This window comes from Plantactinospora sp. WMMB782 (genome assembly GCF_049179135.1).
Classification (GTDB): domain Bacteria; phylum Actinomycetota; class Actinomycetes; order Mycobacteriales; family Micromonosporaceae; genus Plantactinospora.
This window is the reverse complement of sequence record NZ_JBMHMC010000007.1, coordinates 5,955,153-6,012,228: the sequence shown is the minus strand read 5'-3', so window position 1 is coordinate 6,012,228 and position 57,076 is coordinate 5,955,153. Positions and strand designations below refer to the sequence as shown.

45 protein-coding genes (1 of these 45 running past the window's edge) are annotated in these 57,076 nt (G+C 72.8%); 12 read left to right on the top strand and 33 right to left on the bottom strand.

Features of this window, described 5'->3' with window-relative positions; translation table 11 throughout:
* Positions 1–198: 198 nt before the first annotated feature.
* From ACN28A_RS28815 to ACN28A_RS28800, 4 genes are all read right to left on the bottom strand, one after another.
* Positions 199–1,878: a glycosyltransferase family 39 protein gene (locus ACN28A_RS28815; RefSeq protein WP_421400311.1), complete on the bottom strand. Its 1,680-nt coding sequence runs from the start codon at positions 1,876–1,878 to the stop codon at positions 199–201.
* A 103-nt stretch (positions 1,879–1,981) separates the two neighbouring features.
* Positions 1,982–6,244, bottom strand: a complete 4,263-nt coding sequence (locus ACN28A_RS28810; RefSeq protein WP_421400309.1) for a Pls/PosA family non-ribosomal peptide synthetase — start codon at positions 6,242–6,244, stop codon at positions 1,982–1,984.
* On the bottom strand, positions 6,241–7,569 hold the full coding sequence (gene ectB, locus ACN28A_RS28805) for a diaminobutyrate--2-oxoglutarate transaminase (protein WP_421400307.1): 1,329 nt from the start codon (positions 7,567–7,569) through the stop codon (positions 6,241–6,243). Before ectB ends, ACN28A_RS28810 begins: the two co-directional genes overlap by 4 nt.
* 353 nt (positions 7,570–7,922) lie before the next feature.
* On the bottom strand, positions 7,923–10,178 hold the full coding sequence (locus tag ACN28A_RS28800) for a DUF6351 family protein (protein ID WP_421400305.1): 2,256 nt from the start codon (positions 10,176–10,178) through the stop codon (positions 7,923–7,925).
* Positions 10,179–10,407: 229 nt separating this feature from the next.
* Here ACN28A_RS28800 and ACN28A_RS28795 point away from each other — a divergent pair, with 229 nt between their 5' ends.
* On the top strand, positions 10,408–11,745 hold the full coding sequence (locus ACN28A_RS28795; protein WP_421400303.1) for a cellulose binding domain-containing protein: 1,338 nt from the start codon (positions 10,408–10,410) through the stop codon (positions 11,743–11,745).
* A gap of 74 nt (positions 11,746–11,819) precedes the next feature.
* Here the strand turns inward: ACN28A_RS28795 and ACN28A_RS28790 are convergent, their stop codons facing one another.
* Positions 11,820–12,434: a dihydrofolate reductase family protein gene (locus ACN28A_RS28790; protein WP_421400301.1), complete on the bottom strand. Its 615-nt coding sequence runs from the start codon at positions 12,432–12,434 to the stop codon at positions 11,820–11,822.
* Positions 12,435–12,520: 86 nt separating this feature from the next.
* Positions 12,521–13,354 (bottom strand): helix-turn-helix domain-containing protein, encoded by an 834-nt coding sequence (locus tag ACN28A_RS28785; protein ID WP_421400298.1) that lies wholly within the window; start codon positions 13,352–13,354, stop codon positions 12,521–12,523.
* 157 nt (positions 13,355–13,511) lie between these two features.
* On the opposite strand from ACN28A_RS28785, the gene ACN28A_RS28780 reads away from it, so the two are divergent.
* On the top strand, positions 13,512–14,273 hold the full coding sequence (locus ACN28A_RS28780) for a PIG-L deacetylase family protein (protein WP_421400296.1): 762 nt from the start codon (positions 13,512–13,514) through the stop codon (positions 14,271–14,273).
* Positions 14,274–14,457: 184 nt separating this feature from the next.
* Here the strand turns inward: ACN28A_RS28780 and ACN28A_RS28775 are convergent, their stop codons facing one another.
* The 7 genes from ACN28A_RS28775 to ACN28A_RS28745 all read right to left on the bottom strand — a co-directional run bounded on the left by ACN28A_RS28775 (position 14,458) and on the right by ACN28A_RS28745 (position 24,109).
* Positions 14,458–17,352: a DUF5682 family protein gene (locus tag ACN28A_RS28775; protein ID WP_421400294.1), complete on the bottom strand. Its 2,895-nt coding sequence runs from the start codon at positions 17,350–17,352 to the stop codon at positions 14,458–14,460.
* Positions 17,349–18,461: an ATP-binding protein gene (locus ACN28A_RS28770; protein ID WP_421400292.1), complete on the bottom strand. Its 1,113-nt coding sequence runs from the start codon at positions 18,459–18,461 to the stop codon at positions 17,349–17,351. The genes ACN28A_RS28775 and ACN28A_RS28770 overlap by 4 nt, the downstream gene beginning before the upstream one ends.
* 12 nt (positions 18,462–18,473) lie before the next feature.
* Positions 18,474–19,964, bottom strand: coding sequence for a VWA domain-containing protein (locus tag ACN28A_RS28765; protein WP_421400290.1), 1,491 nt, complete (start codon positions 19,962–19,964; stop codon positions 18,474–18,476).
* A complete protein-coding gene (locus ACN28A_RS28760) occupies positions 19,961–21,400 on the bottom strand; it encodes a hypothetical protein (protein WP_421400288.1) in 1,440 nt (479 codons plus the stop codon). Before ACN28A_RS28760 ends, ACN28A_RS28765 begins: the two co-directional genes overlap by 4 nt.
* Complete coding sequence (locus tag ACN28A_RS28755) at positions 21,400–21,903, bottom strand: hypothetical protein (RefSeq protein ID WP_421400286.1); 504 nt, start codon at positions 21,901–21,903, stop codon at positions 21,400–21,402. Before ACN28A_RS28755 ends, ACN28A_RS28760 begins: the two co-directional genes overlap by 1 nt.
* A gap of 347 nt (positions 21,904–22,250) precedes the next feature.
* Positions 22,251–23,099 carry an ABC transporter permease gene (locus ACN28A_RS28750; RefSeq protein WP_421400284.1) on the bottom strand — a complete coding sequence of 283 codons (849 nt, stop codon included), beginning with the start codon at positions 23,097–23,099 and terminating at the stop codon, positions 22,251–22,253.
* Complete coding sequence (locus ACN28A_RS28745; protein WP_421400282.1) at positions 23,096–24,109, bottom strand: ATP-binding cassette domain-containing protein; 1,014 nt, start codon at positions 24,107–24,109, stop codon at positions 23,096–23,098. The genes ACN28A_RS28750 and ACN28A_RS28745 overlap by 4 nt, the downstream gene beginning before the upstream one ends.
* A gap of 98 nt (positions 24,110–24,207) precedes the next feature.
* On the opposite strand from ACN28A_RS28745, the gene ACN28A_RS28740 reads away from it, so the two are divergent.
* Both ACN28A_RS28740 and ACN28A_RS28735 read left to right on the top strand, forming a co-directional pair.
* A complete protein-coding gene (locus tag ACN28A_RS28740) occupies positions 24,208–25,167 on the top strand; it encodes a helix-turn-helix transcriptional regulator (protein ID WP_421400279.1) in 960 nt (319 codons plus the stop codon).
* Between the two features lie 121 nt (positions 25,168–25,288).
* On the top strand, positions 25,289–25,729 hold the full coding sequence (locus ACN28A_RS28735) for a hypothetical protein (protein WP_421400276.1): 441 nt from the start codon (positions 25,289–25,291) through the stop codon (positions 25,727–25,729).
* A gap of 20 nt (positions 25,730–25,749) precedes the next feature.
* Here the strand turns inward: ACN28A_RS28735 and ACN28A_RS28730 are convergent, their stop codons facing one another.
* The 4 genes from ACN28A_RS28730 to ACN28A_RS28715 form a co-directional block, all read right to left on the bottom strand.
* Positions 25,750–27,195 carry an MFS transporter gene (locus ACN28A_RS28730; protein ID WP_421400274.1) on the bottom strand — a complete coding sequence of 482 codons (1,446 nt, stop codon included), beginning with the start codon at positions 27,193–27,195 and terminating at the stop codon, positions 25,750–25,752.
* A gap of 243 nt (positions 27,196–27,438) precedes the next feature.
* Positions 27,439–28,230, bottom strand: a complete 792-nt coding sequence (locus tag ACN28A_RS28725) for an ABC transporter permease (RefSeq protein ID WP_421400272.1) — start codon at positions 28,228–28,230, stop codon at positions 27,439–27,441.
* Positions 28,227–29,180, bottom strand: coding sequence for an ATP-binding cassette domain-containing protein (locus ACN28A_RS28720; RefSeq protein WP_421400269.1), 954 nt, complete (start codon positions 29,178–29,180; stop codon positions 28,227–28,229). The genes ACN28A_RS28725 and ACN28A_RS28720 overlap by 4 nt, the downstream gene beginning before the upstream one ends.
* 35 nt (positions 29,181–29,215) lie before the next feature.
* On the bottom strand, positions 29,216–30,076 hold the full coding sequence (locus ACN28A_RS28715; protein WP_421400267.1) for a DUF4097 family beta strand repeat-containing protein: 861 nt from the start codon (positions 30,074–30,076) through the stop codon (positions 29,216–29,218).
* Positions 30,077–30,079: 3 nt separating this feature from the next.
* Between ACN28A_RS28715 and ACN28A_RS28710 the strand changes: the two genes are divergently transcribed.
* Positions 30,080–30,277, top strand: a complete 198-nt coding sequence (locus tag ACN28A_RS28710; RefSeq protein ID WP_421400265.1) for a hypothetical protein — start codon at positions 30,080–30,082, stop codon at positions 30,275–30,277.
* On the opposite strand, the gene ACN28A_RS28705 is transcribed toward ACN28A_RS28710, so the two are convergent.
* A complete protein-coding gene (locus ACN28A_RS28705) occupies positions 30,256–30,798 on the bottom strand; it encodes a hypothetical protein (protein ID WP_421400262.1) in 543 nt (180 codons plus the stop codon). The genes ACN28A_RS28710 and ACN28A_RS28705 overlap by 22 nt on opposite strands.
* Positions 30,799–30,966: 168 nt before the next feature.
* On the opposite strand from ACN28A_RS28705, the gene ACN28A_RS28700 reads away from it, so the two are divergent.
* Positions 30,967–31,824, top strand: coding sequence for a CPBP family intramembrane glutamic endopeptidase (locus ACN28A_RS28700; protein WP_421400259.1), 858 nt, complete (start codon positions 30,967–30,969; stop codon positions 31,822–31,824).
* 61 nt (positions 31,825–31,885) lie between these two features.
* Here ACN28A_RS28700 and ACN28A_RS28695 read toward each other — a convergent pair whose 3' ends face one another.
* Genes ACN28A_RS28695 through ACN28A_RS28665 form a run of 7 tightly spaced genes read right to left on the bottom strand, consistent with a single transcriptional unit; the run spans position 31,886 to position 39,353 of the window.
* Complete coding sequence (locus ACN28A_RS28695) at positions 31,886–32,338, bottom strand: protein-tyrosine phosphatase family protein (protein ID WP_421400257.1); 453 nt, start codon at positions 32,336–32,338, stop codon at positions 31,886–31,888.
* 23 nt (positions 32,339–32,361) lie between these two features.
* On the bottom strand, positions 32,362–34,458 hold the full coding sequence (locus tag ACN28A_RS28690; protein WP_421400254.1) for a PQQ-dependent sugar dehydrogenase: 2,097 nt from the start codon (positions 34,456–34,458) through the stop codon (positions 32,362–32,364).
* Positions 34,459–34,517: 59 nt separating this feature from the next.
* On the bottom strand, positions 34,518–35,285 hold the full coding sequence (locus ACN28A_RS28685; RefSeq protein ID WP_421400251.1) for an ABC transporter ATP-binding protein: 768 nt from the start codon (positions 35,283–35,285) through the stop codon (positions 34,518–34,520).
* Positions 35,275–36,054: an ABC transporter ATP-binding protein gene (locus tag ACN28A_RS28680; protein WP_421400249.1), complete on the bottom strand. Its 780-nt coding sequence runs from the start codon at positions 36,052–36,054 to the stop codon at positions 35,275–35,277. Before ACN28A_RS28680 ends, ACN28A_RS28685 begins: the two co-directional genes overlap by 11 nt.
* Positions 36,051–37,301, bottom strand: coding sequence for a branched-chain amino acid ABC transporter permease (locus ACN28A_RS28675; protein ID WP_421400247.1), 1,251 nt, complete (start codon positions 37,299–37,301; stop codon positions 36,051–36,053). Before ACN28A_RS28675 ends, ACN28A_RS28680 begins: the two co-directional genes overlap by 4 nt.
* Positions 37,285–38,172, bottom strand: a complete 888-nt coding sequence (locus ACN28A_RS28670) for a branched-chain amino acid ABC transporter permease (RefSeq protein ID WP_421400245.1) — start codon at positions 38,170–38,172, stop codon at positions 37,285–37,287. Before ACN28A_RS28670 ends, ACN28A_RS28675 begins: the two co-directional genes overlap by 17 nt.
* 8 nt (positions 38,173–38,180) lie before the next feature.
* Positions 38,181–39,353 carry an amino acid ABC transporter substrate-binding protein gene (locus tag ACN28A_RS28665; RefSeq protein ID WP_421400242.1) on the bottom strand — a complete coding sequence of 391 codons (1,173 nt, stop codon included), beginning with the start codon at positions 39,351–39,353 and terminating at the stop codon, positions 38,181–38,183.
* Between the two features lie 176 nt (positions 39,354–39,529).
* Here ACN28A_RS28665 and ACN28A_RS28660 point away from each other — a divergent pair, with 176 nt between their 5' ends.
* Positions 39,530–40,564 (top strand): LacI family DNA-binding transcriptional regulator, encoded by a 1,035-nt coding sequence (locus ACN28A_RS28660; RefSeq protein ID WP_421400239.1) that lies wholly within the window; start codon positions 39,530–39,532, stop codon positions 40,562–40,564.
* Between the two features lie 168 nt (positions 40,565–40,732).
* Here the strand turns inward: ACN28A_RS28660 and ACN28A_RS28655 are convergent, their stop codons facing one another.
* Both ACN28A_RS28655 and ACN28A_RS28650 read right to left on the bottom strand, forming a co-directional pair.
* A complete protein-coding gene (locus ACN28A_RS28655; RefSeq protein WP_421400236.1) occupies positions 40,733–43,114 on the bottom strand; it encodes an FtsX-like permease family protein in 2,382 nt (793 codons plus the stop codon).
* Complete coding sequence (locus ACN28A_RS28650) at positions 43,111–43,803, bottom strand: ABC transporter ATP-binding protein (protein ID WP_421400234.1); 693 nt, start codon at positions 43,801–43,803, stop codon at positions 43,111–43,113. Before ACN28A_RS28650 ends, ACN28A_RS28655 begins: the two co-directional genes overlap by 4 nt.
* A 208-nt stretch (positions 43,804–44,011) precedes the next feature.
* On the opposite strand from ACN28A_RS28650, the gene ACN28A_RS28645 reads away from it, so the two are divergent.
* The 3 genes from ACN28A_RS28645 (at position 44,012) to ACN28A_RS28635 (ending at position 49,423) form a co-directional block, all read left to right on the top strand.
* Positions 44,012–45,421, top strand: a complete 1,410-nt coding sequence (locus ACN28A_RS28645; RefSeq protein ID WP_421404692.1) for a sensor histidine kinase — start codon at positions 44,012–44,014, stop codon at positions 45,419–45,421.
* Positions 45,418–46,095, top strand: a complete 678-nt coding sequence (locus ACN28A_RS28640; RefSeq protein ID WP_421400232.1) for a response regulator — start codon at positions 45,418–45,420, stop codon at positions 46,093–46,095. The genes ACN28A_RS28645 and ACN28A_RS28640 overlap by 4 nt, the downstream gene beginning before the upstream one ends.
* Positions 46,096–46,252: 157 nt before the next feature.
* Positions 46,253–49,423 carry an AfsR/SARP family transcriptional regulator gene (locus tag ACN28A_RS28635; protein ID WP_421400229.1) on the top strand — a complete coding sequence of 1,057 codons (3,171 nt, stop codon included), beginning with the start codon at positions 46,253–46,255 and terminating at the stop codon, positions 49,421–49,423.
* 148 nt (positions 49,424–49,571) lie between these two features.
* On the opposite strand, the gene ACN28A_RS28630 is transcribed toward ACN28A_RS28635, so the two are convergent.
* From ACN28A_RS28630 to ACN28A_RS28620, 3 genes are all read right to left on the bottom strand, one after another.
* The gene (locus ACN28A_RS28630; RefSeq protein ID WP_421400226.1) at positions 49,572–50,711 is read right to left on the bottom strand and encodes a cation diffusion facilitator family transporter; all 1,140 of its coding nucleotides are present in this window, start codon (positions 50,709–50,711) and stop codon (positions 49,572–49,574) included.
* A 111-nt stretch (positions 50,712–50,822) separates the two neighbouring features.
* Positions 50,823–51,515 (bottom strand): RraA family protein, encoded by a 693-nt coding sequence (locus ACN28A_RS28625; protein ID WP_421400224.1) that lies wholly within the window; start codon positions 51,513–51,515, stop codon positions 50,823–50,825.
* Between the two features lie 138 nt (positions 51,516–51,653).
* Entirely contained in the window at positions 51,654–52,292 is a 639-nt protein-coding gene (locus ACN28A_RS28620; protein WP_421400221.1) for a maleylpyruvate isomerase family mycothiol-dependent enzyme, read from the bottom strand.
* A 150-nt stretch (positions 52,293–52,442) separates the two neighbouring features.
* Between ACN28A_RS28620 and ACN28A_RS28615 the strand changes: the two genes are divergently transcribed.
* Entirely contained in the window at positions 52,443–53,456 is a 1,014-nt protein-coding gene (locus ACN28A_RS28615; RefSeq protein WP_421400218.1) for a sigma-70 family RNA polymerase sigma factor, read from the top strand.
* A 130-nt stretch (positions 53,457–53,586) separates the two neighbouring features.
* Here the strand turns inward: ACN28A_RS28615 and ACN28A_RS28610 are convergent, their stop codons facing one another.
* Positions 53,587–54,795 (bottom strand): PHB depolymerase family esterase, encoded by a 1,209-nt coding sequence (locus ACN28A_RS28610; RefSeq protein WP_421400216.1) that lies wholly within the window; start codon positions 54,793–54,795, stop codon positions 53,587–53,589.
* A 184-nt stretch (positions 54,796–54,979) separates the two neighbouring features.
* Complete coding sequence (locus ACN28A_RS28605) at positions 54,980–55,576, bottom strand: O-methyltransferase (RefSeq protein ID WP_421400213.1); 597 nt, start codon at positions 55,574–55,576, stop codon at positions 54,980–54,982.
* A gap of 621 nt (positions 55,577–56,197) precedes the next feature.
* Here ACN28A_RS28605 and ACN28A_RS28600 point away from each other — a divergent pair.
* A complete protein-coding gene (locus tag ACN28A_RS28600) occupies positions 56,198–56,890 on the top strand; it encodes a hypothetical protein (RefSeq protein WP_421400211.1) in 693 nt (230 codons plus the stop codon).
* Between the two features lie 106 nt (positions 56,891–56,996).
* On the opposite strand, the gene ACN28A_RS28595 is transcribed toward ACN28A_RS28600, so the two are convergent.
* A protein-coding gene (locus ACN28A_RS28595) for a CARDB domain-containing protein (RefSeq protein WP_421400208.1) crosses the window boundary here: on the bottom strand, positions 56,997–57,076 show its 3' end. 3,682 nt of this gene lie beyond the right edge of the window; 80 of the gene's 3,762 nt are visible here — the last part of the coding sequence; its start codon lies beyond the right edge, outside the window — the gene reads right to left on this strand; it ends in the stop codon at positions 56,997–56,999.

Genomic DNA, 57,076 nt, shown 5'->3' with positions numbered 1-57,076 from the left:
GTCTGCCGGTCGTCGGTTGCGCACGAACGGGAGGTTTTCGCGACGAGGACCGGCAGCGGACGGCGGTACGGTCGTCCTGCGCACCGCTACCGCCGTATCAAACCAGAACGAACCCACCGGCATTGTCCCGTCCGCACCGGGTGCGGCCGGGTACGGACGGTCGGGCCGGCGGCAACGGGTCCGGTGCCGGGCGGACGGTCAGTCGAAGTGCCGGACCTCCGGCCACAGTTCCGCCCAGGTCAGCCGGCGGTCACGGCACAACACGATCGGGACGCCCTGTTCCTCGTTGTCGACCCCGACCCCGTTGTCCAGCCGCCCGGCGAGCCGGCAGGTGCCGAAGTACCGCCGTAGTTCACCCTCCTCGCCGACCCCGACTCCGACCAGTACGGTCGCCGACTCCGGCGGCGGGCCGTAGTAACCGAGTTCGTTATGTCCACTGTAGATAGCGGGGAGCCGGCCGGCGCCGAGCCGGGTGAGCGCACCCGCCTCGCCGTAGTTGGCGGTCAACACGACCGCCGCGGCCCGGTCGGCGGGCGGCAGGGCGTCGTACGCCCGGACCACCTGGTCGACGTAGCGGGGCCAGCCGACCGAGTCGGCGGCGGTGATGTTGATACCGGGCACCGGCGTGTCACCGAGCGTCCCGACCGGCACCAGCGGCAGCGCGATCACCGCGCTCGACACCGCGTTCAGCAGGTACGCCGCACCGACCACCAGCCTGCGGGCCCGCTGCCGTCCCCGGCCCAGCCAGTCGGCAAGCACCACGCATCCGGCGGCGAAGAGCGTGCCGAGCAGCCCGTACGGGTAGTACGGCTGACCGCCCGACACCAGCACCAGTACGCAGACCACCAGGTAGGCCACGGCGAGTGCGCGTACCGGTCGCCAGGATGGGCGGCGCAGCAGTCCGACCAGTCCGGCGAGCCAGACAGCCGCCAGCGGAGGACCGATCAGCAGGAACTGGAACGGCACGAAGGTGCTGCGCGACTCGGCGCCCTTGTCCTCGGCGATCGCCGCCGCCATGCCCGCCTGCGGCAGCTCGTGACTGAGCTGGTAGACGAGATTCGGAGCGCCGACCAGCAGGGCCAGCCCGACTCCCGCCCAGAGCCAACGGTCGAGCAGTACCCGGCGCGGGCCGACGGCCAGCAGCCCGGCGCCGAGCCCGACCAGCAGCAGCACCACGAGCAGCTTGTTGTAGAGGCCGATCCCGAGCACCGCCCCGGCCAGCAGCCACCAGCGCGGCTGGTTCCGCAGCAGTGCCCGAGCGGCGCAGAGGACGATGCCGAGCCAGACCACCATGTCGAAGCCGGCGGTCAGCAGTACGTGTCCGAAGATCAGCGTCGCGCCGCCGGTGCCCAGGCCGGCCGCGGCCAGGGTCTGTGCGAGCGCCCCGCCGCCCAGTTCCCGAGCGACCAGCGCGGCCAGCAGCAGCGCGGCCAGTACACCGAGGGTGGCCGGCACCCGCAGCCCCCAGAGCGAGCCGCCGAAGAGCGTGTCGGCCAGCCGGGCGATCGCCGGGGTCAGCGGCGGCTGGTCCCGGTAGCCCCAGTCGGGGCGGAGCATCAGGAAGTACAGCTCGTCGCGGTGGTAGCCGTAACCGCCGTTGGTGGCCAGCAGCACCGCCGCGACCAACCCGGCGACGACGCCGAGCGGACGCCAGGCGACCGGGGCGAGGACGACCCGCCCACCGCCGCCGGTCCCGCCCGCCCCCGCCGCACCAGTGCCACCCGGGTGCGTGCCGGCCGAGTCCGTGCCAGCCGAGTCCGCGCCGGGTGCGTCCGCTTCATACTGGTCCGCTCCGTGCGGATCCGCTCCGGGTACGGCCGTTGCGGGCGGGCCCGGTGACCCGGCGGTCACGGCGGATCCGACGGCGTGCTCGGTCATGGAATGGCCCTCCCCCTGGCGGCGACGGCACCGGTCGTCCATCACCCGGGAGGACCTCGCGTCGATGCCTAACGGTTAGAGCTTAACCGTTAGGCATCGGCTGTCAACGCCCGCCCACAGCAGTCCCGCGAGCAGTGGCCGAGCCGGCGAGCTGTCCGGTCCGGAGCTGGCCCGTGCGGTAACCGTCCGAGGTGGACAGCACAGGCACCTGGCGGGCCGGGTTGCCCCGCCAGACGGTGCCGGACGGCAGGCTGCTGCCCTTCATCACGAACGAGTCCGGCGCCACCAGCACGCCGTCGGCCAGCTCCACGCCGTAGTGCACCAGGGCACCCGTGCCGACCGAGCAGCCGCGACCGAGCCGGATCCGGTCCGTCTTGAACGTCCCGTCCTCGAGCGAGTGGGCGTGCAGCGTCGACCCCTCGCTCAGGGTGCAGTGGTCGCCGATCTCCACCAGGGTCCGCTCCGGCATCCCGCAGCCGTCGTCGAAGACCCGCCGGCCGACCCGTACGCCGTGCAGGCGCAGCAGCAGCGGCTTGAGCGGGGTGCCGTTGAACAGGCCGAGATGCCCGACCCCGGTCAGCTTCCAGTACCGCTCGTGCCGCCAGTACCGGGGGTCGTAGATCGAGCAGTGCAGTGGGCGCAGCCGGCGGAAACCGAGGCAGAGCCAGTCCACCAGCACCGAGTAGCCGACGATCGCCAGCAGGGCGAGGCCGATTCCGGCGCTGAACGTCCAGAGGTTCGGCCGGGCGCCGTCGTGCACGCCCTCGACCCGTACCACGATCTGGATGGCGAGGTGGAAGAGCAGCCAGCCGCTGAGCAGGTACCAGCCCATGGTGCACAGGTTCGAGCGGTTCTTCCGGGACAGCCGGCGGCGGAACTCGTCCCCGGTCCGGTACGCGTCGAAGGCGGCGTCCCGGCGCACCGAGCGGGGAATCTCGAACGGCGGCGACCCCAGCAACCCGACACCGGAGCGGACCGGGCCGTCGATCGGCACCATCACCTTCGTCGCCAGCAGGCAGTTGTCGCCGACCCGGGCTCCGGCCGGGAAGATGATCCGGTTGCCGAGGAAGTTCTCCGCACCGATGGTGACCTGGGACAGCGCGAACGAACTCGGCGAGTACCGGGCGTTGCCCATCGACAGACCGTCGGAGACCAGCACCCCGCCGCGTACCTCGCAGAGGAAGGGCGTGTCGTGCCGCTGACCGCAGCCGAAGTTCGAGCCGGTCTGCCTTACCTGCCGGAACCGCCAGCCGATCGCCCGGAGGTAGCCGAGCACGTACGAGCTGTCCCCGAAGAGGAGGTTGAAGAACGGGACGTTGCTGAACCGGGAGACGGTCTGGTAGCAGATCCACCGCCAGCCGTAGAGCGGATAGACCCGGTCGGCGGTGAGGAAGAGGTTCGCCAGCCGGGGCACCGCCAGCACCAGCAGGGCAGCGAGCAGGATTCCACCGAGATACATCAGCAGCGACCCGGAAACCGTGCTGATGTCCAGCGCGAAGGCGAGCGCGGCGAGCAGGACGAGTAGCTGGGTGTCCAGCACCACCCGGCCAGCGAGCTGGACGCCGCCGTAGGCACCCCGGCGGGCCGTCGAGCAGCGCCGGGGCTCGGGGGCCGGATTGCCGCCGCCGCCGGGAACCGCTGGTGAGCCGTGGAAGCGCGCTCCGGCCGGTACGAGCTGCCCGGCCCGGGGCGACGAGGCGTGCCCGAGATGGGCGCCGTCGCCGAGCACGGTGTCGAGGTCGAGCACGCAGCCCTCGCCCACGTTCGCGTCCCGACCCAGCCGGACCGGGCCGGTGGTGATCCAGCCGGCCTCGGCCCGGTAGCCGGCGAAGCTGACACCCTTGCCGACGACGGCACCGGCACCGATCTCCACCAGGTCGGTGCAGACCGGCACCGAGCGGGACAGCACCAGCGCACCCGGGCCGACCTTCACGCCCAGCGCCCGCAGGTAGAGGTTGTAGACCGGCGATCCGGCGAAGAGGACCAGCGGACTGGCCCGGATCATCCGCTTCACCACCCAGAACCGGAGGTAGCGCAAACCCCAGATCGGGAAGGTGCCGACCCGCCACCGCCCGACCAGCAGCCACTTCAACGCCACCGGCAGCACCGCCAGGGCCGCGAACCAGGCCACCCCGAAGCCCAGCGACCGCAGCGCGAAGCCGGCCGCGCCGCTGCCGTCGGTGATCCAGTTGTATCCGGTGAGCGCCACCGCGGCGAACAGCACGATGCAGCCCAGGCCGAAGAGGATCTGGAACACCGCGCAGCCGTACCATTCCAGGTCGCTCGGGACGCGGTGGGCCGGACGCGCCGGTTCGGACGGTGCCGGCGGGACCTCCGCCGCGACGACGGTGGCCAGCTGCCGGACGGTCGGATTCAGGTACACGTCCTTTATCGACACGTCGGCGCGCAGCCGTTCCCGCAGCCGGGCACAGTACCGGGACATCACCAGCGAGTCGGCGCCGAGATCGGTGAAGAAGTCGTCCCGGACCGAGACCCGGTCCACCCGCAGCAGGTCGGCGAGCAGGTCCGCCAGGGCCGACTCGGTCTCGCCGACCGGTGCGACGAGCGGCGTGGTCGGCAGTGTGCGCGGCCCGGACGGCGCCGGCAGCCGCTTGCGGTCCACCTTGTCGCTGGGCAGCGTCGGCAGCTCCGGCAACTCCTCCAGGTAGGCCGGCACCATGTAGCCGGGCAGCCGGCCGCGCAGCGCGGCCAGCGCCGCCGCCGGATCCAGCGCGTCCGCGCCGCCCCGGCGGGTGTAGAAGGCGGCGAGTTCGACCACGCCGGGCTCCGGCTGGTACGTCGTCACCGCCGCCTGGGCCACCTCCGGCAGCCGCAGCAGCACCGACTCAATTTCGGTCAGCTCGATCCGGTAGCCGCGCACCTTCACCTGGCTGTCGATCCGGCCCAGGTATTCGAGCTGTCCGTCCGGGGTGATCCGGCCCAGGTCCCCGGTCCGGTAGATCCGTCCCGACGGGTTGTCCGGGATGCCGACGGTGTCCGGGACGAACGCCCGGGCGGTCAGGTCGGGCCGGTTGACGTACCCCGGGGAGAGGCCGATCCCGGCGATCCCGATCTCGCCGGTCGCGCCGGCCGGCAGCGGCCGCTGCGCGGAATCCAGGATCAGCACCGAGTACGTCGGCAGCGGCACCCCGATCGTCACCGGCCGGCCCGGTTCCAGCCGGCCCCAGGTGGCGGTGACCGAGGTCTCGGTCGGTCCGTAGACGTTCAGCAGCGTACGTCCCGGCCGGTGCCACCGGTCCACCAACCGTGTCGGGCACGCCTCGCCGGAGACCAGCACGAACCGCAGCTCCGGCAGTTCCTCCTCGATGGTGGCCAGCAGGGTCGGCACGCAGCAGAGCGCGGTCACCCGGTTGCGGGCGAGGAAGCCGGCCAGGTCGCTGCCGACCAGCGCCCCGGGGGCGGTGCTGGGCACCAGCGTCGCGCCCGCGACCAGCGGTACCCAGATCTCCTCGACCGAGAAGTCGAAGGCGATCGTCATCCCCTGGTAGACGCGGTCGTCCGGACGCAGTCCGTAACACTCCACGGCCACCCGGACGAAGTTGCAGATGTTCGCCTGGTCGATGGCCACGCCCTTGGGCCGGCCGGTACTGCCGGAGGTGTAGATCAGGTACGCCAGGTCACGCCCGCCGGGCCCCGGATCGTCCGGCCGGAGCCCGTCGGGTTCGCCCGCGCCCCGCCGGAGTTCGTGCGGCCCGATCCCGTCCCGCCGGAGTTCGTGCCGCCCGACCTCGTCCCGCCGGAGTTCGTGCCGCCCGACCTCGTCCCGCCGGAGTTCGTGCCGCCCGATCCGGTGGCACGGGTAGCGGTCGAGGTCCGGGGCGGTGTCGAGCACGATCACCGTGCCGGGCAGGCCGTCGAGCCGGTCGGCCAGGCTGCCGAGCGTGACTGTCGTGCCGACTCCCGCATCGGAGAGCACGAAGCCGATCCGGTCCGCCGGGAATCCCGCGTCCACGGGGACGTACACGGCATGGATCTTGGAAACCGCGAGCATGGCCAGATAGGCGAAGGCCGACCGGTCGAGCAGCAACCCGACCCGGTCCCCCCGGCGTACGCCGCGGGCCCGGAGCAGCCGGCCGAGCTGGTTGGCCCGGGCGTCCAGTTCGGCGAAGGTCAGCCGGCGCTCGCCGTCGTCCACGGCCAGGTGCTCCGGATCGCCCTCGGCGGCGAACCGGTCGCACCGCTGCTCGAAGAGATGGTGCAGGCGCTCCCCCGGTCGCCAGCGGACCCGGTTGTCGGCGCCCTGCGCCGTCAGCACCGGTCCGGCGCCGGGCCGGCTGTCCCGGGTCGGGGTACGGGGCACGACGGTGGCCGCCCCCCGGGGTGTCACCGGGGCCGGGCCGGTCACGCGGGCACCAGGCCGGAAGAGCCGCGCAGGTCCCGCTCCGGCCCGACGTCCGGCCCCCGGTCGACACCCCGGGCCGCCGCCAGCAGGATGTCGAGACCGTGCTGGAGCTGCTCGTCCTCGGTGGTCAGCGGCGCCAGCACCTTCACCACCTGGTCGTACGGGCCGGCGGTCTCCAGCATCAGACCCTCGGCGAAACAGCGCCGGGTGATGGTGGCGGCCAACTCCCCGGAGCCGACGTCGACGCCGCGCATCATCCCGCGCCCCTTCGGCACCGCCCTCGGCACCGAGTCGGCCACCTCGGCCAGCCCGCGCGCGAGCAGGTCGGCCCGGCGGGCCACGACGGCGGTGAAGTCGGCGTCGGCCCAGAACTTCGTCAACGCCACCCGGGCGGTGACGAAGGCGTGCACGTTGCCCCGGAACGTGCCGTTGTGCTCGCCGGGCTGCCAGACGTCGTACTCGGGGCGGATCAGCAGCAGCGCCATCGGCAGGCCGTACCCGGAGATCGACTTCGAGAGTACGACCAGGTCCGGAACGATCCCGTACGGCTCGAAGCTGAAGAACGTGCCGGTACGCCCGCAGCCCGCCTGCACGTCGTCGACGATCAGCAGTGCGCCGCTGTCGTGGGCCAGCTCGGCGACCCGGCGCAGCCAGGCGGCCGAGGCGACGTTCAGCCCGCCCTCGCCCTGCACGGTCTCCAGCATGATCGCGGCCGGCGCGTCCAGTCCGCTGGACGGATCCCGCAGCATCCGCTCCAGCAGGTCGGCGGTGTCGACGCCGGCTCCCTGGTATCCGTCGTACGGCATCCGGGTCACCCCGGGCAGCGGCAGCTGCGGACCGACCCGGTGGTGCCGGTTCCCGGTCGCCGCGAGCGCGCCGAGCGAGACGCCGTGGAAGCCGTTGGTGAAGGCGACGACGTTGCTCCGGCCGGTCACCTTGCGGGCCAGCTTGAGAGCCGCCTCGACGGCGTTCGCCCCGGTCGGCCCGGTGAACTGCACCCGGTAGTCCAGCCGGCGGGGCAGCAGCACCAGCGACTCGAACGCGGCGAGGAACGCGCTCTTGGCCGAACTGGACAGGTCGAGGCTGTGCGCGATGCCGCACTGTTCCAGATGGGCGATCAGCGCCGCCCGCATGTCGGCGTCGTTGTGTCCGTAGTTCAACGATCCCGCACCGGCGACGAAATCGAGATACTCGCGGCCGGTGACGTCCCGGACCACGCTTCCTTCCGCTGTGTCGAATACACAGTCGAATCGACGGCAGTAGCTCCGTACCGCCGATTCCCTACGTTCGAAGACCCGACTTTCGTCCGCGCCCGCCGCTCCGCGCACCTGTCATCGCTCCTTCCGGGTCTCTGCCCGTTCCGCCTGGTCGGCCGCAGCCGCCGACCAGTTCCGGGAGTCTGGGATGTCAGTAGGTCCAACCGGCGACCGCTGTCCGGGTTGCGGCAGCACGAGACGGCGAAGTCAATTGGTAGGATTACCGACTGAACGCTTGCGGTCCGGTCGGGTCAGCGCCCTGATATGTGAATTCCGCCCCACGGGCACAACTGTGTGCCCGACCACCCGGCACGGCCGCTCCGCCCGACCACCCGGCACGGCCGCTCCGCACGGCCACCCGGTACGGCCGCTCCGCACGGCCGCTCGGCATGGCCGCTCCGGGCGGCCGGGCGGGCGGCCGCGTTTCAGCGGTAGTCGCAGACCCCGGTGGGGAAGATCTGTTCGAGGCGGCGCCGCTCGGCGTCGGTCGGGCGCCACGAGCCGTAGAGTCCCCGGGCGATCGCCGTCCGGACCGGCTGTCGGGCACAGGCGTAGACGCCGCCCCCGATCGGTCCGCCGGCGACGGTCCGGGAGGTGCCGTAGAGCGGGAACCGCCGGGTGCAGGCGCCGGCCGGCCGGTTGTCGAGGATGCCGTCCCAGACGTGCTCGCCCCGGGCGATCTCGGTGCCGGCGGTGCTGAAGCAGCGGTCCACGGCCAGCGGCGGCCTGTTGCCGGCGACACCCTTCCACGGGCGGGCGCGGAGGTTGGCCATCCAGTCGTCGATCACCGCGAGCGCCTCGGGTGTCTGGTCGAACGCCTGCGCCGGCCGCGCGTCGGTGAACCAGATGACCTGGTTGCCGGCGTCCCGGTCGTGGTCGCGCATCCGCTGCCGGGACGCGAACGACTGGTGCGCGTTGTGCATGTCCAGTTGCTCTTCGAGGTAGTGCCGCCAGTCCACGATCGGGATGTCGATGTCGCCGGTGAAGACGATTCCGGCGGCGTACGCGGCCCGGATCGCTCGCCGGTCACCCGTGGTACGCGGCGCGGGTGTCCGCCCGCCGTCCGGGGAGAGTCGCATGTTCCGGGACGACCAGGGGTCGAACTGCGCCGGGTCGGCACAGGCCGCCTGGGTGAACGGACAGCCCTCCTGCACCATTTCCGGCTGCGGCTGCCACGAGCCGACCCGGGCGTTCAGGTCGAGGAACTCGGCCGGGGTGATCCGGCCCGAGGTCAGCGCCGACAGCCCGTACTGCACGCCGACGTTGTCCCAGGTGGACCGGGCGTACCCGGCCGGGCCGGTGCCGTAGACGTTGACCAGGTCGCCCCAGTGTGACCACTGCACCGTCTCCGCCACGCCCGGCGGGTCCATCTGCGCCCAGAGCGGGTCGCCGGGGAACCAGCGCGGGTTCAGCGCCAGCGGGGTCAGGCCACGCCAGCCCTCGACGCACTCGGTGGAGCCGGGCGCACCGCCGAGGTACGGGTTCGGCACCGTCGCGCTGGCGTTCATGCCGATCAGCCAGGTCCGGTTCTCCCAGTCCCGCCACTTCGGGTTCGCCCGGTCGGTGACGTCCATGTAGTACTCCAGCAACTCGCAGTCGCCGACGTGGATCGTCTGGGTGGCCATGTCCGGGTACGAGTACTGCGGAATCGCCGCGTCGATCACCCGGTTGCCGTGGTTCTGACCGTAGACGTACTGCTGGATGCCGCCGCCGGAGCCGCCGACCCCGACGGTGTAGAGCGGGACGCCGTACTCCTCGACGAAGTGCTCCTTGAGCATCAGCGCGGTCTCGCCGCCGAGGACCAGGTTGTAGTGGGTGGCGGTCCGGGTGCCGGTGGAGTAGAGCACGGCGTAGCCGAGCGAGAGCGCCTCGTGGTAGAGGTGGCCGCCGGGCAGCCGCCCCTGGTCGTGGCCGATCGCCACCCCGCCGTCGAAGCGGTAGACGGCCCGCCGGTTCCAGTGCCCCTCCATGACGGCGACGGAGTAGACGAAGCGGTTGAGGGTGCCGCGTTCCCGGCGTACCACGTAGTCGACGGTCCGGCCGTCCAGGGTGCGGGTGGTGGTCAGGTCGGCCGGGCGGGTGCCGTCGGCGGGCATCGGCTTGAAGCTGCCGTCGGCGGCCCGGTAGAGCCGGTCGGTGACGGTCGGGGCGGCACAGTCCCGGCTCCAGCCGACGACCGCGCCGTCCGGGCCGGGCACCCGCATCCCCTGCCCGTCCTGGTTGTCCACCAGGGGGGCGCCGAGGCCGTTCTGCTGGGTACGGCAGAGGAACGGGTACTGCCGCGGCCCGGAGAAGATCGGGCCCGAGCCGTGGTCGCGGACGACGAGGGTCGCGGCGCGGGCCCGGCGGGCGCTCGCCCGGAGCAGGTTGTTCCCGGTCCGGAGCCCGTCGACCACACCCCGCAGCGACCGGCCGTCGACCCGGAACGCCCGGGTGACGTCGGTGCCGTCGCGGGTGACCCGGACCGAGCGCGGGTCGATCCGGCCGGTAAGCGTCACCCGGATCAGCGCGTCCCCGCCGCTGACCTGGTCGGGCCGGCTGGAGAGCACCTCGATGCCGAGCCGCTGCCCGGTCGCGCCAGGCCCGGCCGCCGCCGGTGCCGCCGTGCCGAGGACGAGCACGACGCTCAGGGCGAGACCTGTGGTAGGCGTACGGCGGGCGAGGAACCTGGGCAGAGACATCGGTCGCTCCGTCTTCTCCCGCACCAGCCCCGGCCGGTGCCGAGCATCGACGATGTCACGAGGATCACTCGCTTGTCGAGGTCGGAACGCGGTACGGCTCCGGGTCGGGACGCGGCACGGCTCCAGGTCGGATGGCGGTGCGATCGCAGTCGTTAGACATTCCATTGACGGTCGTCACGGATTCTTCTACATTTGCAGTGACTACCATCGATTTATTGAGGTGCTTGTGATGAGGAGAGCAGGTCACAGACGTCGCCCGACGATCCTGGTGCTGACCGGCGCCGCGGCCGCCATGGGCGCGATGCTGGTGGCGACCGCGCTGCCGTCCGGCGCGGCCCCGTCGTCGGACGCACGGACAACCGCCTCGGGGGCCGGCGTCGGCGTCCTGGCCGCGAGCGCGGGATGCGGTAAGGCGCCGACACTGGGCAACGGCACACACTCGATCCAGAGCGGTGGGAAGACCCGCACCTTCGTGCTGAGGCGTCCCGACAACTACGACAACAACCGCCCCTACCGGCTGGTCTTCGGCTTCCACTGGCTCAACGGCAACGCCAACTCGGTGGTCAGCGGGAACTACTACGGGCTGCTGCCGCTGTCGAACAACAGCACGATCTTCGTCGCGCCCGAGGGCCTCAACGCCGGCTGGGCCAACTCCGGCGGTGAGGACGTCACCTTCACCGACAACATGATCCAGACGATAAGCAACGCTCTCTGCGTCGACACCGAGCAGCTGTTCTCGCTGGGGTTCAGCTACGGCGGCGGCATGAGCTACGCGCTGGCCTGTGCCCGGCCGAACGTCTTCCGGGCGGTCGCCATCTACTCCGGTGGGGTGATCAGCGGCTGCAACGGTGGCAACCAGCCCATCGCCTACCTGCAGGCGCACGGCCTCGGTGACAACGTACTCGGCATCTCCGGTGCGCGGTCGATGCGCGACAGGTTCGTCGCGAACAACGGCTGCACCCCGGCGAGCCCGCCCGAGCCGGCCCAGGGCAGTGGCAGGCACACCGAGTTCCACTACTCGGGTTGCTCGGCCGGACACCCGGTCGTCTGGTACGCCTTCGACGGCGGCCACACCCCCACCCCGCAGGACTCCGGCACCAACACGTACTGGCTCCCGCAGGAGACGTGGACCTTCTTCACACAGTTCCAGAGCAACCCGACGCCCGGTCCGACCAACCCGACGCCGGGCCCCACCACGCCGACACCGGGACCGACGACGCCGGGACCGACCACACCGCCGCCGTCCTCCGGCGCGTGCCGGGTCACCAGCACCGTCAACGCGTGGAACACCGGCCTGACCGAGAGCATCACCATCACCAACACCGGTACGAGCGCGGTCAACGGCTGGTCCCTGGTCTTCACCCTGCCGGGCGGCCAGAGCATCACCTCGGGCTGGAACGCCAGCTACTCGCCGTCCTCCGGGCAGGTGACGGCGAGGAACGTCTCCTACAACGCCGCCATCGCACCGAACGCCTCGGTGAGCATCGGATTCCAGGCCACCCACACCGGTAACACCGCCAGGCCGAGTTCGTTCACCCTGAACGGCGCAGCCTGCACCCTCGCCTGATTCCGGCGAGCGGCTGGGGTGGAGTCGAGCCGGGCTCCACCCCAGCCGGAATCCGGGACGGCCGGACATCACGCCTACGGGCGGGGCACGTCGTAGAGCAGGTGTGTCACCCGGTCGCCCTGGACGACCCGGACGGGATTGTCGAGCCGGACCGCGTCCCCGGCGCCCATCGCGCCGAAGAAGGGCCGCCCTGATCCGAACACCACGGGAACGACGTTCATCACGACCTGGTCGACCAGACCGAGCCGGAGCGCCTGGCCGCCGACCTGGCCGGCGGCGAGGTCGACGATCCGGTCCTCGCCGGCGAACGCCCGGGCCCGCTCGATCGCCGACTCGACCCCGTCGGTCACGAAGGTGAACGGGGCGGTCCCGGCATGCCTCCAGCTTGTCGGCGGCTCGTGCGTGACGACGAAGACGTGCTCCCCCGCGGCCGGTACCCCGCCCCAGCCGTCGGTGATGTCGAAGAGCCGGCGGCCGATCACCACACAGCCGATGCGCGGGTAGACGGCCCTGACGAACTCCGACGAGGGGCGGGTGCTGCGCAGCGGATGCTCCTCCGGCTCGCCGCTCCAGGTCCACTCCACGTCGCCGTTGCTCGCCCACTCGAACAGCGGGCCGACGTCGTCGCTCTCGTCGGCGATGAAACCGTCGACCGACACGGCGGCACAACCCATGATCACCTTGCTCATAGCAGCTCCTCGGGTCGGAAGGTGCCGATTCTGCGGCAGGTGCCGGCACGGACGCTTGTAGGAAATCAAGCGGCCGGCCCGGGACTTCAGCCGGCCGGCAGCGGCCCGACGTCGAGAGCGTTACCGGGATGCTCGACGAGGAACCGCCGCCGCAGCGCGAGGTAGGCCGTCGGGGTACATCCGGTGAAGGTCCGGAAGTCCTTGACGAAGTGCGACTGGTCGAAGTAGCCGGCACGGCACGCCAGCGCCCCCCAGTCGACCGTCGCGGCGGCGTCGAGGCTGCGCACCACCCTGGCGAACCGGTAGGTGCGGGCGAGCCGCTTCGGAGTGATGCCGACGATCCGCTTGAACCGGTCGGCGAGGTGGGTGCTGCTCACGCCGGCGTCGGCGCAGAGCGGGCCGATCGACACCGCGCCCGACGCGGCGGCGATCCTTCCGCTCACCTGCCGCACCAGTTCCAGGCCCGGCACGTCCACGAAACGGCGCCGCAGTTCCGCCTCGAGCAGCCCGAGCATCCGCTCCGGGGTGGCCGCCGCGTCGAGCCGGTCGCGCAGTTCGTCGCCGTACCGTCCCCACACCTGCTGCACGGTCAGTTGCAGGTCGCAGACCTCCGCGCCCGGTATCCCGACGAACGGCGCCCAACCCCACGGCTTGAAGTGCACACCGACCGAACGGGTGACCGGCGGGTAACCGAACTCGAAGTGCCGGGTGCCCGTGGTCAGTAGGCACCCGTCGGCGAACTCCGCCGGCCGGGTTCCTGACGTGTCGATCACGAAGCGGTCTCCGAGGTTGAGGATCAGGACCGCCGAGGGCATCGGCGGAAGCTTCAACCGTGGATACGGCGCGGGTCCCTCCAGGTAGTAGAAGTCGTCGACCAGCTGGTCCAGCGGCGGTCGCGGCACCCGGGACAGGTATTCCATCCGGAACAGTATTCCCGCTGCCGGCCCGTGACGGTCAGCACTGCTCGACCCTGTCGGCGCCTCGCGTACGACCCGGCTGCCGCTGGCGACCCGCCGACGGCGCGGTGACGGTGCACGGCGGCAGTGCGCGGCGGCGGTCGTCGGGGAAGATGGTCCCATGACCGCAGACGCACCAGCCGTTTCCAACCCGCTCCAGCCGGTCGACGAGAGCTGGCAGCGGGCGCTCGCCATCGTCGCCCACCCCGACGACCTGGAGTTCGGCGCCGCCGCGGCCGTCGCCCGGTGGACCCGGCAGGGCAAGGAGATCACCTACGTGCTGCTCACCAGCGGCGAGGCCGGGATCGACGGGATGGAGCCGGCCCTGGCCGGGCCGGCCCGCGAGGAGGAGCAGCGCGCGTCGGCGGCGATCGTCGGCGTCTCCCAGGTCGACTTCCTCGGCCTGCCCGACGGCATCCTGGAGTACGGTGTCGCGCTGCGCCGCGAACTCAGCCAGGTGATCCGGAAGTACCAGCCGGAGATCGTGATCACCAACAACTTCCGGGACAGTTGGGACGCGGAGGGCAACGCGCTGAACATGTCCGACCACATCGTCACCGGCCGGGCCACCCTCGACGCCGCCCGGGACGCCGGCAACCGCTGGGTGTTCCGCGAGCAACTCGACGCCGGGCTGGAGAGGTGGGGCGGCGTACGGGAGGTGTGGGCGGCCGGTTCCCCGCTGGCGAGGCACGGCGTCGACACCACCGACACGTTCGACCTCGGCGTCCGGTCGCTCGAAGCACACGCCGCCTACCTCCGGGGCCTCGGCGCCGGAGACTTCGATCCCGAGGAGTTCCTCGACGGCTTCTCCCGGCAGACCGGCAGCCGCCTGGGTGTCCGACACGCCGCCGGATTCGAGGTGTTCCGCCTCAGCCTCTACTGACGCCCTCCCACTGGAGCGGGTGACCACCGACGCCTGGCGACGACAGACCGGGCCGGGAGCCGCCTGGCGACGACAGACCGGGCCGGGGACGACAGACCGGCCGGGGCCCCGCCTGGCGACGACAGGCGGGGCCGGGTGACACCTGGCGACGACGGACGCCGGAACGGCCGCCGGCTGGTCCGGTTCACCGCGTGCCGGTCGTTTCCACCAGCAGGTCGGCGAGGGCGGAGGCGACCGTCGGATGCGCGCTCAGCAGCGACGCCGCCCCGCCCGTCGGTGACCCGGCCGCCGGCGCCCCGAGTGGTTGCCAGCCGGCGTCGCAGCCGAGCAGTTCGGCGACCGCGTCACAGCCGCCCGGATACTCCCGCAGCAACCCGACCACCGGCCCCGACGACACCGGCGCGGCGCCCGCCCCGACGCCCGGTGCCGCCGGGGACGCCTCGGCCGACCACGGCGGGGTCCAACTGTCCAGCGCGGCCAGGCCGGCCGGGAACGTCCGGCCCGCCTCCCGGACCAGCAACGGGACCAGATCCGGCGCCTGCGCACGCAGCGTCGAGATCAGCTTCGGCAGCCAGGGCAGCAGCACCGGGTCCGGCAGGCGGGCGAACGCCTCCGAGATCACCTCCACCACGAACGGCGCCAGCGACGGCACCGCCTCCAGAGCCTGCACGAAACCACTCAGATACTGCGGAAACGCCGACACGACGAGCGGGTTCGTCAACAGCTCGGCACAGCGTGCCCGCAACTGTGCCAGGGTGAGCAGTGCCAGGTGCGACTGGGCGGCCCAGAGCAGCGCCACCTTCGCCGGGGCCTCCGGGTGCGACTGCCGCACCGCCAGCTCCAGTTGGGCACGGTCGCAGCCGAGGGAGAGCGCGAGACTCTCCATCGAGAAGAGGAAGCCGAGCATCGCGGCGACCTGCCGTACGCCGGTCTCCTCCTCGACGAACGCCGTCGGCAGCAGGGTGCAGTAGTGCGCGTACCCGGTGGTTACGAAGGAGCCGCACCAGGCCGGCAGCTCCGGCTCGCTGTTCCGGTAGTGCGTCAGCAGCCGGCGGATCCGGCGCAGCACCTCGGGTGCGTCGTCCACGGTGCGCTCGGCGGAGAGCAGTTCGACCGCCCGCCCGCCCAGTTCGTCGACGAACCGCCGGCTGGGCAGGAACCTGACGGCATCCTCCACCGCCGCGAGCGCGACCGCGGCGGTGGCGTCCGGCGCCCAGACGGCCCGGCGCAGCCGCTTCTCCAGCACCTGCTCGACGGTGATGCCCTGGTAGCCCAACTCGATCACCGCACGCTGGTGCCGACCCAGGCCGAGATCCCAGCTCTCCTGGATGGAGCGCTCGCCGAGCCGCCGCTCCCCCATGATCGGCCGGACGATGCCGTCCGGCAGCAGCCGGTGCAGCACCCAGAGCAGGTCCGAGCAGGGCACCAGCTCCGGCTGGGCGGTCAGGTCCAGCAGGGCCCGCTGGACGGTACGCGCGTCCAGGGCGAGCCCCAGCGGCGCGAGCCGGTCGAAGACGTCCCGGGCCAGCGGCGGCAGGGCGTCGTAGCCGACCTGGCCGATCCGGTCACCGCCGAGCAGGATGTCGCAGAGCCGCCGTACGTCCCGGCGACCGGGTACGACGTCCTTCTCGATGCAGGTGACGGCCGCGTCGGCGAAGTCGTACGGGGTGGGCCGGGCCCGGTTGCGGATGCCGGCCAGCAGGATCGAGGTCTCGAAGACCGCGATCGCGTCGGCGGTGCTGGCCAGGTAGCCGTTGCGCCGGGCCAACCGCACGATGTCGACGCACCAGCCGAGCAGCTCCGCCTCGTCGACCTCGTCCAGCACCGGCGGCCGGGACAGGAACCCGGTGAGCCGGTCGGCGGTCGGCGTCGGTGCCGCCACCGGGGCCGGCTGCTTCTTCGGCCTGCCCTGCCTGCGGCCCCCGGCCGCCTCCCCGGTCAACCGGTACGGCCGGACACCGCCTCTGCCGACCGCCTTCGCCCAGCCGGCCCGGGCGATCGACACCGAGCCGGGAGCGAGGTCGAACTGCCGCTCGATCGCCGAGTGGCTGGACGGGATGAGCCCGTAGAGCCAGCGGGTGCCGGTGCGCGGACTGATCTCCCAGTCGGGCGTGCCGGGGGCGGTGCCGAACTCGGCGACCGGGCTGGCGGCGTGGAAGGCACCGCAGACGTAGAGGCAGCGGGACCTGTCGATGCCGGAGGCGGCCAGGTGCTGCCGCATCCGGGTCCACATGTAGCGCTCCCGGTCGGAATCCCGGTCGCCGTCGTCGGCTCCGGCCGGCGGGCGCAACCGCCGGAACAGGCTGCCGACCAGCACCATGACCTGCCGGTACGTGTCGTAGTCGGCGTCGGCCAGCGGCTGCTCGACGTACTGGTCCCACCACTCCGACCAGTGCCGCACCCTGCCGTGGTGCAGCAGGTGGGCGCGGAGTTCGGCGAACCGGGGGCGCAGGTCGCCGATGCCGATCCCGACCGCCTCGCCGTGCAGCGCCGCCTCCTCCACCGGCTGCGTTCCGGCGTCGTCCGGGGAGTCGTCGGTGCCGCCGGAGGACGGCCCGGCGTCGGGGTCGGACGCCTCGGTCGTCTGCCACTGGAAGACGTGGTCCGCCGAGCGGTCCACCAGAACCAGTTCGACGCCGGGGGTCTCCAGCGCGTACGCGATGGCCTGGTATTCCGCCGACGCCTCGCTGATCGGGGCGACGATGTTCAACGGTGCCCAGGCCGGCGGAAACCCGTCGAGGTCGGAGGCGAACGCCTGCAACGCCACCGGCAGCCGGCAGTTGCGCAGCTCCTCCAGCAGCGGGCGCAGGTCCTCGCACAGCTCCAGGTAGATGACGGTGGGCTGCTTCTCCCGCAGCCTGCGCGCCATCGCCAGCGCGGAGGCGGGCGAGTGGTGGCAGACCGGGAAGATCTCCAACTCCTCCCCCAGCGCCCGGTCGACGTCGTCGACGATCCCGCCGAGGATGTCGGCCAGCGCGTCCGGCCCGCCGGCGAACGCGCTCGCCGCCGACCGCAGCTGCTCGCGCAGTGGGGCGAAGGTGCCCGCCGAACGCTGGACGGTCTCGGCTCCGGCACTCATGACAGCGTGGCGATCGCCTCACGACCGCCCTCGAGGAACTCCGGCCACGATCCGCCGTCGGACTTGCTGCGCGGCTCGACCACGCCGTGCAGGTATTTGTTGAGGATCGCCAGGTCCTCGGGCGCGCGCCGGGCCAGCGAGCCGACGAGCGAACCGGCCAGCGTGCCGGCCCGCAGGGTGCGGTCGCCGAAGAAGTGGCTGTGCAGGATCGCGTCCTCCAGCACACCGATCTGTTCGGCGGTGGAGAGCGCCGACTCCAGCTTCTCGTCGTCGCTGCCGGCCGAGGCCGCCGCCGCCCGCAGGTCGGCGAAGCTCTGCAACAGGATGTCGAGCAGCGTCGGCGGCACGTCCAGCTCGATCCGGTGCCGGCGCAGCAGTTCGGTGGTGCGGAACCGGACGATCTCCGCCTCGCTGCGCTTGTTCGTCACCACCGGGATGCGGACGAAGTTGAACCGCCGCTTGAGTGCCGAGGAGAGGTCGTTCACGCCCCGGTCCCGGCTGTTGGCGGTCGCGATGATCGAGAATCCGGGCTGGGCGAAGACGATGTTGTCGTCGTCCAGCTCCGGGATGGAGACGTACTTCTCGGAGAGGATCGAGATCAGCGCGTCCTGTACGTCGCTCGTCGCCCGGGTCAGCTCCTCGAACCTGCCGACCATCCCCTGCTCCATGGCGGTCATGATCGGCGACGGGATCATCGAGTCCCGGGACTGGCCCCGGGCGATCACCATCGAGACGTTCCAGGAGTACTTGATGTGGTCCTCGGTGGTGCCGGCGGTGCCCTGCACCACGAGCGTCGAGTTGCGGCAGATCGCGGCGGCGAGCAGCTCGGCGAGCCAGCTCTTGCCGGTGCCGGGGTCCCCGATCAGCAGCAGGCCCCGGTCCGAGGCCAGGGTCACGATGCTGCGCTCGACGAAACTCCGGTCGCCGAACCACTTCTGCGGGATCTCCCGGTCCAGTCCGTCGGCCCGCTCGGAGCCCAGCACGAAGATCCGGACCATCCGCGGGCTGAGCCGCCAGGAGAACGGCCTGGGGCCGTCGTCGACCGATTCCAGCCAGTCGAGTTCCTCGGCGTACTTCACCTCGGCGGGGGCACGCAACATGTCGGTCATTCGGTGGGTCTCCTAGCTGAGGAAGTTCTTGAGTTCGAAGACGAGCTTGCGGATGTGACCGGAGAGGACCGGGGTGCCGAGGTCCTTGAACCGCTGCCGGAACCACGGGTTGACGCTCTGCTGGCCGCCGCTGCCGACCGAGCCGACCGGGATCACGCGTACTCCGCTGCGATGCGCCGTCGCCAGGCCCTCGAAGACGCCCTGGGGATTCGACTCGTAGTAGTCGGAGATCCAGACGACGACGGTGTTACGCGGTTCGGCGATCTTCGGCCGGACCAGGGTGAGCGCCGCCGTGCCGTCCGTACCGCCGCCGAGCCTGGTGCGCAGCAGCACCTCGAACGGGTCGTGCACCCACGGTGTCAGGTCCAGCGCCCGGGTGTCGTACGCCACCAGGTGCACGTCGACCTTGGGCAGCCCGGCGAAGATCGAGGCCAGGATGGTGCAGTTCACCATCGCGTCCACCATGGACCCGGACTGGTCGACCACCACGATCAGCCGGGCCGGGGTGGTCCGCCGGGCGGTCTGCCGGTAGTAGAGCCGGTCGACGTAGAGCCGCTGGTCCTCCGGACTCCAGTTGGTGAGGTTCTTCCAGATGGTCCGTTCCAGGTCGAGGTTGCGGAAGACCCGCTTCGGCGGCACCGACCGGTCGATGGTGCCCACGCTCGCCTGCTGCACCTGGGTACGCAGCACCTCGGCGACCTCGTCGACGAACCGCCGGATCAGTGCCTTGGCGTTGGCCAGCGCCACCCCGGAGAGGTTGTGCTTGTCCCGCAGCAGTTGCTCGATCAGCGACATGCTCGGGGTCAACTGGCGGGCCAGCGCGCTGTTGCCGAGCACCTCGCGCAACTGCATCCGGCGGACCAGGTCCCCCTCCAACCCGGCCAGTACGCCGGCCAGCTCACCGGTGCCGACGTCGAACCCGTCGCCGGGCCGGGTCCCCACCCCGGGCCCGCCGCCGGCACCGGGCTGGCCGCAGGCACCGGGCTGGCCCTGCCCCGGCACCCCGGACCCGCGGCCGGCACCGGCCCGGCCGTGCCGCAACTGCCCCGGCGCCAGCCCGAGCGCCTGCTCGAACCAGCCGGCGTCGGACTGCCAGCGGGCCAACTGGCCGGCGGTGACATTGCCCGAGCCGGTCGCGAAGACGTTCAGCAGCAGCTTCGAGACCAGGGCCGCCCGGCGTACCTCGGCGGCACCGACCCGCTGCACCGCCGCGCCGGGCTGCTCGCCGCCGCCCGGCAGCGCGTCGTCGGACGGCGGTGCCATCAGGTCCCGCAACTCGTCGGCGAGTTCGGGGAAGCGCTGTACGACGGTGTCCACCGAGACCGTCGGATCGAGCAGGGCTGCCGGCAGGCCGAGGTCGTCGACGACCGCCACGCTCGCCGACTCCAGCGCCGGCTGCTCGTCGGGATCGAAGAGGCGGGCCAGCAGGCGCCAGTAGAGCACCTGTCGGCGGTTCTCGGCGGCCCGGAGCGCCTCGTCCGACTGTCCACTTCGCTCGTTCATCGGCGCAGCAACCGTCCCGCCCGCTCCCGCAGCACCCCCACCGCGTCACCGGACCTGGCCTCCGCCTTGACCACCTTGGGATCGGTGGGGCCCAGCGCCCAGTCGCCGGTGTGCGCCTCCGCCGCCGCACGCTTCACGGTGTAGCGCACGGCGAGCGGCTGCAACCGCCAGCGGCCGGCGTCCCAGCGGAGCAGGCCGAGACAGGCCGTCGACCTCGCCACCAGCTGCGGGGTCAGCGGTGTGCAGCCGGGCAGCCGGGACACGTCGACCGGCAGGGACTGCCCGTCGAGTTCCAGGGTCAGCCCGCCGTCCTCGGCGGTGGCCGTCGAGTAGTCCTCGACGAGGACCGGCTCGGCGATGCGTACCGGATGGCGGTCCAGGGGCGGGACGGCCGGCGCGACCGCCTCGGGCAGCCGGAGCCGGGCGGTGGCGAACGGATCGGCCGGCTCGCCCGGCCGGGCCTGCTCGTCCCGCCAGCGCAGGTCGCCGCCGGGCAGCAGCGGAAGGTCGGTGATCTCCACGGCCTGCCGCCGGGCGAGCGCGCCGAGCAGCACCGGGTGACCGGCCAGCAGCTGCCAGACCGCCGGGCCGACGATCGTCTCCACCTTCGCCGCCGAGACGCTGGCCCGGACCAGCCGGGGCGGAGCACCGCCGGCCGGTTCGAACACGGCGTGCACCTGCAGCTGGACCGCCGTGCCGTGCTCGTGCACGTCGGCACCGAGCGGCAACAGCCGTCCGGAGACGGTCTCGGCAGCCGGTCCGGCCGGCCAGCCGCCGGGCTGGGCGAGCAGCAGGGCGCGGCTCCACAGGTCGGCCCAACGCCGGGCCGGGAGCCGGTCCATCGTCGCCACCGGCGCACAGCCGCGCAGCTCGGCCGCCAGGCCGTCGAGGAGTACCGCCAGCCGGCGCAGCGACGGGACGGCCAACGCCGCGTCGAGGGTCTGCGCGGAGGCGGCCACGAGGTCGTGGTCGACACCGCGCCAGCCCGCGATGGCCAGCTCGCGCAGCCAGGACCGGCAACCGGCCAGCACGTTCTCCGGAGCCGGCGGCCCGGGATCGGCCGGTCCGGAATCGGCTGCGGGGTCGGCCGGTGCGGGCGCCGGCCAGTCCGCCCGGGAGCGGCCGAACGCGGCGTCCAGCCGGGCCAGCAGCGCGTCGTGCACGGCACCGAGCAGCGCGGCCCGGCCGCCGGCCAGCGCGGTCAGGTGCTCGTCGGCGAGCGAACCGGCGACCATCTTCTCCACGGCCTCGCGCACCCGGTCGGCCAGCGGTGTCACCGCGAGGGCGTCGGCCAGCGCGGTAAGCGCCGCCCGGGGCTGCTCGCCCAGCCGGGCGAAGCCGTGGATGAAACCGTCGTCGAAGCCGCCGACCAGGTCGAGCGCCTCGTCGATCCCGGGCCCGGCCGCGCCGAGCCCGGCCAGTTGGGTGGGAAGCATCAGGCGGCCGTCCCCGTCGCCGGAAACCAGTGCAGCTCGGGCAGTGGCTCGGTGCTGCCCGGCAGTTCGAGGTAGCCCAGGTGGCGCAGGAAGCGGCTGAAGACCACCGCCGCCGGGGTCGGCTCGGGGCCGCCGGTCAGCCGGGCCGCCAGGTCGGCACCGGCGGAGGCGCCGTCGGCCACGTCGATCCGCAGGTAGCGGGCGACCCGTTCGACGCCGTACTGCACGGTGGCCTCGTCCAGCAGGGCGTGCAGGTGCTTGCAGGGCGCACCGCGCAGCCCGCCGCACGGGCGGTTGTTGTTGGTACTGCAGTGGTAGGCGTGGCTGCCGGCGGCGATCGACGAGACGTAGACCCGTTCGACGTCCGAACCGCTCGACACCACACCCTGCAACCGCCCGTCCGCCAACTCGACGAACGGGACCTTCGCCAACCTGCGGGGCCGCACCGCCGGCAGCACCCGGGCGGCGCTGCGCCGCTCCCATTCGACCTCGACCGTTCCCACGACCCCCGCCCTTCCCGACCGGTTGTTCCGCGAAGTCTTCTCGACCGATGCTTCGGGAAGCCCCTCGACCGACGTTCCGAGCCGCCTTCCCGACCGCTACCACTGCGCGGAGGAAGCCTTCTCGACCGCTACCGCCACGCCGAGCGAGCCTTCTCGACCCGGTGCTTCGAGAGGCTCTCTCGTTGATGCCCCGAGAAGATAGACGGGCGCGGCGACATTTTCCGCACCGGGCGGCGAGGCGGGGACGGACGTCGAGGTCAGCCGCTGGCAGACCGGGAAGGGCGCCCCGGCGTGGCGACGGCGTCGGGGCGGGACGGTAGGCGTACCGTCCCGCCCCGACGGGTGGTTCAGTCGGCGCTGCGGGCCATCGCGCGTACCCCGACGGCCAGGCCGACGGCGGCGGTGACCAGCGCCGCGACCCAGCCCCAGAGCACGGCGCCGGCGCCGAGGTCACCGGCGAAGAGCGCGCGCTCCGCCTCGACCAGATGGGCCAGCGGGTTGACCTGGGCTGCCGCCCGCATCCAGCCCGGACCGGTCTCCAGCGGGAGCAGGATCCCGGAGAGCAGCATCAGCGGGAAGATGAGGGTCTGCTGCACCGCCCAGAACATCCAGTCCTGCCTGCGTACGGCGATCGCGAGTGCGTAACTCAGCGCGCCGAGCCCGACCCCGAAGACCGCGAGCAGCGCCAGCCCGACCAGCGCGCCGACCGGATAGAGCCGGAAGCCGAACGGGATCATCACCGCGACGATGATCGCCGCCTGCCCGGCCAGCGGCACCATCTCCTTCAGCGCGCGGCCGACCAGCAGCGAGGGCCGGGACAGCGGGGTGACCAGCATCCGCTCGTGCGCACCGCTCTGGAACTCGAACAGCAGGTTCGACCCGGTGGTCGAGGTGCCGAACAGGGCGATCATCACCAGGATCGCCGGCACGAACCACTGCCAGACGCCACCGGGGCCGAGGGTGCTGCCGGCCTGTCCGCCGAGCGAGCCGGCCAGCAGCGGCCCGAACAGGCCCAGGAAGACCAGCGGCTGCACCATGCCGAAGACGACCGAGAACGGGTCGTGCCGTAACGGACGCAGCTCGCGGGCCAGCACGATGCCGGTGTCCCGGAGCAGGCCGAGCGGGCCGGAACGGCGGCCGTGGGTGCCGGCCGGTGCCGGGTGCGGTGCGGAAGCGGTGGCGCCGATGGTGGTCACGGGACGTCCTTCCGGGTCTGCGGGTCCTGCGGGCTGCCCTGCGCGGTCGGTTCCTCGTGCCCGGCCTCGCGCAGGCTGCGGCCGGTGAGGCTGAGGAAGACGTCGTCCAACGTGGGCTGGTGCACCTGGGCGGTGCCGACCCGTACCCCGGCCTCGACCGCGGCCCGGAGCAGTTCGGGCAGCGCCGCCGGCCCGTCGGCGACGTGCGCCTCGACCCGGGAGCCGGTGCGGGTCACCTCCCGGGCGCCGGGCAGCCGGTCGACGAGCCGGGCCAGCGACCGGGCGTCCGGCTCGTCGGCGGTGAGCACGATCCGGTCCCCGGCGAGTTTCGCCTTCAGTGCCGCCGCCGAGTCGTCGGCGATGACCTCACCGTGATCGACGATCACGACCCGCTCCGCCATCGAGTCCGCCTCGTCCAGGTAGTGCGTGCTGAGTACCACCGTCATGGCGGCCTCCGCGCGCATCCGCAGGATGTGCTCCCAGAGGTTCGCCCGGTTCTGCGGGTCCAGGCCGGTGGAGGGCTCGTCGAGGAAGAGCAGGGACGGCGCGTGCACCAGACCCATCGCCACGTCCAGCCGGCGGCGCTGGCCGCCGGAGAGCGCCGAGACCTTCCGGCCGGCCAGTTCGGTGAGGTCCAGGGCGGCCAGCAGCTCGTCGGCCCGCCGCCGGGCGGCGCGGCGGTCCAGGCCGTAGATCGCACCCTGGGTACGCAGCTCGTCGTGGACGCGCTGGGTGTGTCCGGCCCCGTTGCCCTGGCCGACGTACCCGATGTGCCGGCGGACCTGGCCGGGTTCCCGGACCACGTCGTGCCCGGCGACGGTGGCGGTGCCGGAGGTCGGCGCGATGAGCGTGGTGAGCATCCGCATCGTGGTCGTCTTGCCGGCACCGTTCGGGCCGAGCAATGCGACCAGTTCGCCGGGCTCGATCCGCAGGCTGATGCCCCGGACGGCATGCACGGTCTGGGTGCGGCTCACCACGAAATCCCGGGTGAGCGAGCGGGCGTCGATCATTCGGTGCTCCCCGGTCGGAGGGTCGGTCGTCTCATGCCGGGAACGCTAGAACTGATAGCGGCCAGTTCTTGTCCTGAATTTCGGGCAGACTCGTCGGCATGGCGAACACCAGCTCCCGAACCCTCCGCCTGCTCTCCCTGTTGCAGACCCACCGCTACTGGCCCGGCGGGGAACTCGCCGACCGGCTCGGTGTCTCGGTCCGCACCCTCCGCCGGGACGTCGACCGGCTGCGGGAACTCGGCTATCCGGTCGACGCGCACCGGGGCGTGGACGGCGGCTACCAGCTCGCCCCGGGCGCCGCCCTGCCACCGCTCGTCGTCGACGACGAGGAGGCGGTGGCACTCGCCGTCGGCCTACAGGCCGCCGCGCACGGAGCGGTCGCCGGCATCCAGGAGTCGTCGATCCGCGCCTTCACCAAGGTCGTCCAGGTGATGCCGGCCCGGCTGCGGCGCCGGGTGGACGCGCTGCGTGCGATGACCGTACCGGCGCTCTGGGGTGGCGGCGGCCCGACCGTCGAGGCGGCGGTCCTCACCACCGTCGCCCAGTCCTGCCGGGACACCGAGCGGGTTCGGTTCGACTACACCGCCCGGGACGGGCAGCGGACCGAACGGCACGTCGAGCCGTACCGGCTGGTCTCGCTCGGCCGGCGGTGGTATCTGGTCGGCTACGACCTGACCCGGCACGACTGGCGCAGTTTCCGGCTCGACCGGCTGAGCGAGCCGCGCGGCACCGGAGCCCGGTTCAATCCCCGGCAACTGCCCGCCGAGGACGCCGCCGCCTTCGTCCGGGCCGGGATCGAGAACCTGCCGGCGCCGTACCGGGTGGAGGTGCTGGTGCAGGCGCCGCCGGCCGCGGTCGAGGAGCGGCTGTCCCGCTGGGCCAGCGTCGAGTACGTCGACGAGCGGCGCTGCCGGATGGTGATGACCACCGACACGCTGGACTGGCCGGTCATGGCGCTCGGCACGCTCGGCGCGGAGTTCGAGGTGCTCTCCCCGCCCGAGCTGCTCGAACAGCTCCGCGAGTGGAGCGACCGGTTCCGCCGGGCCACCGGCGGCTGAGCCGCCTCGCCCAGCCGCGTCGGTGTGGTCGACGGGAGGCCGAGGGCAACCCCCTTCCCCGACGACGCCCCTTCGCACCTCGTGTGCGACGGTCGTGAAGGCTGATCGATAACCTTCGGTGATGCGAGGTTCGCGGGATGACGACGGTTCGGCCGACCTCGACGACATCGAGCGGCGGCTGAGGGCGATCCGGGACGATCCGGAGAAGTCGACGACGCTCCGGGAGCTGGCGCAGTACCAGCTCGAACGGATCGCCGCGCTCCGGGCGGCCCGGGACGGCAGCCGCACCGGCACCCCGGCCGTGACGGTGGACCGGCTCGGCCCGTTCCGGTTCTCGGCCCTCCCCGCGACCGGCATCGTCGGCATCGAGATCGAACGCGGTGACAGCCTCGCCCCCTTGGTGGCCGTCGTCTCCGGCACCGAGATCCGCCGGCTGACACCCCTGTTCAGGCACATCCGGGAACATGCGGCACGCGGCGAGCCGATCCAGATCGACGTCCGGGCGGCGTTCATCGACCTGCTCGGCCACGACCCCTTCGACGACCAGCTCGGCGCCGACTGACGGTCGGTGCGGCACCCGGCTCAGACCCGGACGGGCGCTTCCGGCCCGACGGTCGCGGCGGTCTCCTCCGCCGGTGCCGCCGATCCCGTCGCTTCCACCGGTCCCGCCGGTTCGGCTGCTCTCGCCGGATCCACCGGTCCCCCCGGTTCGGCTGGGTCCGCCGGGCCGGCGGTCTCCGGTGGTACGTCGAGTGGGTGCGCCAACTCGTCCTGCGGCATCCGGGCCAGCACGATCGCCAGTACGGCGAACGCGGCGGGCAGCAGGCCGGCGATCGCGAACGTGGTGCCGAGCCCGATGCCGGCGCTGACCGGACCGGCTATCGCCATCGACAGCGGCATGAAGACCAGCGAGACGAAGAAGTCGAGACTGGAGACCCGACCGAGCATGTGCGGCGGCACCCGGCGTTGCAACAGGGTGCCCCAGATGACCATCGGTGCGGAGAAGCAGACCCCGACGACGAAGACCGCCACCGCGATCGGCCAGACCTGGCCGGCGACGCCGACCACGGCCAGCGGCAGGCAGCCCAGCCCCCAGAAGAGGTTCATGATGGTCAGGTATCGCCGGGGCATCCGGAAGGCGGCCATCCCCAGCGAGCCGACCGCACCGCCGATGCCGAACGCCGCCATCACCAGCGCGTGGTCGCCGGGGCCACCGCCGGCCTGATCTTTGATCACGAAGGGCACGAGCACCTCGATCGGCCCCATGATCAGCAGAATCAGGACCGAGGCGTAGAGGAGCGTGGCGAGCAGCCAGGGCGTACGTCCCATGTAGACGAAACCGTCGCGCAGGTCGATGAGCGTCGACCGGATCGGATGTGCCCCCGGTGCCGCCTGCCCGTGCCGCAGCGGCACCGGGCGCAGCGCCAGCAGGAACAGCAGACCGGCCAACTCCAGCACGGTCACCGCCAGCAACGCGGCGCCCGGCGACCAGGCGGCGATCAGGAGGCTGGCCAGCGCCGGACCGGCAGCCTGCATGATCGTCGGCCGGAGCATCCCCTCGACACCGTTGGCCGGCATCAGATCGTCGGGCGGCAGGATCGACGGCAGCAGTGCCGAGTACGCCGGATAGTGGAAGCCGTTGCCGACGCCGATCAGCAGCGCCACCGCCGCGAGCTGCCACAGTCGCAGTTGGTCGGCCAGCGCCAGCACCGCGACCAGGCCGACGGCGACCGTCCGGGCTCCCGCCACCGCCAGCAGGATGCGGCGCTGCGGGATCCGGTCCGCCAGCACCCCGCCGAGAAGTGTGGTGGCCAGCATGCCGGCCGCCATGGCGGCGGAGACGAAGGAGAGCTGGCCGGGCCCGCCGCCGAGCGCGATCACCTGCCAGACCACGGCGATCAGCCACACCCCGGCCGCGAACAGCGACATCGTCAGGGCACCGGCGAGGAGTTGGTACTGCCGGTGGCGGAGCGGGCGCAGTGGCCCGCGCAGCCAGCCCGACCGGCTCTCCCCCGTGACGCCGTCCATCGCCCTCTCCCCCTCGTCCACGTCCGCTCGATGATGTCGGTCGGCCCGCAACCCGGCGGGCCTGTCGACGGCCGGCCCGGCAGCCGCGGCACAGCACCGTGATCGGCGTCCGGGTGATTCTCGTCGGCGCCTGTGACATTCTGGCTTCACCCGTCACCCGTCACCCGTCACCCGTCGTCCGCTCGCACACCACCGTCGACGGCCGGAGGCCCGGTGGTAGGCGGCCGGGGCGACGACGGCCGGTCAGCGCACGGAGGCGCGCTGGTACGCGACCCGGGCCCAGAGGTAGCCGACCGCGGCGATGCCGACGCACCAGAGCACGGCGACGGGTCCGCTGTCGCCGACCTGGGTGCCGGTGAGCAGGCCACGCAGCGTCTCGATGATCGGCGTGAACGGCTGGTGTTCGGCGAACCAGCGCAGGCCACCCGGCAGCGACTCGGTCGGCACGAACCCGCTGCCGAAGAAGGGCAGCAGCATCAGCGGCATCGGCAGGTTACTGGCGTTCTCGACGCTTCCGGCCGCCATGCCCAGCGCGACGCAGAGCCAGGTGAGCGCGACGCCGACCAGCGCGACCATGCCGACCGCGCCGAGCCACCCGAGCGGGCTGGCCGTCGGCCGGAACCCGACCAGCACCGCGACGCCGAGCACGATCCCGACCGCGACGAGGGTCTGCGCGACGGTGCCGACCACGTGCCCGGTCAGCACCGCGGCGCGGGAGATCGCCATCGTCCGGAAGCGGGCCACGATCCCCTCGGTCATGTCCATCGCGACCGAGAGCGCCGCGGCCTGGGCGGCGGTGGCCACCGCCATCAGGACGATGCCGGGGGTGACGTACTCGACGTACTCGGCCCGGCCGCCGGCACTTCCGCCGAGACCGGCGCCGAGGGTGCCGCCGAACACGTAGACGAAGAGCAGCAGGAAGATCACCGGCATCCCGGCGAGGATCACGGTCACCGACGGATAGCGGAGCATGTGCAGCAGATTGCGCCGCAACATGGTCCACGAGTCGCTGGCGGCGTAGGAGAGGGTGTTCATCGGGAGGTCTCCTGCTTCTGCCTGGCCTGGCCGGTGAGTGCCAGGAAGACGTCGTCGAGATCGGGGGTGTGCACGGAGAGGGTGTCCACCTCGATCGACTGGCCGTCGAGCCGGTCGAGCAAGGCGCGCAGGTCGCGCACGCTGCCGTCGGTCGGCACCTGGAGGACGAGCGCGTCGTCGTCCCGGACGGAGTCGTCGAGCCGGCGGGCCGCCGCGTCGAGCGCGAAGGCGTCGGCGAAGCGCAGCCGGACGTGTCCGCCGGGGACCATCCGCTTGAGCTGGTCCGGGGTGCCCTGCGCGACGAGCCTTCCGGAGTCGAGCACCGCGATCCGCCCGGCGAGCTGGTCCGCCTCCTCGAGGTACTGCGTGGTGAGGAAGATGCTGACCCCGTCGGCCACCAGGTCGCGGACGATCCGCCACATGGTGCGCCGGCTGCGCGGGTCCAGCCCGGTCGTCGGCTCGTCGAGGAAGATGATCCGGGGCTGTCCGACCAGGGTCATCGCCAGGTCGAGCCGGCGCCGCATCCCGCCGGAGTACGTCGAGGCGAGCTTGCCGGCGGCGTCGACCAGGTCGAACCGGTCGAGCAGTTCGGTGATCCGCTGACGGCCCTCGCGGCGGCCGAGGTGCCGCAGGTCCGCCATCAGCCGCAGGTTCTCCTCCCCGGTGAGCAGGTTGTCCACCGCCGAGAACTGGCCGGTCACCCCGATCGCCGCGCGTACCCGGTCCGGGTGCCGGGCCGGGTCGTGCCCGGCGACGCGCAGCTTCCCGGCGTCGGCGGCGAGCAGGGTGGAGAGGATCTGCACCGTGGTGGTCTTGCCGGCGCCGTTCGGGCCGAGCAGGGCGAAGATGCTGCCCTCCGCGACGTCGAGGTCGACGCCGTCCAGTACGACGTGCGCGCCGAACGACCTGCGCAGTCCGCTGACCGCGATCGCCGATGTTGCCGTACTCATCTCCGGTCGTCTCCTCTGCGGGCTGGGGTGGAGGTTCACTGCTGCGGGGCGGGCACGGCGCGCCGGACCACGATGTCGCCGGTGACCGTGCGGGCGCGTACCCGGACCGTCTCGTCGGACTCGGCGGGTCCCTCGGCGGCGTCCAGCGCGTTGTGCACCCGGCCGGCGGTGGAGCTCAGATCCAGCCAGGCGGCGGTGCCGGTCCGGATGCCGAGTTCCAGTTCGCCGGCGACCGCGTCCAGGACGACGGAACCGCGTACCACCTCGTGGATCCGGATGTTGCCGTTGGCGGTCTTGGCGGTGACGTCGGCGAGGGCCCGTCGCAGCTCGATGTCGCCGTTGGCCACGTGCAGCCGCAGGTCGCCGGTGACCTCGCCGAGGACCGAGTCGCCGTTGGAGTTCTTGATCACGGCCGGACCGTCGATCCCGCCGATCCGGACGGCGCCGGAGTGGGTGGTGACCTCGGCCCGGCCGGTGATCGCGCCGACGGTCACCTTGCCGCTGCTGGTGTGCAGCTGCGCCGGTCCGGTCCGGTCGAGCTGGATGTGGCCCAGGGCCGTCTTGAGTCGGGTCTCGCCCAGCCGCCCCTCGACGGCGAACTCGGCCGATGCCGCGTCCCCGTGCAGCTGGGAGCCGCTGGGCAGTGTGACGGCCACGTCGATCGAGCCGACCTTGCTGCTGAACATCGGCCGCAGTTTCGGCGTCCGGATCAGGAGTTTGCCGTCGGCGTAGCTGACCCGGGTCTGCTCGGCGGCCCGGACGTCGAGTTCCTTGGTCGGGTCGCTCGGACGAACCTCGACGGTGGTCTCGGTGCGGTCGTCGGCGTCGATCCGGACGTGACCGACGGTCAGGTCGACGGTGACGGAGATCGGTGCCGGGGTGTCGAAGGTTGGCATGGGATGGCCCTTCTGGGACTGGCCGGAGACCGGCTTCTGGGACTGGCCGGAGACCGGCAGCGGGATGTCGGGGCGGCGGCCGAAAACGGCCTGGTCGGGGTGGCGGCCGGGACCGGCCTGGTCTGGGTGGCGGCCGGAGCCGACCCGGTCGGGGCGCGGGGTGGCGGGCGGGCGCACGGTCAGCGGGCCCATCCGGTGTAGGACTGCCCGAGTACGCCGCCGCGCCGGCCGGGTCGGCGGGCCGGGTCCTCCTGTTCGAGGGCGGCGGCGGCGACCCGGACAAGCCAGGCGTTGACCGAGAGCCGCTCGCGGCCGGCGGCCTCCTCGATCCTGGCCTTGAGCTGCTCGGGCAGCCGGAAGTTGATCCGGGCCACGGCGCCCTCGTCGACCTCCGGCGCGCCCGGCCGGCCGGGCGCGCCGCCCGGCTCCGGTGCCCGGAGGTCCGCCGCCTGCCCGGGCTCGCCGGAAGGCTGGTCGACCGGCGGCGGCGTCACCACGAAATTCGGCTCGCCGCCGCGCAGTCGCAGGTCGACCGAGCCGGGCGCGAGGTCCCGGGTGATCTCGTCCGCCGCCGCCGACAGCGCGTCCAGCAGGGTGAGCCGGACGGCCGACTCGAGTGGCGCCGTGAGTCGGTCGGCCAGGACCCGAGCCTCCTCCCCACCCGCCTCGGCGGCGACGGCGAGCTGCCGGCGCAGGTTCTCGACGTACTGCGTGATGTCCATGGCACCATCATGACGCCATTTTGGCGCCACTGCAAGTCCGGATGTCGCCACTTCGACGTCGAGGCGGCGCACGAGGGTCGCCACAGCAGCGCCATGGGTCGAACGGTGTACCGGCGAATCGTCGCCAGGGCTGACGAGATGTATGGACCGGACCGGCACGCTGACTCCATGCGGAGACGGATCTTCACCGCCCTCGGCCTGGCCCTGCTGATCAGCGCGGCGGCGGCACTGGCTCTGTTCGACGGGCCCGACGTGCGCACCTCGGCCGATCCGGAGGCCCCGACCAAACCGCTGGCCGGAATCGTCGCCGCCACCCTGGTCGGGTTGCTGCTGGTCCGGCTCGTCCCGCTCCGGCTACCGGCGATGCCGCCTGCCGAGGCGGCACACCGACCCGTACTCCGCCGGCAGGTCGTCGGGCTCGTCGCCGTCGCGCTGCTGCTGCCCGCGTTGGTGCTCGCCGTCGACCCCGGCATCTGGTACGCGCCGATCAAGCTCGTACTCTTCCTCGGCGGTGCCGCACTGCTGCTCCGGCTGTACCGGACCGACTGGCGGGGCGGCCGTGCACACCGGCGCGACCTGCCGACCCGGTGGTACTGGCTCGGCCCGCTGCCGGCCGTGCTCGGCTGGGCGTACCTGCTCTACTACAGCCCGCTCGCCGGCAGCGACGACGTGTCCGGCTACCGCCGGTACGACCGGCTCTACCTGCTCGCCGCCATGCTGCTTACCTTCGTCACCGCCAGCCTCGCCGAGGAGATCTTCTACCGGGCGGTGTTGCAGACCCGGCTGGAGGCGCTCTACGGGCGCTGGCCGGCCGTCGTCGCCACCTCGCTGCTCTTCGCGGCCATGCACACGCACCGGATCGGCGATGGTCCACTGTGGGAGGTCGTCGCCGTGATGCTCGCCTGGAACGGCGGATTCGGCCTGCTCGCCGGCTACCTCTGGGCCCGCTACCGCAACCTCTGGGCCGTCGTCGCCCTGCACACCGCGGTCAACTCGCTCAGCCTGCTGCCACTGCTGGTCGACTGAAGACGGCCCGGTCAGGCCGGGCAGCGGCTGGACCCGGACCGGGCCACGGCCAAGGGGTGTGTCAGCGGGCGGGTCGGGTCGTGACCGGGGCGAACCGGGCGACGTAGCGGCGCTGCCACGGCGTCTCGACCGCGCCCCGGGCATAGTGCTCGCGGACGAAGGCGACCGCCTGCCCGGCCGGTACGCCGTCGAGGATCGCGAGGCAGGCCAGCGCGGTACCGGTCCGTCCCTTGCCGCCCCCGCAGGCGATCTCCACCCGCTCGTCGGCGGCCCGTTCCCAGGCCCGCAGCAGGACGGTCCGGAGATCCGCGCTGTCGCGGGGCAGCCAGAAGTCGGGCCAGCGCACCCAGTGGCTCTGCCACGGCAGTTCCGCCGGAGCGTGACCGAGCAGGTAGACCCCGAACGTCGGCTCCGGTCCCGGCGGCAGCGGGTGCCGCAGGCCCCGGCCCCGCACCAGTCGCCCGGACGGCAGGCGCAGCACACCGGGGCCCGACGGCTCCCAAGCTTCGATCATCCCGGCAGTCTAGGCCGGGTCGGTCAGGCCGGTGTGCCCCGGACACTCAGGCCGCGGAGCCGGCCGATGTTGTCGAACGAGCCGAAGCCGACCCGGCCCGACCCGAACGTGGTGTCGGCGGCGGTCATCAGCGGATCACGGGAACCGTCGAGGTAGACCGCGATCTCACCGGTCGCAGGCCGGTGCACCAGGCGGACCCGGTGCCAGCGCTCGTCGGTGACCGCCGGGGCCGCTCCCTCGGACCGCCCGTTCCACTGGTGGTCCAGCCGCTCCCGGTCGGCGTTGTCGACCTTGAAGATGCCGTTGTGCGGATAGATCGTGTTGTCGGTCGACAGGTGCGCGTAGTAGAACTCGGTGTCCGAGCGCCAGCCGAAGACGATGATCACGTCCCGGTTGGTCTCCGCGACCGGCGTGTCGAGGCGTACCTCCGCGTCGACCTGGACGGCGCCGAACTCCGGCCCGGCGGTCAGCACCGCGTACTCGAACGGGCGGCGCGGGCCGGGGCGCGCGACACCGGGCTCGGCCAGGATCACCTGCTCGCCGGTGAACCGCCACAGCTGCGGGGTCACCGGTTGCCAGTTGGTCGGGCGCATGGTGTCCCGCACCCGGGTGCCGCCGACCGGTCCGGCGGCGTACTCCCGGGTGCCGGTGACCTTCCAGATCTTCCCGTTCGCCTTGGCCAGCAGGTACAGCTCGCCCCGGGCGTCGGTGCCGAACCGCAGGTCCACCCGCTCCGGGTCGCCGGGCGCGCCGGGGCCGGAGAGGTCCTGCATCCGCACCGGAGTGCCGGCCGCGTCGAAGAGGGCCAGCCGGTGGATCGGCGCCGGGTCGGCACCCCGGCGCATCTGGTCCGCCTCGGTGTAGAGCACCCGGCCGTCGACCAGGTCGCCGAAGACGTACCTGCCACGCAGCGCCGGCACGTCCCGACCCCGGTAGACGAAGCCGCCGGCCACCGCGACGCCGACGTCGGAGGTGCAGTTCCAGTCCGGGGCGGGCTCGTGGTCGTACGCGGCGACCGGGTACGTGTAGCCGTGGTCGGCGTCGTCCGGCGGCAGCGGCAGGATCCGGTCGCACGGGTTCGTCGCCGCCCTGTCGAAGACGAAGGCGCCCTCCCGCTCGCTCCAGCCGAGGTTGTCACCGGCCCGCACCTCGTAGATCGCCTCGATGGCGTGCTCGCCGATGTGCCCGAGGTACATCCGGCCGGTGGCCCGGTCCCAGCTGAACCGGTGCGGGTCCCGCATCCCGACCGCGTAGATCTCGCCGAGCGCGCCGGGGCGGCCGACGAACGGGTTCGACGGCGGGATGCCGTACCGCCCGTTCGGGGCGTTGCTGCCGGCCGGGTCGATCCGGAGCAGCTTGCCGTGCGGCATCGCGAGGTTCTGCGGGTCGGTGTTGCGCACACCCACCCCGCCGTCACCGACCGCGATGTAGAGCAGGCCGTGGTCGGCGTCGCCCCGGCGGGCGGTCGGGTTGAAGTTGATCTCCTGGATGCCGTGCACCCGGCCGCCGAACCCGATCCGCAGCACCTCGCGGCGACTGCCGGCGAAGGTGTCGGCGGCCGGGTCGCTGGCGGTCCACTCGGTGACGATGCCGTGGAAGGCGGTGTTCGGTTGGCTGTGGTCCGGGACCGTCGGGTTGGACGGCGCCGACTCGGTGTGCACGGTGTAGAACCGGCCGTTGCGACCGAAGTCAGGGTGGAAGGCGACGTATCCGAAGCCCTGGCCGAGCCCCTGGCCGGAGAAGAAGCGCGGCGCGAAGGTGCCGGCAACGTCCAGGTAGACCTGCGGCACCCCGTCGCGCAGCAGATAGAGGCTGCCGTTCAGGTCGGGCACCGCCCGCCGGCCCGAGCCGTCCGGCAGCTCCGTGACGGTGTTGATCCGGGCCTGCCGCATCAGCCTCGGGTCGGTCGGTGCCGGCGTCGGCTCCGACTTCGGAAACGTCGCGTACTCGCTCAGCACCAGCCCGAGCCGCGACTGGATCTGCTGCTCCGGCACGGGGTCGTGGACCGCCTCGGCGGCTCTGGCCGGGCCCGCGGTGACCAGGGTGGAGAGGACGAGTGCGGCGGTGCCGAGCAGTGCGGCGCCGACGGGTCTGCGCAGGCGACGGGTGGAGGTACGCACGCGGGTCACTCCGTTCTCTGGACGGGACTGGGGAGGGTGGACGGAGGTTCGGCCTGAGGTCACGTGCCGGTACCGGCGCTCGACCTGCCGGTGCCCTCGGTGTGCGTGGGCCGGCCGCCGAGGTAGAGGTCGGCGAGCTGCGGGTCGGCGAGCAGCTCGGCCGCCGGCCCGGAGACGTGCACCCGGCCGAGGTCGAGTACGCAGCCGAGGTCGGCGGTCTCCAGCGCGCGCCGGGCGTTCTGCTCGACCAGCAGCACCGCCGTGCCGGCGTCGCGCATCCGGACCACCTGCTCGAAGACCGTGCTCGTCGCCTTCGGGTCCAGCCCCATCGACGGCTCGTCGAGGAGCACCACCCGGGGTTCGACCATCAGCGACCGGGCGAACTCGACCTGCTTCTGCTGCCCGCCGGAGAGCAGCCCGGCGAGGGTGCCCCAGCGCTGCCCGACCACCGGGAAGAGGTCCCGGACGAAGTCGGCGCGCCGGGCCAGCAGCGCCCTGTCCCGCAGCGTGTAGCCGCCGAGCAGCACGTTCTCGGCCACCGTCATCTCCCGGAAGACGCTGTGCCCCTGGAGCACGTGCGCCACCCCGGAGGCGAGCATCCGCTGCGGTCCCTGGCCGGTGACGTCGACGCCGCCGACGAGGATCCGGCCGGACCGGGGCTTCAGCAGCCCGCTGGCCACCCTGAGCACCGTGGACTTGCCGGCGCCGTTCGGCCCGACCAGGCAGACGATCGAGCCGGCCTCGACCGAGACGGAGAGCCCGCGCAGCACCGGGGCCGCCCGGCCGTAGCCGGCCCGCACATCGACGAGTTCGATCTCAGACGCCAAGGTACGCCCCCAGCACCCGCTCGTCGGAGCGGATCACCGACGGTGGTCCCTCGGCTATCGGCCGTCCCCGGTCGAACACCACGACGTGGTCGCTGATGCTCATCACCAGATCCATGTTGTGCTCGACGATCACGAAGGTCCTCCCCTCGGCGTTGAGCTCGCGCACCAGCGCAGCGATCCGGTCCAGCAGGGCCGGGTTGACCCCGCCGGCCGGCTCGTCCAGCAGCACCGTCTCCGGGCCGCCCATCAGCACCCCGGCGAGCTCCAGCAGCTTCTGCTGCCCCCAGGACATGTTCCGGGCCTCGACGTCGGCAAGGTGCTCGATGCCGAGCCGGGTCAGCCAGCCCCGGGCCCGGTCCAGTTCGGCCCGGCGCCGGGCACCCCGCAGCTGGCTCCAGAACCCGGCCGGCCGGGCGGCGACGAGGACGTTGTCCAGCGCCGACATCCGGGGGAAGACCCGGCACAGCTGGAAGGTGCGGCCGATCCCGGCCCGCGCGATCGCGTGCGGGCTCCGCCGGGTGATCTCCGCCCCCCGGTACGTCGTCCGGCCGCCGTCCGGCCGGATCATCCCGGTGACGCAGTTGAAGAAGGTCGTCTTGCCGGAGCCGTTCGGCCCGATCAGCGCGTTCACCTGTCCGGGCCGGAACGTCACGGTGGCCGCGTCCAGCGCGGTCACCCCACCGAACGCCTTGGTCAGCCCGGTCGTGGCCAGGCTGCCCGCCCGCGGGCCGGGCGTCCTCGTCTCCCGGTCGGTCGGCGCTCCGGTCATGGCCGCTCCTCCGCCGAGGGCCCGTCCGGGGCACCGACAGGAATCCCGGCCGTCGGCCCGGCCGGCCGGTCACCGCCGGGCGGCCCGGCCGGCCGGTCGCCGTCCGAGGGCTCGGCCGGCCGGTCGCCGTCGGGTGGGCCGTCCTGGCTCTCGCGTAGCTCGGCCGCGCTCACCTCGCGGATGGAACTGCCTGCCGGCCGCAGGAACCGGTCGGCCAGTGCGCCCAGCGCCGGCAGCACCCCGTCCGGCATGAACATCACCACCAGGGCCAGCAGCAGTCCGGTGGCGACCAGGTGCAGCGGGGTGTTGCCGAACTCCACCTTGAAGTACTCCAGGCCGATGCCGACGACTCCGGCGCCGACCAGTGGGCCGAAGAGCTGGCGCACCCCGCCGAGCAGCGCCATCAGCACCAGGTAGGAGCCGGTCAGGATGGAGAACTGGAAGACCGGGTCGAGGTCGCCGAACCAGAGCGCGTAGAGGCCGCCGGCCAGCCCGGTGAAGCCGGCCGAGACCACGAAGACCACCAGCTTGTACCCGAAGGTCGGGGTGCCGAGCGACTCCGCCTTGTCCTCGTCCTCCCGGATCGCCTTCAGGCCGAGCCCGAAGCGGGACCTGTCGACAAGCCACCAGACCAGCAGCGCGACCCCGAGCAGGGCGGCGAAGAGATAGAAGAAGACCCGGTGGTGCTCGGGCCGGAGCAGTCCGGGGAACGGGCGCGGCACGACCAGCCCGCGCGACCCGCCGGTGAGGGACGCCCAGCTCTGGAAGACCAGCAGCAGGATCAGCACCAGCGCGATCGACACGATCACGAACGAGGCGCCGCGCACCCGCAGGGCCGCGTACCCGACCGGGACGGCGAAGGTCGCCACCAGCAGGGTCGCCGCGGCCAGTGCGACGAAGCTCGGCAACCCGGCCCGGACCACCAGCAGGCCGGTGGCGTAGCCGCCGAGCCCGGCCAGCGCACCGTGCCCGAGCGAGATGTACCCGGTGAACCCGCCGACGAAGTTCCACGACGTGGAGAGCACCGCGTAGTTCAGCACCACCACGCCGGCCGAGAGGACGTACGGGTTCGGCGCCCAGGACGGGAAGGAGAGTACGGCGACGGCCAGGGCCAGGATCGCGACCGTCCGGACCGTCCCGCCGAGCCGGCGCCGCGCGGTGGCCGGGAGTGCACCGGAGGCGCGTGCGGTCGCCGGGAGTGACCCGGAGGCGCGTGTGGTGGCCGGGGTTTCAGAAGCGCTGGGCAAGGCGGCCTCCGAAGAATCCCTGCGGGCGGAACGCCAGCGTCGCGAAGAGGGCGAGATAGAAGACCGTCTGCGCCCAGGTGGTGCCGAGCGGGATCTGCAAAAGGCTCTGCACCAGCCCGAGCAGCATCGCGGCGATGGCCGCCCCCGGCACGCTGCCCAGCCCGCCGACCACGATGATCGCCATCAGCGGGCCGATCCAGTGCCAGTGCAGCGACGGGTAGATGGTGGTGTCCAGGGCCAGCGCCGTGCCGCCGACGGCGGCGGTGGCCAGCCCGAGGCCGAAACCGAAGCCGGCCACCCGGTCGGTGTCGATCCCGACCAGCCGGGCGGCGTCGCCGTGCTGGATCGTCGCCCGCAGCGCCCAGCCGAACCGGGTCCGCTTGAGCAGCAGGTGGAGGGCGAGCAGCGCGACCGCGGCGAGCCCGAACGCGATCAGCTTGACCACCGCGATCCGGGCGCCGAACAGGCCGATGCTGGCCGAGCCGTAGCCGAGCTGGATCCGCCGCTGGGTGCCGGTGAAGGCGTACCCGAGCAGCCCCTCGATCAGCACCGCGATGGCGAAGGTGAGCAGCACCGACATCATGGTCAGGGTCACCGGACGCAGCCGGGCCAGCAGCAGCCGCTGGAGCAGCACGCCGAGGCCGAAGAAGAGCGGGACGGTGACCACCATCGACAGCAGCGGGTCCACCCCCAGCCGGGCGTGTGACCACCAGGCGAGGTAGGCGGCGAGGATGAGGAACGCCGAGTGGGCGATCATCACCACCCGCATGATGCCGAAGTAGAGCGTCAGGCCGGCGGCCAGCAGGGCGTAAAGCCCGCCCAGCAGCAGGCCCAGGAGGACGCTCTGGAACAGCAGGGCGCCGGACGGCATCCGTCACCTCACCAGGCCGGCTTCGGGTAGACGATGTCGACTTCCTTCGCCTCGGCCGGCAGGACGATCTGGATCTGCCCGCCGACCCACTGCTGGATCATGTGCGCGCCCTGCGGCTTGCCGGTGGCGTCCCAGGTCAACGGCCCGACGACGGTCTCCACGCTGTTGCCGCGGATCCACTCCACCAGCTTCTGCTGGCACTCGCCCTGCTCGGCGCAGCCGACCGCGCCGACGGCTGCGGCCACCACCTGACCCGTGGTGTACGCGTTCGCCTCGTCCTCCTCCGGCGGCGAGCCGAACTGCTCGGTGTACTTCCGCACGAACTCGACGTTGCTCGGGTAGGGCGCCTGCTGCGTGTAGCCGGTCGGCGCCAGGATGCCCTCGGTCCTGTTGCCGATCGCGGCGGCGAACTCGGGGCTGGTCGGCGCGGTCGAGAAGGCGGCCAGCTTCGGCTGGTAACGCAGCTGTTGCAGGGCGACGATCAGGTTGACCCCGTCCTGGTACTGCGAACCGCCGACCACCATGTCCGCCTTCGACGCCGCGATCTTGGCGGCGATGGTGCCGAAGTCGGTGGTGTTCGGCGGGTACACCTCGTCGACGACGGTACGCACCCCGGCCGCCTCCAGCTTCGCCTTCAGCCCGTACGCGGTGCCCTGGGCGAACGGGTCGTCCATGGCGGCGTACGCCACGGTGGTCGGTCGCTGGCCGGGCGGCAGTCCGAGCAGGTATTCGGCGAGGTGGTTGTAGTGGTCGTCGGCGACCGCGGGTGCCGCGTAGAAGAGGTTCTCGAAACCCTGCTCGAAGACCTCCTTGGCGGCGCCGGCCGGCTCGACGAAGAGCATGCCGTACTCCTCGGCCACCCGGGCGGCCGGGACGACGAGGCGGGTCGAGAAGGGACCCACCACGATGTCCACGTTGTCCTTGCCGATCAGCTGCTCGTAGTCGGCGACCACCCGGTCGGCGTTGGACTGGTCGTCCAGGATCTTCAGCTCGACCTGCCGGCCGAGCAGGCCGCCCCGGTCGTTGGTGATCTTCGCCCAGGCCTCGTAGCCGCGCTGCACGCCCTTGCCGGGCTCGGCGAAGTCGCCGGTCAACGGAAGTGAGATCCCGACGACGATCGGGCCGTCGGAGGAGCCCGATCTGCCGCCGCCGTCACCGCAGCCGGCCAGCAGGAGTGTCACCGCCGCACCGACGGCTGTGGCCCGTCGTCCGCGTGTCGCTCGGGATGCCATTCCGGACGCTCCCTTCGCAGAGGTAACGAAAGCGCTTACGGAAGCGCTTTCGTACCATAGGCTGTGGCCTGCGTCACTCGCAATAGTTACCGCCTGCCGTCGTCGATGTTTCCCGGGAGTTGCCGATGCCGAAGCCTGGCGGGGGGCGGCTGCGCCTCGTCGACGTCGCCGAACGGGCCGGCGTGTCGCTGGCGACCGCGTCCCGGGCGCTCGCCGGGCGGGACGGCGTCAGCCCGGCCGTCGCCGACCGGGTCCGCCAGGTCTCCCGGGAACTCGGGTACGTCGCCAACCCGTACGCCCGCACCCTGGCCGGTGGGGTCAGCTCGACCGTCGGGCTGGTGGTGCACCAGGTGGACGACCCGTACTTCTCGGAGATCGCCGGCGGGGTCATCCAGGTCGCCGACGAGCAGGGCCTGCTGGTGCAGATCTGCCACTCCGGCCGCGACCCCGAACACGAGTTGCGGCAGTTGCGGCACCTGATCGCCCAGCGGGTCGGGATCATCCTGATCGCCGGCTCCGGCTACGACGACCCGCAGGTGCAGGCCGAGGCGCGCCGCGAACTGGCGACCTACCAGGACCTGGGCGGTCGGGTCGCGGTGATCGGCCGGCATCCGCTGGGGGTGGACGCGGTACTGCCGGACAACGAGGCCGGCGGGCGGGCCCTCGGCGAGCACCTGCTGGCCCTCGGGCACCGGCGCATCGCCGTCGCCGCCGCGACAGGTGGACTCACCACGGTCATCGACCGGCTCGCCGGGGTGGCGGCGGCGCTGCGCCGGCACGGGCTGCTCCTCGACGACCTGCCGGTCGTGCACACCGACTTCACCCGGAACGGTGGCCGGGCCGCCGCCGAGCGGATCCTGCGGGACCATCCCGGGACGACCGCGATCGTGGCCCTCAACGACTCGATGGCGATCGGCGTGCTCGCCACGCTGCGCGCGCACCGGGTCGGCGTACCGGAGCGGATCTCGGTGGTCGGGTTCAACGACGTCTCGGTCGCCGCGGACCTCGCGCCCGGGCTCACCACGGTCCGGCTGCCGATGACCGACATGGGCCGGATGGCCCTGGACCTGGCCCTTCGGCCACGATCCAGGCGGCCACGGCGCCGGCCCACCGGGCACGCGCTGGTGATCCGCGACTCGACCGGCCCGGTACCCGGCTGACGCCGCCACCGTCGCGCACCCGGACCGCCACCCCGGCTGCCGGAGTACCCGCCGAGCCGCCTGCCGGAGCACGCGCCGCCCCCGTCGTCGCGGCGCGCGCACCCGGCAGGCGGGGCCGGACCCGTCACCCGTCACCCGGCAGCCGGACCGACCGGCCCGGCCGGCGGGCTACTCGGTACGCAGCGCGGTGGCGGTACGGGTACCCGCCGCCCAGCCGGCCGGCAGCAGCGAGCCGAGTACGGCGAGAAGGATTCCGCCGAGACCGAAGAGCAGCAGCTGGCCGGGCCGGTAGATGTCGAGCACCGAGTCCGGCAGGTACAGCCCCACGGCACCGCCCATCTCGGTGACGGTCAGCCGTTGCAGCAGAACGCCGACGGGCACCCCGACCGCACCACCGACCAGCCCGGTGACCACCACCGAGGCGACGACCATCCCGACCGTCTGCCGTGGGGTCATGCCCAGCGCCTTGTGCACCCCGAGATCGTGTACCCGCTCCCGGGTCTCCAGCACGACCATGTTGAGTACGCCGAGCGCGGCCACGGTGGCCAGCATCAGGGTGAGCAGGCCGGTCAACGTGTTGACCACCAGGATGATCTCGTCCGCCTCCTGCTCGTCGACCGTCGCGTGGGCGTCCACCGTGGCCAGTGCCGCGTTCAGTCCCTCGACGTAGTCGACCGGGTCGGTGCCGGGGTCGAGCGTGACGAAGTACTCCATGGGCCGCAGGTCCGGTTGGGAGGCCGCGAGCGTCGCGACGCTGGTGAGGATCTGCATCCCCCGGGACTCGATGTTGAAGACCTCGCCGACGATCCGGGCGTCGATCCGGGTGCCGTGGTCGAACAGCACGACGGCGTCGCCGACCCGGGTGCCGGTGGCGGTCAGGAACGGTCGGGCGACAACGATCTCGCCGGGCCCGCCGAACCAGCTACCGGAGATCATCTCGTAGCCGTACCCGGAGTCGTTCCCGGTGAACGCGAGGGTGTCCAGCGAACTGGTGAGCCCGCTGGTGGTCACCGCCGTGTGCGCGACGCCGCTGTACCCGCGGGTTCCGGCCTGCGCGGTGATCGCGCCGACCACCGCCACCGGGTCCGGCGGCACGGGGCCGCCCCTCGGCGGGGCGGGCGGGGCCGCCGGGCCACCCACCGGCGGCGGACCGGAGATCGGCCGACCCGGGTGGACGACCACGTCGCCATGGCTCTCCGTGGCCTGGACCGCGTTCAGCGAGGCGCCCAGCCCGACGGCGAAGGTCGCGGCGGCGGCGCCGAACGCGATCGCCGCGACGATGGTGGTCGACCGGAGCACCCGGGCGAACGGCTGGGCCAGCCCGAGGGTCACCGGCCGGGGCAGCGGCAGCCGCGCCGCCAGCCGGGCCGCCCACCTCCCCCGACCCCGTCCCGGGGTACGCCCGACGGCGAGCACGTCGACGGCGCGCAGCCGCCCGGCCCGGAAGGCCGCCAGCCAGGCGGTCACGCTGACCACGACCAGCGCCCCGGCAAGTACCAGCAGGTTCACCCAGCCGCTGACGCCGGTGTCCGTCGTGCCGTAGACCTCGTTGGTCTGCGCCTGGATCGGCACGACCAGGAGGTTGCCGGCCAGCACCCCGAGCAGGGCGCCGACCACCGCCGGGACCAGCGCCTGCGCCGTGTACGCCCGGACCACCTGCCCCGGGGTGCAGCCGAGAGCCTTCAGCACGCCGATCCGGTGCGTGCCGGTACTGACCGCCCCGGCGACGACGTTGCCGATGATCAGCACCGCCATGAGTACGCCCAGCACGCCGAACGCGGTGAGGAACGGCACGAACAGCAGGGTGTTGCCGGCGCTGTTGGTCCTGGTGGTGAGCCAGGAGCGGGCGCCGGCCAGCGCACCCGGCGGCACGCTCGCCTCGATCGCGGCACGGGCCGAGTCGACCTGCGCGGCGGTGTCGCTCGCGGCGAGCCGGTAGAGCATCTGGTAGCCGGCGGTGGCACCCGGTGCGGTGAGCGCCGCGACCTGTTCCGGCATCACCCAGCCGCCGGCGGTCTCGCTGACCGACCGGGCCACCCCGACCACCCGCAGGCTCGGGCTGCCGGCCGGCGCGTCCAGTGCGAGCGAGTCACCGACCTTCGGCTGGAAACTGCGCGGCAGCCGCAGGTCGGCGGGGAGGACGATCTCGCCGGGGCCGGTGACCCACCGTCCGTCGGTCACCGTGACGGCGTCGACGGGTCCACCGGCTTCGGCCCGCCCGACCACGGTCAGCGGCCGTACCGGCCCGCCACGACCGGCGGCCGGCGTGATCGTCGCGGTCGGGAACGGGCCGGCGGCCGCGGTCACCCCGACGGCCCGCGCCGACGCCGACACCTCCGCCGCCGTGGCCTTGGCCCCGTCGAACCGCACGGCCAGGTGCGCACCGTCCTGCTGGGCGAAGGCCCGGTCGAAGGGGGCCGTGGAGGCCACCATCAGCGAGCCGCCGAGTACGGCGGCGGTGACCGCGATCATCACCACCAGCCCGACCACCACCGTCTGCACCCGGCGCCGCCCCACACCGGACCGGACCACCCCGCCCAGCGCACTCATCGGACCGGCTCCATCGCGCTGTCGGCGGCGACCCGGCCGTCGACCAGCCGGACGGTGCGGGACGCGCACGACCGGGCCAGGGTCAGGTCGTGGGTGACAAGCACGATCGTCTGCCCCTCGGTGTGCAGTTCGGTCAGCAGGTTCCGGACCTCCTCGCCGGCGGCGGTGTCCAGCGCGCCGGTCGGTTCGTCGGCGAGCAGCAGCGCCGGCCGGTTGACCAGGGCCCGGGCCACCGCGACCCGCTGCCGTTCGCCGCCGGAGAGCCGGCCCGGATAGGCGTCCGCGTGCCGGTCGACGCCGAGCGTGCCGAGCAGCTCCATCGCCCGCCGTCGGGCGGCGCCCCGGGCCATACCCGACAACTGGGCCGGCAGCATGACGTTGTCGGCGACGGTCAGGTCGTCGAGGAGGTTGAAGAACTGGAACACCATGCCGATCCTCGCCCGCCGGTAGCGGGCGGAAGCGGCCTCACCCAACTGGTCGACCCGGACGCCGCCCACGGTCACCGTGCCGGCGCTCGGCCGGTCCAGCCCGGCGACCAGGTTCAGCAGCGTGGACTTGCCGCTGCCGGACGGCCCCAGGATCGCGACCGCCTCCCCCGCCGCGATCCGCAGCGACACGGCGTCGAGTGCCGGCGGCCCCTCGTCGTACCTGCGGCTCACGTCGGCCAACTCGATCAACGGAACGCTCATCCTGGATCTCCCCCATCTCGGGCACCTCTGGCCGCTCGAAGCTAGATCCGCCGGGCGGCAGCCGGCGTCGGCCGCCGGAGCCAGATCCGGTACCGCCCGGGGATGAACCGCCGCCGGGTCATCCCTGCGGCGTAGTCGACGGAGGTAACCGGGTGGTCAGACCGGCGGATGTCCGCGGCCGGTGGCGGTGGGCGAGAATGGCCCGGTGATGCAGGGGGCGACGGCCGGCCGGCTGTGGGCGCGGCTCAGGCTGCTGCTGCGGCCGTCCGGTTCGCTGCCACCGCTGTCCTGGCGCGGCCAGGTGTTCGACGTGCTGGTCGCGCTGGGCCTGCTGCTCGCCGCCGTCGTGGAGGGCAACGACCAGGACCGGGAACAGCGGGCCTCGGCCGAGTACGGCCACCGGGACCCGCTCGAGTACCAGGACCCGCCCGGGTACCCGGACCCGCCCGCGCCACCGGCCCCGGTCGCGCCCGACCTGCCCGCGCGCCGGCCGGGGCCCGAACCGTTCCTGCCGATCGAGGACTACGAGATCGGCTCGACCGTCGTCATGCTCCTCGTGGTGGTACTGCCGCTGGTGTTCCGCCGCCGCTGCCCGCTCGCCGTGCTCTGGCTGGTCCTGCTCACGGCCCCGCTGGCCAGCGACTACAACGCCGCGCTGCGGGTCTCCTTCTACGCCTGCGTCATCGCGGCGTACACCGCCGCCGTGTACAGCCCCTACCGGGTACCGGCGCTGGCGAGCCTGCCCGCGGCGGCGTTCATCTACACCCAGATCCAGGAACCGGCGGTGCCCACCGTCCCGCAGAACGCCGTACCCTTCCTGATCCTGATCCCGATCGTCCTCGCCGCCAACGGGCTGCGCCGGTGGCGACGGCGGGCCGACGAGGACCGGGCCCGGCTGTCCAGACTGGAGCACGAGCAGGCCGAGGCGCTGCGCCGGGCCGCCGAGCACGAGCGGGCCCGGATCGCCCGCGAGCTGCACGACGTGGTGACGCACAACGTCAGCGTGATGGTCATCCAGGCCGGTGCCGCCCGCAAGGTCATGCGGACCAGCCCGGAGCAGGCCCGGGAGGCACTGCTCTCGGTCGAGGCGGGCGGCCGGGCCGCGATGGCCGAACTCCGGCACGTCATGGGACTGCTCACAATGGACGACGACGAAACGGCGGGCGGTGCCGGCGCTCCGGCCGGCAGCGGTCCGGTCGGCGACGCCGGTGGCGGCGGCCTGGCGCCGCAGCCGGGTCTCGACCGGCTGGAGGCGCTGGTCCAGCGGGTACGCGACACCGGGATGCCCGTGCGGCTGACCGTCACCGGGCAGCCCCGCCCACTGCCGCCGGGGATCGAACTGACCGCCTACCGGGTGGTCCAGGAGGCGCTGACAAACACCGTCAAACACGCCACCGGGGCGAGCGCCACGGTCCTGGTGGAGTACGGCGCCGACCAGCTCCGGGTCGAGGCCACCGACACCGGCGGCACACCCGGTGTCTCCGCCGCCGCCGGCAACGGGCGCGGCCTGATCGGGCTGCGCGAACGACTCGCCGTCTACGGCGGGACGCTGCGCGCCGGGCACCGGCTCAGCGGGGGCTACCAGGTCGCCGCGCGGATCCCACTGGAGGCGCCGTGAACCCGCCGCTGCGCGTCGTCGTCGCCGACGACCAGGCGCTGGTCCGTACCGGATTCCGGATGATCCTCACCGCGGACGACATCGACGTGGTCGCCGAGGCGACGAACGGTGCCGAGGCGGTCGACGCGGTCCGGCGCACCCTGCCGGACGTCGTCCTGATGGACGTCCGGATGCCGGAGATGGACGGCCTGGAGGCGACCCGGCGCATCCTGACCGGTGCCGCCGCCGACCCGCGCGTGATCATCCTGACCACGTTCGACCTCGACCACTACGTCTACGCCGCGCTCTCCGCCGGAGCCAGCGGTTTCCTGCTCAAGGACGTCACCCCCGAGCACCTGGTCGCCGCGGTCCGGATGGTCCGGTCCGGCGACGCGCTGCTGGCCCCGGCCATCACCCGGCGGCTCGTCGAGCGGTTCGCCGACCGCGGCGCCGACCCGGCCGCACCGCACCGCGACCTCTCCACGCTCACCCCGCGGGAACTCGAGGTACTGCGGTTGCTGGCCCAGGGCCTGAGCAACGCCGAACTCGCCGCCCGACTCCACCTGTCCGAGGCGACCGTCAAGACGCACGTCGCCCGCATCCTCGGCAAACTCGGGCTCCGCGACCGCGTCCAGGCGGTGGTGGTCGCCTACGAGACCGGCCTGGTGAGCCCCGGCCAGGGACGGTCCGGGTAGCCCGCCGCCGGGACGGTCCCGGTCGACGGCCGGGTGCCGTCAGGCTGACGGCCGGGTGCCGTCAGCCGGTCGCGATGTCGGATGGCCGCCTCCCGGTATCGAGCCCCTTGCCTCGGTTTCGCCCGCGCGCCACCCTGTTAGGCATGTGGCGGGCGACATGGTGGTAGCTCGCGAGAGCGGGTACGGCGTCAGCGTTTTCGGGGACCCGGGTGACGGGGGCCTCGACACGGTACGGCTGGAGATCCTCGGCCCGGTACGGGCCTGGCGCGGCGGGCACGAGATCGCCTTCTCCGCACCCGGTCAACGGGCCGTGCTCGGCCTGCTCGCCCTGGCCGCCGGCCGGCCGATGCCGCGGGCCGAGATCGTCGACGCGCTCTGGGAGGGCGGCGAGCCGCCACCGAGTGCCACAAACGTGATCCAGACACACGTCAAGAACCTCCGGCGGCTGCTCGAACCCGACCGTCGCACGCACACCGCCAGCGCCGTACTCCCCCGGGTCGGCGACGGGTACGCGGTCGGCGTACCGGCCCGCAACCTCGACCTCTGCGTGTTCCGGGAACTCGCCGGTGCGGCGGCCGAGGCGCACCGCCGGGACGACCTGCCCGGCTCGGTCCGGCTCTGGCAGCGGGCCCTCGCACTGTGGCGGGCCGCGCCGCTCGTCGACGTACCCTCGCTGGCCGGACATCCGAAGGTCGTCGCACTCGCCGAGGAACGCCGGTCGGCGGTGGGCCGGTACGGCGAGGTCATGATCGCACTCGGGCGGGCCGCCGACGTACTGCCGGCGCTGGAGGAGGTGGCGGCGGGCAGCCCGCTGGACGAGACCGCCAAGGCCCTGCTGATCCGGGCCTACCACGCGCTCGGCCGGCGGGACCGGGCCGTCGCGGTCTACCGCGCCGTCCGGTCGCGACTCGTCGAGGAGTTGGGCGTCGAACCGGGTCCCGAACTCGCCGACGCCTACCGGGCCGCGCTGCGGGCCGCCGAACCCGCCGGACCGCCACCGGTGCCGCCGGCCGCCACCCGGGCCGGGCCGGACGACCCGCCGCCGGTCCCGGCGCAACTTCCCGCCGACGTACCCGGCTTCAGCGGCCGCGCGGCCGAACAGTCCAGGTTGGACGACCTGCTCGCCGGGCCCCGCCGACGTCGGGCGGGGGTTCCGGTCGTCGTGCTCGCCGGGACCGCCGGAGTCGGCAAGACCGCCCTCGCGCTGCGCTGGGGACACCACGCCCGGCAGCACTTCCCGGACGGGCAGCTCTACGTCAACCTGCGTGGCTACGACGTAGACCGGCCGATGCCGCCGCAGGAGGCGCTGGCCGGCTTCCTCCGGGCGCTCGGCGTGCCCGGCACCGAGGTGCCGTTCGAACTCGACGAGTGCGCGGCCCGGTACCGCAGCGAACTCGACGGCCGGCGGATGCTTATCGTGCTGGACAACGCGGCCTCGGTGGAGCAGGCCCGGCCGCTGCTGCCGGGCAGCGCCTCCTGCGCCGCGCTGATCACCAGCCGGGACACCCTGGCCGGGCTGGTCGCCCGGGACGGCGCCGAGCGGATCGAGCTGGGTCTGCTGTCCAGCGCCGACTCGGTGGAACTGCTCTGGCACACCCTCGGCGACCGGGTCGCCCGGGAACCGACCGCCGCCGCCGCGCTCGCCGAACGCTGCGCCCACCTGCCGCTGGCACTGCGCGTCGCCGCCGAACTCGTGCTCACCCGGCCGACCGCGCCGCTGTCGGTACTCGTCGCCGAACTGGCCGACCAGCAACACCGGCTCCGGCTGCTCGACGCGGGCGGCGACCCGCGCACCGGGGTGCGGGCCGTGCTCTCCTGGTCCTACCAGCAACTGCCGGCCGGCGCCGCCCGCGCCTTCCGGATGCTGGGCCCGCACCCCGGGCCGGACGTCGACAGGTACGCCGCGGCGGCGCTCTTCGACACCGAGCCGGAGCCGGCCCGGCACCTGCTCGACACGCTCGCCCGGGCGAACCTCGTGCAGCCCGCCGGCAACCACCGGTACACCTTCCATGACCTGCTCCGGGCGTACGCGACCGAACGCTGCGCGGCCGACGAGCCCGCCTCGACGGTCGACGCCGCGCTGGACCGCCTCTTCGACTACGAGCTGGCCGCCGTCACCGCCGCGATCGACACGCTCTACCCGGCGGAACGGCACCGCCGGGCGCCCGTCGACAGGTCACCGGTGACGCCACCGCCGATGCCGGACCCGCAGGCGGCCCGGGGATGGCTGGACGCCGAACGGGCGGCCCTGGTCGCCACGGCCGTCCGGGCCGCCGAACGCGGGCGGTCCACCCACGCGGTACGGCTGACCCTGACCCTGCTGCGTTACCTGGAGAGCGGTGGATACTTCGCCGAGGCCGAACGGATGCACACGCACGCCCTGGCCGCTGCCCGGCAGGCCGGCGACCGGGTCACCGAGGCACACCTGCTGACCGGGCTCGCCGTGATGTACGCCCAGCAGGGCCGCTACACCCCGTCGACCGCCCGGCTTCGCGAGGCGGTGACGCTCGCCCGGGAGAACGGCGACAGTGCCGCCGAGGCGCGGGCGCTGGGCAACCTCGGTTACGTCCAGCAGCGGCAGGGCCGGTACGACGAGGCCGCCGAGGCCCTGCGCTCCGCCCTGCTGCTCTGCCGGCGGGTCGGTGACCCGGCCGGCGAGACGCGGGCCGGCGGCAACCTCGGGCACGTACTGCTACGGCAGGGCAACTACCGTGAGGCGGGGGTGTACCTGCGTACCTCGATCGTGCTCTGCCGGCGGATCGCCGACGCGACCGGGGAGGCTTACGCGCTGACCAGCGTCGGGGAGCTGCACCTGCGGGGCGGGCGGCTGCTCACCGCCGCCGGCCGGCACCGGCGGGCGCTGGCACTGTTCGAGGCCGTCGGCGACCCGGCCGGCAAGGCGCTGGCGCTGGACGGCCTCGGCCGGGTACGCCTGCGGCAGGGCGAGCACGAGACCGCGCTGGACCTGGTGGAGCAGGCACTCACCCTGCTGCGCCGGGTCGGTGAACGGGCCGGCGAGGCCTCCGCCACCAACAGTCTCGGCGAGATCCTGCACCTGATGGGTCGACTCGGTCCGGCCCGGACGCAGCACAGCACCGCGCTCAGCCTGGCCACCGAGATCGGCGACAGCCACGAGCAGGCTCGGGCGCACGCCGGGCTGGCTCGGGCGTACCTGACGGGGGGTGACCGCGGGCGTGCCGAGACACACCGGAGTTCCGCCAGCGCCCTCTACCGGATGCTCGGGGTGCCCGAGGCGACCGGCTCCGGGGACGAGTTGGCCCACCTCGAGAAGCGTCCCGACCCCGCCGCCGCCCACCAGCCGTCCTGACCCCGGCGCCGCTCAGCGACGGCCCCTGACCCCGGCGTCGGTCAGGGCCGTCGTCCTGACCCCGGCGTCGGTTAGGGCCGTCGTCCTGACGTCGCTGCCGCTCGGCGGTCGTCCCTGCCCGGGTACGTGCTGGTCCGGCTTGTCTGGGTCACGGCCGGTCCGGGGCGGTCCCGGGCGGTTCCGTTCCGGCCCGGTGCGTGCTCCGGCGCCGGTGGGACAGCTCGGCGTGGTGGTGGTCGCCGACGTGGCTGGCCGGGTCGGTGTGCAGGGTCGCTCCGGTGAGCCGCGGTACGGCGTGACAGAGCTGGTGTTCGGCGTCGGCGGCGACCTCGTGGGCCTGGAGCAGGCTCAGCTCGGCGTCGACCACCAGGGTCGCCTCGGCGTGCAACCGGTGGCCGATCCAGCGCATCCGTATCCCGGTCACCTGCCGCACCCCCGGCACCGCTCGCAGGGTCGCCTCGGCCCGGTCGACCAGGTCCGGGTCGACGGCGTCCATCAACCGGCGGTAGACCTGCCGGGCGGCATCCCTGAGCACCAGCAGGATCGCGGCGGTGATCAGTAGCCCGACCAGGGGGTCCGCCCAGCGCCAGCCCAGTGCGGCACCGCCGGCACCGAGCAGCACCGCCAGCGAGGTGAACCCGTCGGCGCGGGCGTGCAGGCCGTCCGCGACCAGGGCGGCCGAGCCGATCCGCCGCCCGACGCCGATCCGGTAGCGGGCGACGACTTCGTTGCCGACGAAGCCGAGCAGCGCGGCGGCGGCGACGTACGACAGGTGCCGGACGTCCTGCGGTGCCAGCAGCCGCCGGACCGCCTCGTGGCCGGCGAAGGCGGCGGAGGCGGCGATTGTCGCGACGATGGCGATCCCGGCCAGGTCCTCGGCCCGGCCGTAGCCGTAGGTGTACGTCCGGGTCGCGGCGCGCCGGCCGAGCAGGAAGGCGATGCCCAGCGGCAGTGCGGTCAGCGCGTCGGCGACGTTGTGCAGGGTGTCGCCGAGCAGCGCCACCGAGCCGGACATAGCCACGACGACCGCCTGTGCCGCGGCGGTGGCCCCGAGGACTGCGAGCGAGATCCACAGTGCCCGCAGGCCGGCCCGGGAGGTCTCCATCGCGCTGTCGACCTTGTCGGCGGCGTCGTGCGAGTGCGGGGTGACCAGGTGACCGAGGCGGTGCCGCAGCCGTCGGCCGGGTTTGTGGTGCTGGCTGTGCCGGAACTGGCTGTGCCGGAACTGGCTGTGCCGGTGCTGGTGGGCATGGCTGTGGTCGTGGCTGTGGTCGTGGTCGTGGTCCATGTGCCGCTGCCCTCCCTGTCGAAAGGGAGGTTACGTGCTCATGTACGCACGCGACAACGAAGCAGGTGCCAACTCTTCGCAACAGCGACCGCCTGGCACGGCTGGCGGGTGCTACTCCTCGATCGCGCCGCCGATCCGGCGCAGGTGGCGGCGGAAGCTGTACGCCGGGTCCTCGGCACGCCGGGCAAGATAGTCGGCGAACCCGGTCTGCTCACGCAACGTCTGCCCGGCCCGGATCCGGTCGGCCTGGTCGCGCTCGGTGCGTCGGATCCGGTCCGCCGTCGCCAGCACCTCGTCGCTGCGGTCGACGGGCACGAACAGCACCCCGTCGCCGTCGGCGAAGACGATGTCCGACGCGTCGACGAGGTGCGTGCCGAACCGCGCGCTGACCAGGGCGGACCGCTCGGCTTCGGCGAGCCGTACCGGGCCGGGTGGATAGCTGCCGTAGCTGAAGACGGGCAGCCCGATCTCCACCAGTTCCGGGGTGTCCCGGTGCAGGCCCCAGATCACCAGACCGGCCAGCCCCGCCGCGACGGCCTCCAGCACCATCAGGTCGCCGACACACGCCTCGTCCACCCGCCCGCCGTTGTCGACGACGAGGACGTCACCCGGGCCGGCGTTGCCGAGCGCCTCCAGGAACACGTCAACGCTGCCGTAGTGCCGGGCGGGCAGGACGCGTCCGGCGAGGCGCTGCCCGGGTACGACGGCGGCGATGCCGGGCGGGGCGACCCGCAGCGGCACGTCAAGGCGTACGCAGGCATCGGCCACCAGTGGGGTGGACAGTTCGGCGAAGGCGTCGCGCACCTAGGTTCCTCCTGGTCGGCTGCGGTCGGCGGCGGGCTCGCGCGCCGACGGAGGGCCGATGCTATCGACGGTCGCCGGACCGTGGTCCGGGCCAATTCGCTGCTCGTGGCTCCCTTCGAAGCCCTTCCTTCGACGCGCTCAGCGCGGCGCGGGCTGGTCGGAGAATCGGGCCGCCGCCGCGCCGTCGAGCCGGCCGGGTGGCAGCCGGCGCCCGCAGAGTACGAGCAGCAGGTCCTGGGCGAGGCCCCGCAGTGCGGCGCCGGAGCCGTGACTCCAGTCGAGATCGGTGGCGTGCAGCGCGACTCCGCTGAGGTCCACGCCGAAATAGGCGACGTTGCGCGGCTTCATCCCGGACAGCACCAGGCCGACCCGTTCCGGCGGTACCCGGCGGTCCAGCCCGAGTCCCACCGTGATGTCGAGTCCGTGGATCACGTCGTGCGACAGCGCGCCGTGTGCGCCGCCGCCGGGCGGGGTCCAGCGGTGTGCCACGTTCTCCCGCAGCGACCCGAGCAGACGCTCGGCGGGTAACTCGGCGGCGTCGCGTCGGGCGGACCGGTCCGCCATCCGGTCGAAGCTGCCCCGGGCCCTGAGCAGTTCCAGCACGGTACGCCCGAGCGAGGTCCGGTACGGCAACGTGGTGTGCGCGACGACCTCGCGTACCCGCCAGCCCGCGCAGAGCGTGGCCGCGTCCCACTGCTCGGGGCGGAGGGCGGCGAGCAGTTCCACCTGCTCCCGCCGTTCCGCCCGCACCTCGGCCCACACCTGGTCCTCGTCCATCGTCTCTTCTCCTCCTCCGGCCGCACCGGCACCGGTGCGCCCCTGCCGGGAATACGGGGCGGGCGCCGGAAACTCATCGGCCGAAGACCGGTGAGGTTCCGGTCTTCGGCCGAGCCGACCGACGAAGCGTGCCTGGGTATGGTCGGAGCGGTGGAGACGAGCGCGGGAGCGGCGGGGACGAGCGCGGGGGCGGGGCGGACGGACGCGCGGATGACCCGGCTGGAGCCGTTCCGGACGGAGCTGACCGGTTACTGCTACCGGATGCTCGGCTCCGGGTTCGAGGCCGAGGACGCCGTCCAGGAGACGCTGGTCCGGGCCTGGCGGTCGTTCGACAGGTACGACGAGCGGCGCGGCTCGCTGCGGACCTGGCTCTACCGCATCGCGACGAACATCTGCCTCGACATGCTGCGCAGTCCCCAGCGGCGGGCGCTGGTGATGGACCTCGGCCCCGCCGCCGACGGTCCGGACATCGGTGCGCCGGCACCCGAGCGGTTCTTGGTGCAGCCGGTCTCCGACGGTGCCGTACTGCCGGCGCACGGCGACCCGGAGGAACTGGTGGTACGCCGGGAGTCGATCCGGCTGGCCTTCGTGGCCGCGTTGCAGCACCTGCCGCCCCGGCAACGGGCGGTGCTGATCCTGCGGGACGTACTCTGCTGGCGGGCCGAGGAGGTCGCCCGGCTGCTGGGCACGACGGTAGCCTCGGTGACCAGCGCGTTGCAGCGGGCCAGGACGACGCTGCGGGCGGTGGACCAGGCGCCGGGCGAACCGTTCCGGCCGGCCGACCCGACCCAGCGCGACCTGCTGGCCCGGTACTGCGACGCGTTCGAGCGGCACGACGTCGAGGCGCTGGTGGCGCTGCTGCGCGAGGACGCGACGATGTCGATGCCGCCGTTCCGGTTCTGGCTGCGGGGCCGGGACCGGATCCGGCTGGCGCTGCTGAATCCGGCCGCGTCCTGCGCGGGCGCCCGGCTGGTCCCGGTCGCGGCGAACGGGTCACCGGCGTTCTGGCAGCTCCGGCCGGGTCCCGACGGCGGCTACCTGCCGTTCGGGCTGGTCCTGCTCGACGTGGTCGACGGGCTGGTGGCGGGTCTGACGACCTTCCTGGACGCCGACCGGATGGTCACCCTCCTCGGCCCACCCGGCGAGCCGCCCGCCGGCCGGTGAGTTCCGCCCGCCGGCCGTGTCCGGAACACGCAGCCCGTATCCGGCACACGCGTGCCCGGCCGGGTGCGGACTCGGCTGGGCGGGCCACCGGTGGCCGGCACCTCGGGGGGAAGGCGCCGGCCGGATCCGGTCAGCAGCCGATCACCCAGTGGTTCGGGCCGGTCTGCCGCAGCGTCGTGCTGGCGAAGACGTTGTAGAGCCCCATCCGGGTGCCCGAGCCGAGCGCGTAGGCGTACCCGCCGGACTGGTAGGCGCGGCCGGCCTGCACGTGCGCGTAGTTGCTGGCGGTGACGCAGACCGGGTCCTCACCCGGATCGCCGGGATCTCCCGGGTCGCCGGGATCGCCGGGATCACCAGGGTCGGTGCCGGTGCCGAGTCCGAAGAAGACCGCGTCCCGGTACGCCGAGCAGATGGTGTCGAGGAAGTACGCGGCAGCGGTCCCGCACTGGTCGGCGCCGGAGCCCGGATCGACCGGGGTGCCGTGGCCCATCCCGGCGACCCGGTAGAGGCGCACCTGGTCGGCGCCGTAGGTCTCCAGGGTGGTGCCGCCGGGCAGGCTGGAGGTGCCGGTCGGGGTCTGCGACACGCCGAGCACGTTCGTCCACTGGTCGCGTGACTCGATGGCGTTGACGGTGCCGACGGTGTAGTCGGCGGTGCCGTGCCAGATCGCCACCTTAGGCCGGGCGCCGGAGTAGCCCGGGTACGCCTGCCGGACCAGGTCGCCCCACTGCGCCGGGCTGCGGTCGACGCCCGGGTTCATGCAGCTGAACGCGTTGACCATGCTGGTGGCGCAGCGGTAGGGGATGCCCGCGACGATCGAGCCGGCCGCGAAGGTGTCCGGATAGCTGGCGAGCATCGCCGCCGCCATCGCACCACCGGCGGAGAGGCCGCTGACGTAGACCCGGTTGGCGGCGATGCCGAAGCTGGCGCGGGCGTGGTCGACCATCTGCTTGACGGAGAGCGCCTCGCCCTGGCCCCGGGCGGTGTCACCCGGCTCGAACCAGTTGAAGCATGAGGTGGAGTTGTTCGCCGACTTCTGCTCCGGCACGATCAGCGCGAACCCCCACTGGTCGGCGTACTTGCGCCAGCCGGAGTTGCTGAAGTAGCCGTTGGCGTTCTGGGCGCAGCCGTGCAGCAGGACCACGGCGGCTGCGTTGCCGGGCAGGTTGTCCGGGCGGTAGGCGTACATGGTGAGGTTGCCGGGGTTGGAGCCGAAGCCGGTCACCTGACCGAAGGTGGCGGCCTTGGCGGGCCCGGCGACGGCGAGCACTCCCACCGCGGCGAGTACGGGCACGAGGGCGGCCCGCACGAGGCGGGCCAGGACGGGTCTGCGGCGCATGGTGAGCCTCCGGCGGTGGTGTGCGCTGGATCACGCTGAAGTTGCCGCGACGTTACGACCGGAAGACGAACCGCCGACATGGCCTCCGGTCACACATTTCCGGAGATCGAAGTGATGACGGTCGCCATGGCAGCCCGACGGCGGACCGCCGGTCAGGGCGATAGCTGCCGAGCACTGTGGCGGGTCAGGGGCGGCGGGTGCCGAGCACCGTTGCGAGGTCCGGTGCCAGCCGGACCTCGGTGGCCAGCAACGCCGGATGTCGGAGCCAGCCCAGCCGGGCCGCGTCCGGCGCCGGACCGAGCATCGGCGGCCACCCGGTCAGCGGCGTGAAATCGTCGACCACGACCGTGCCACCCGGCCGGAGCAGCCGCACGGGATCGGCCGCCGCGCCCTGCTTCCCGTTTCCGCCACCGTCGAGCACCAGCAGGTCGAACGGACCGTATCCCTCGATCAGCGTCCAGTCGCCGGAGACGACCTCCACGTCCGGAATCTCGGCGAAGAGCCGGGCCACCCGTGCGGCCCGCTCGCCGTCCCGCTCGACGCTAACCACCCGTACCCCCGGGCGACGGCCGGCGACCAACCAGGCCAACCCGACACCGCAGCCGGTGCCGGTCTCGCCGATGGCGCCGGTCGCGCCGGCGGCGAGCGCGGTCAACAGCCGCCCCTGCTCGAGCCGGCACGAACACGGAAAATCCAACTCCTCGGCGAGCGCGACCGCCGCCGACACGATCGACGGCAGCCCGGTCACCCCGACATAGCTCGCGGTCCCTCGACTGGACACACCGACACCTCCCGCCTCTTGGTTACCAGCCCAAACCGTAATCACCTCCGCCGCGTCCCGCTCCAGCGCCCCGACAAGCGCCCGCGAGGTCATCCACCACGGCGACCCACGTCAGCCGGTCCATGACCTGCCTGCCGCCGGTTGGCCGACTGGCTGGGTGATACCTCGCGCGGAGACTGTCGAGCTGGGTGCGTGGACGGGGCGCGACATTCCGGGCGTTGGTTTGGTGTGGTGGGCGCGTGGCGGGGCAGCTCGACAGTCTCCGTCCGGACAACTCGCCCGGCCCGTGGCCGGTCGTGGGGGGGTGTGTTCGGATGTCCGGTTCGGGGTGGTGATCGAGTCGGTCCGGCTGGAATGTTGGCCGGGGGTCGGTCGTTACATTACGCGTACGGCCGAGTAGCGCCGCCCGTGAGCTGGGCAGAGTTGGGCTGATGGCTGGGCGCTGGGAATGATCCGGGGCCACCGGTCGTTACATACGGTGTTCGGTTGAGTACGGGCAGCGCCGTGTCCCCCGCGGCGGCTGGTAGTCCGGCCGGACCGAATCTTTTTGGGCTTTGTGTTTCCAATGGCGCCTGCCGTCCCCCTGGTGGGTGCTCATCCCCGATTGGAAGGACGACCATCATGAACACGATGCTGTTCAGTCGGTGGCTTCCGGCCATCGAGAAGACGTCGATCGTTCGTAAGGGTGCGCTGGGTGTGGCTGGTCTGGCGTTCGTCGGCGGCGCTGTGGCCGGCCCCGCGGTGGCGGCGCAGGCGGCCCCGGAGCATGTCGGTTCGCCGGTGTCGCAGTCGGTGATGGCCGACAAGGACCACAAGGGCGACAAGGGTGAGAAGAAGAGCGACAAGAAGGATCGTAAGGGTAAGCCGTCGCGGGACCGGTTGGTGCCGCGTGGTGTGCAGGGTGAGCAGTCGCGGATCGACCTGTCGGCCGAGCAGGCCGGGAATGTGCGGGCGATCGTGAAGGCGACGAAGAAGGCGGGGATGGACGAGCGTGCCGCGGTGATCGCGGTGGGTACCTCGCTGCAGGAGTCGAAGTTGGAGAACCTGGGTCATCTGGGTGACCGGAATGATCATGACTCGCAGGGGTTGTTCCAGCAGCGTCCGTCGTCGGGTTGGGGTTCGGTGGAGCAGATCACCGATCCGGAGTACGCGACGACCGCGTTCCTGAAGGGCCTGAAGCAGGTTGATGGTTGGCGGGATCTGCCGTTGACCGTGGCGGCGCAGAAGGTGCAGGTGTCGGCGTTCCCGCAGGCGTACGCGCAGTGGGAGGACCAGGCAGCCGACCTCGTCGCCGACGCCTGGAACAACAGCTAAGAGCAGACAGAGCCATCCGCTGGCCGGGTCCCCACCACAGGGGACCCGGCCAACGGCGTACCCGGATCGAGGGCAATCCGTGGCCGGTCAGGCCCGGCCGGGTGCCTCAGTCGACGGCCGGCTTGCGCGGTTGCCGGAAGGCCGGTGCCGCGCCGGTGACGGTGAAGCTCGACCCCGGTTCGACCA

What these genes read in the sequence shown, in the direction of transcription:
- ACN28A_RS28815 (WP_421400311.1), bottom strand. Translation starts at nt 1,878, where the DNA reads ATGACCGAGCACGCCGTCGGATCCGCCGTGACCGCCGGGTCACCGGGC.
- ACN28A_RS28800 (WP_421400305.1), bottom strand. Translation starts at nt 10,178, where the DNA reads ATGTCTCTGCCCAGGTTCCTCGCCCGCCGTACGCCTACCACAGGTCTC.
- ACN28A_RS28795 (WP_421400303.1), top strand. Translation starts at nt 10,408, where the DNA reads ATGAGGAGAGCAGGTCACAGACGTCGCCCGACGATCCTGGTGCTGACC.
- ACN28A_RS28790 (WP_421400301.1), bottom strand. Translation starts at nt 12,434, where the DNA reads ATGAGCAAGGTGATCATGGGTTGTGCCGCCGTGTCGGTCGACGGTTTC.
- ACN28A_RS28785 (WP_421400298.1), bottom strand. Translation starts at nt 13,354, where the DNA reads ATGGAATACCTGTCCCGGGTGCCGCGACCGCCGCTGGACCAGCTGGTC.
- ACN28A_RS28780 (WP_421400296.1), top strand. Translation starts at nt 13,512, where the DNA reads ATGACCGCAGACGCACCAGCCGTTTCCAACCCGCTCCAGCCGGTCGAC.
- ACN28A_RS28775 (WP_421400294.1), bottom strand. Translation starts at nt 17,352, where the DNA reads ATGAGTGCCGGAGCCGAGACCGTCCAGCGTTCGGCGGGCACCTTCGCC.
- ACN28A_RS28770 (WP_421400292.1), bottom strand. Translation starts at nt 18,461, where the DNA reads ATGACCGACATGTTGCGTGCCCCCGCCGAGGTGAAGTACGCCGAGGAA.
- ACN28A_RS28765 (WP_421400290.1), bottom strand. Translation starts at nt 19,964, where the DNA reads ATGAACGAGCGAAGTGGACAGTCGGACGAGGCGCTCCGGGCCGCCGAG.
- ACN28A_RS28760 (WP_421400288.1), bottom strand. Translation starts at nt 21,400, where the DNA reads ATGCTTCCCACCCAACTGGCCGGGCTCGGCGCGGCCGGGCCCGGGATC.
- ACN28A_RS28745 (WP_421400282.1), bottom strand. Translation starts at nt 24,109, where the DNA reads ATGATCGACGCCCGCTCGCTCACCCGGGATTTCGTGGTGAGCCGCACC.
- ACN28A_RS28740 (WP_421400279.1), top strand. Translation starts at nt 24,208, where the DNA reads ATGGCGAACACCAGCTCCCGAACCCTCCGCCTGCTCTCCCTGTTGCAG.
- ACN28A_RS28735 (WP_421400276.1), top strand. Translation starts at nt 25,289, where the DNA reads ATGCGAGGTTCGCGGGATGACGACGGTTCGGCCGACCTCGACGACATC.
- ACN28A_RS28730 (WP_421400274.1), bottom strand. Translation starts at nt 27,195, where the DNA reads ATGGACGGCGTCACGGGGGAGAGCCGGTCGGGCTGGCTGCGCGGGCCA.
- ACN28A_RS28725 (WP_421400272.1), bottom strand. Translation starts at nt 28,230, where the DNA reads ATGAACACCCTCTCCTACGCCGCCAGCGACTCGTGGACCATGTTGCGG.
- ACN28A_RS28720 (WP_421400269.1), bottom strand. Translation starts at nt 29,180, where the DNA reads ATGAGTACGGCAACATCGGCGATCGCGGTCAGCGGACTGCGCAGGTCG.
- ACN28A_RS28715 (WP_421400267.1), bottom strand. Translation starts at nt 30,076, where the DNA reads ATGCCAACCTTCGACACCCCGGCACCGATCTCCGTCACCGTCGACCTG.
- ACN28A_RS28710 (WP_421400265.1), top strand. Translation starts at nt 30,080, where the DNA reads ATGGCCCTTCTGGGACTGGCCGGAGACCGGCTTCTGGGACTGGCCGGA.
- ACN28A_RS28705 (WP_421400262.1), bottom strand. Translation starts at nt 30,798, where the DNA reads ATGGACATCACGCAGTACGTCGAGAACCTGCGCCGGCAGCTCGCCGTC.
- ACN28A_RS28700 (WP_421400259.1), top strand. Translation starts at nt 30,967, where the DNA reads ATGCGGAGACGGATCTTCACCGCCCTCGGCCTGGCCCTGCTGATCAGC.
- ACN28A_RS28695 (WP_421400257.1), bottom strand. Translation starts at nt 32,338, where the DNA reads ATGATCGAAGCTTGGGAGCCGTCGGGCCCCGGTGTGCTGCGCCTGCCG.
- ACN28A_RS28680 (WP_421400249.1), bottom strand. Translation starts at nt 36,054, where the DNA reads ATGACCGGAGCGCCGACCGACCGGGAGACGAGGACGCCCGGCCCGCGG.
- ACN28A_RS28670 (WP_421400245.1), bottom strand. Translation starts at nt 38,172, where the DNA reads ATGCCGTCCGGCGCCCTGCTGTTCCAGAGCGTCCTCCTGGGCCTGCTG.
- ACN28A_RS28660 (WP_421400239.1), top strand. Translation starts at nt 39,530, where the DNA reads ATGCCGAAGCCTGGCGGGGGGCGGCTGCGCCTCGTCGACGTCGCCGAA.
- ACN28A_RS28655 (WP_421400236.1), bottom strand. Translation starts at nt 43,114, where the DNA reads ATGAGTGCGCTGGGCGGGGTGGTCCGGTCCGGTGTGGGGCGGCGCCGG.
- ACN28A_RS28650 (WP_421400234.1), bottom strand. Translation starts at nt 43,803, where the DNA reads ATGAGCGTTCCGTTGATCGAGTTGGCCGACGTGAGCCGCAGGTACGAC.
- ACN28A_RS28645 (WP_421404692.1), top strand. Translation starts at nt 44,012, where the DNA reads ATGCAGGGGGCGACGGCCGGCCGGCTGTGGGCGCGGCTCAGGCTGCTG.
- ACN28A_RS28635 (WP_421400229.1), top strand. Translation starts at nt 46,253, where the DNA reads ATGGTGGTAGCTCGCGAGAGCGGGTACGGCGTCAGCGTTTTCGGGGAC.
- ACN28A_RS28630 (WP_421400226.1), bottom strand. Translation starts at nt 50,711, where the DNA reads ATGGACCACGACCACGACCACAGCCACGACCACAGCCATGCCCACCAG.
- ACN28A_RS28620 (WP_421400221.1), bottom strand. Translation starts at nt 52,292, where the DNA reads ATGGACGAGGACCAGGTGTGGGCCGAGGTGCGGGCGGAACGGCGGGAG.
- ACN28A_RS28610 (WP_421400216.1), bottom strand. Translation starts at nt 54,795, where the DNA reads ATGCGCCGCAGACCCGTCCTGGCCCGCCTCGTGCGGGCCGCCCTCGTG.
- ACN28A_RS28600 (WP_421400211.1), top strand. Translation starts at nt 56,198, where the DNA reads ATGAACACGATGCTGTTCAGTCGGTGGCTTCCGGCCATCGAGAAGACG.